The following is a 44,165-nucleotide window of genomic DNA, read 5'->3' as shown; positions in this document are numbered from 1 at the left end:
TGGAAGAGCTGACCAGCGCGATTCTGGAAAAAGGAACCGTAGAAGGCGTGGATGCAGTATCCGGAGCGACCGTTACCTCTGAGGGTGTGTTTGCTGCAGTGAAGGCTGCTGTGGAAGCAGAGGCTGTTGAGGAAGAAACCAAGGCAGTTGCTGTGGAGGGCGCCTTAACAGGAACAGCTAAGGGCTTTGGAGGAGAGATCCAGGCTCAGGTGGTTGTTGATGAAAGTGGAGTGATTACAGATCTGCTTCTGATGGGAGATGGAGAGACTCCGGAAATCGGCGGAACCGCTATGGAAGAGCTGACCAGCGCGATTCTGGAAAAAGGAACCGTAGAAGGCGTGGATGCAGTATCCGGAGCGACCGTTACCTCCGAGGGTGTGTTTGCTGCAGTGAAGGCTGCTTTGGAGCAGAAATGATAAGAATTGCGGGGGAAGTTGTTTTTCAGTAAGAGCAAGACAGGAGTTTCCCGTACCTGCCAGATTTTGGAAAGGACGGGTTTTCCTGTATAGAAGAAGGAGAAGGAAACATTATGAGTTTATATTTGTATTTGATATTTCTTGGGGTAAGCTTTGGAGCATCTGTAGTAGGGGCTATCTGTGGAATCGGCGGCGGCGTACTGATTAAGCCAATTCTCGATGCCTTTGGAGTATTGAGTGTAGCCAGTATCAGCTTTTTATCAGGCTGTACGGTTCTGTCCATGTCCTGCTATTCCGTTTTGAAGGCACGGCTCAGCAAAGAGTCTCTGGTTGATTTAAAGACGGGTACTCCTCTGGCGATAGGTGCAGCTATTGGCGGCGTTACAGGAAAAATGATGTTCCAGTATCTGTCTGATATGTTTACAAATAAGGATCAGGTAGGAGCTATTCAAGCAGTCTGCCTTTTGATGATTACTCTGGGAACTATGATTTATACGCTGAAAAAAGATCAGATTAAGACGCTGCACGTTCAGAATCCGCTGGTGTGCATCGCGATTGGCCTTGTTCTGGGAATCTGTTCCTCCTTCCTGGGAATTGGCGGAGGCCCCATCAATCTGGTGGTATTGTTTTATTTCTTCTCTATGGATACTAAGACAGCAGCACAGAACTCCCTGTATATTATTTTGTTCTCCCAGATTACCAGTCTGGTGAATACGCTGATTACCCATACAGTGCCGGAATTTGAGGTCGGACTTCTGATTCTCATGGTAGGCGGAGGAATTCTTGGAGGAGCAGCAGGAAGAATTGTCAATAAACGAATGGACGTTAATATGGTAAATAAGCTGTTTATCGGTTTGATGGCAGTGATCATGCTGATTTGTGCATACAATATTTATCAGTTTATGTAAGAATTCGTAATAAATTCGTCAGAAAGTTTCAAATGTTTTCAGAAACCCTAAGGGAATGGTAAAGTCTTACCGGAAATTTCATGGTAAAATAGTTTTGTAAAATGAAAACGAAGAAAACCATGAAAGGAGCGGTGGACAATGATAAAGAAAATAATTGGATATGTGGCAGCGATGATGATGACTGCGGCAGCCTGTACCGGGTTCACCGTTGCCGGACAGGGTTATGAGATGTATCAGGCAGCAGTTGCAGAGACAAGTCTGGAGAGTATGGTTGATTCCATTCGCAGCAAAGAAGGCTATACGACTCTGGAGGAGTTGCCGGATACCTATCTGAATGCAGTGGTTTCTGTGGAGGATCACAGATTTTACAGTCATTTCGGTCTGGATCCGATTGCTATCTGCCGTGCTCTGGTCAATGACCTTCGGGCAGGACGGTATGTGGAGGGCGGAAGTACCATTACCCAGCAGTTGGCCAAGAACCTGTATTTCAGCCATGAAAAAAAGATGGAGAGAAAGATTGCTGAGGTTTTTGCGGCACTGGAGCTGGAAAGAAAGTACAGTAAAGACGAGATTCTTGAGCTGTATGTCAACAGTATTTCCTTTGGTGAGGGATACCATACAGCAGGAGATGCCAGCCGCGGATATTTTGGCAAGGAGCCCTGGCAGATGAATGAGTATGAGTGCACACTTCTGGCTGGCGTTCCTAATGCTCCTTCCAGATATGCGCCTACCAGGAATCCAGGTCTGGCAGCTCGCCGTCAGCAGCAGGTATTAAGAAGAATGGAGGCCTGCGGTCATCCAATCTCTTCTTCAACAAAAAGCCGCGCGGCAGCCTATGCGTCTCAGACTGCTCCTGTACAGACAGAGCAGAGGACAGGCGGGGTCAGAACAGTTCCTGTTTTAGGATTTGCAGGCGCAATCTAAAAAATGAGAGTCGGCTCGTTACAGAGCCGGCTCTTTTATCATACAATATTGTTTTAAAGAAAAGTGGGCTTCTACAATGTCATACAGCTGGAAACCGAAATGGTGATAGAATTCCAGATTTTTTTCATTATGGGTCTCCAGTGAAATCATCATCTGATGGCGGTTTGCATAGTTGATGGCATCATCCAGAAGAAGAGCTGCAATTCCATGATGCTGCATCTGGGGATTGACAGCCAGATAAATAATGTGAAGCCGCTGCTTCTGATGAAGACGTTCTGTCCAGCGGGAATTCAGATAATCCTCCCCCTTTAAAAAATTGCCGAAGGTTTTAAGCGTCGGGTCCTCCTTGATCAGATAGGTGTCTGTCTGGAGAAGGGCCTTGGCTTCTGACAGATAAAAATGAATAAAATTGTAGGGCTCTGCTTCGTCAGAAACCACAAGCACTCCGTTTAATTCAGGGCTGTCGGCGAATATTTCACATGTTTCATAAAATTCAGTCATATCGCAGTGGAACAGCTCCGGCATCAGGCGGGTTCTGATATCCGGGTCCGGGATCAGAGTTTCGTAAAGGGGATCGTGGGCGAAACACTGATTCAGCAGCAGTTCCAGCTTTGGTAAATCATCTCGGGTTACGCGGTATAGCGTTGTACTGTCCATAAAAATCCGGCAGAAGATCGGTCTGCCTTTCCTTTCTGAGGTATTTCTGCAATTGCAGTTTCGTTGTTTTCCGTTCCTGTTTTGTTATACAAGAAAGGCTTTCTCTGCCAGGGCTTTTAAGCGCTCCAGAGCCATGGAAAGCTCCTCCAGCTGAGTGGAGCGGATACGGGTGAGAAGGCGGATTTCCTCCTGAAAATCAGAAGACTTTGTTTTTTTCTTTGCCAGAAGAGCCTTTACCAGGTGGTACAGATTCTGGTGGGGAAGCAGCCGTTGATAGCCCCATTTCAGGCGTTCCCGCGGCTGGTGGAAGGCGTACTCGGTAAAGTGATTGTAAACCTGTTCGTCAAACATAAAAGCATAGGCATTGTTGTCTAACTGATACAGGCTTCCCAGAGCAGACTTTAAATCATTCTGCTTCAGGTTTTCAATCGCATTGTCCAGAAGGGACAGTCGTTTTATGAAAATTTCATGAGGATAAAATACATTGCCGTACCAGTCGATCCGGACAAGCTCGTCCTGGGCCAGCAAAAACAGTTCTAAGGCATGGCGTTCGTCTTGCCGGGAATTTTCAAAAAGCTGTTCTGCCTCCGAAAGGTGTCCCTCCTGCAAAAGGGTACGGTACTGGAGATTTGTTTTCTCGACAGTCTTGTAAGCAGCCTCCGCAGACAGCTCTGCCTGAGAAAGAAGCTTCTTCAGTGAGGCAAAGCTGGCGGAAACCTCCTTGGGGCCTTCACATTTGAGAGCCTTTGCGGCCCGATGCATGACAGGGGCAAAATTCAGTGGAACAACGGCAGTCTGATCCAGCTCATGAACAAGGAGAAGAAACAGCTCGTGGTGGAGACGGTACACATCCTCGTCATAATAATCATCGTTGTCAAACTGAGAGTGATAGTGGGTTTCCATAAAGCTGCCGCCTGTAAAATCATTTACCATAGAAGGGATGCCTGCAATGGCAATGGAAAAATCATCAGACCAGGTTTCGATGGGGGCTGTTACACTGGTTTCATCCGGATAAGCCTTTGTAAGGGGCGGAAGCTGCCGGAGGAATTCATTCAGATAGCTGGTGTATTCGTAGCAGCTGCGGATTCTTGCGCGGGTTCCGTGGGCCAGAGCAGGAAGCTCAAAGTTCAAATCAGCAATGACCTTTCCAGCCCATTCAGGATGAGCGGTGAAAACCTGTTCATAGGCGCCGGTGGACCAGTCAAAGCTGGAGTCGGCAACTCCCCATTCCTCTGCGGCCATGGCGCAAAACACAAGAGTGTTCCGGGGCTGATAGCCGCTGCGAATCAAGGCTCTGGCAATTCCAAGCATCATGGAAACGGCAGTATTGTCATCCTGAAATCCGCTGAAATAAGAGTCGTAATGGGCAGACAGAAGAATCATCCGCTCCGGGTGAAGGCCGGGAATGGTACCGGTTATGTTGTAGGTGGTGCAGCCGCGGGTAACTCTTGTATCGGCATCAAGCGTAACAAGAAGTTGTCCGGGACAGTCTGTATTTTCGTTTGCCGTCAGCATGGCCTTTAAGGGGGCGGCGTCTTTTCTGGAAATGGAAAAGGCCGGTGCGTTTTCCGGTCCGGCAATATCCTGGGCATTAAGCGCTTCATCGTCGATCTCGCCGTATCCTCCGCTCTGAACGGCAATCAGAGCCGCAGCTCCCTTTAAATGGGCCTGGTAAACAGGATAATTGATCCACCATTCATCTCTCTGATTGATTTCTACCAGAACCAGTTTTCCCGATACATCTCTGCCTTCGTAATCCGCCTCCGTACCCTTGCCCAGATACAAAAGGGGATATTCCCGGGGGCCGTCTGTGACCATGGTGGTCTGATAAGCACCTAAGAGAACAGAGCGTTTTTCTCCATCCAGCGCGGTGTAGGAGAGAAGAGCCTTTTTAAATTCCCAGCCGTCTGCCGTAACGGGATCTTTGGTAACGGAACAAAGACCGATCCGTTCCATTTCCTCTTTCAGCATTTCTCCTGTCTGGAATTCGGCCCGGGAACCTGAGGTCCGGTATCCCAGTTCTGGATGAGTGCGAAACTGTTCCATTTTTTTGGCCAGACGGTAAGAATAATCTATGTCAAGAGCATTCAGAAGTTCCTGTTGTATCTCCATTTTGATTGCCTCCCTGTCGATTAATCGGCTTTATTATATCACTTGCAGAAAAGAAAGCAAGTAAAAAACGGATCCTCTCGCAGAAGCACTATGCTCTGCGGAAGAATCCGTTTTTATGAATCAGCCGGTACTGACGCGGAGTCATTTTGCACCGTTTTTTAAACTGACGGTAAAAATAGCTGAGATTTTCGTAGCCTACATAAATGGCAATTTCCTCAACCCGGAGATCCGTCTCAAGAAGCAGCTGGACAGCCATCTGGAACCGCTTTTTCATCAAAAGCTCCCGGAATGTATGGCCGGTTTCTTCTTTGATAATTTTGCTCATGGTGGACAGGGGCTGGTGGAAATCATCGGCCAGCTGGCTTAAGGTTACGGTACTGTAATGGGAATCAATACAGCTCAGAGTTTCCCGTATAATGGTGTCTCTGTAACCATGGAAAAAATTGCTGCTGATACAGTGAGAGCTGTCTGTCAGATGGAGAAAAATCAATCCCATGGTATACTGGTATAAAGCAAGCGCGTTGCCGGGTTTTTCACAGGAAATCTGAAGCAGATTGTCCACAAGGTTGTGAATCAGCCGAAGTCCGTTGGTATGCAGCAGAAGATACTGGGAAACAGGATTGTTCTGGCGCAGAGAATTTACAAGGAAAGCTCTGATTTCATTTTCCTCTGAAATCATCTGCAGGGGAATATCGAAAAATTCCGGACGAATAATAAAAACAATTCCGAGATTCCCTTTCTCTCCGGGAGGCCTGCCGTGCTCCACATATTGGTTCATAAACAGGAGATCCCCTTCGTTGAGCGTTATCTCGGTTCCGTTGATCTGATGGGTAATGGAACCGGAATAAGCATAAAACATTTCAATGTATTTGTGTTTGTGCGTGGGAATTCCTGCTTCTGCATCCAGCAGCCGTACAGCAATCATTTGACGGTTATGAAAAAATGGTTCAAATTCAAGCTCTGCTGCAGTATGCTCATCTGCAATCTGGAATTTTTCTGTCAGATACTGTTCTTCTTCTGGAGTCAGGCAAAGAAGTTTTTTCAATTCTTGTTCTTTCATATTCTGTCGTTCACTTCTTTCTTCTGCACCATTCCGATCTGGCTGCAGATATAGGGTACTTTCATAGAAACTTTCACATTGTTTTTTAGTATATCAGAAAAAACAGAAATTGTTTAGATTCTGGATTTACAAAAAACTATCTTGTTTTTCTGTCATAGTATAGTGGTAAAAGCCAGAACATATGCAATATCCACAAATGCATGAAGTGAAAAACAGTCAGTTCAGGTATACGATTTTCTGTTTAAAGTCTCGCAGAGTGGGAGGGATACAAAAGACTTTACAGCTGGATGGGGAATGCTTGCTTTTCAGAAAAAAGTATGTTATGAATGAAGAAAAAGAAAGACTTTGAGGGGGATTTCCGGAAGGAGGAAGGGGTTTGGCAGAGAAAAGAGAATTTCATTTTCTGTCATCAGATAGAAAAACAGTGATTTACGGAACGGAATGGATTCCGGAGGAGGGAAGCTGCAGGGCGGTTGTCCAGATTACTCATGGAATGATAGAATACAGAGAACGATATCAGGAGACGGCCAGTACACTGGCAGACCAAGGCTTTGCAGTGGCAGTCTGTGACCAGCTGGGACATGGAGACTCCGTTATTTCTGAAGATATGCGGGGGTATTTTTCTGACGAGCCGGGATGTAGCTGCCTGATTTGTGATATGCATCAGGTGAGAAAGCAGATGGAAAGCAGGTATCCGGGGCTTCCTTATTTCATGTTGGGACACAGTATGGGGTCGTTTCTGACCAGGTGCTATATAACCAAATACGGCAGAGGGCTTTCTGGCGTGATCCTGGCGGGAACGGGAAGAATTCCCACATGGATTGCAGGGATCGGGTTGATTCTTTTAAGGATTGCAGCGGCAGGACAGGGATGGCATACGTACAGTCCGCTGGCAGAAAAAACTGTGTTTTCCGGGAAATACAGCCGGTATGATCTTTCCGGAAAGAGGCCGGAAGACAGCTGGCTGACCAGAGATACCGAACTGGCAAAGGACTACTATGCAGACCCCCGCAGTCAGTTTTCATTTAGTCTGAACGGGTTTTACGGACTGGTAGATGCCGTTTATTATGCCAATGACAGGCTGCTGATGAAACAGATACCAGAAAAACTCCCGATTCTGCTTTTGTCCGGAGGAGAGGATCCTCTGGGAGATTTTGGCCGGGGAACAAAAAAAGTGGCTGGACTTTACAGGAAGGCAGGAGTAAAAAATACAGCTTGCAGAATTTATCCGGGGGCACGCCATGAGGTTTTAAACGAAATCAACCGAAAACAGGTTTATGATGATATCCTGGGCTGGTGCGAGCAGCAGCTTGGCCCAGGAAGGACAAAAGAAAAATTAGAAGAGGCAGGAGAGTAAAATGGATATCAGGACAGACAGAATCATCCCCATTATGGATTTTATGGCGCCGGAGCTGGATGTGTACGCAAGGCTTTCTGAAAACCAGCTGTACCATCTATATGAACCGGATGCAGGGATTTTTATAGCAGAAAGCCCCAATGTAATCGAACGGGCCCTGAACGCAGGTTATGAGCCTCTTTCTTTTCTGGCAGAAACAAGAGAACTATATGGAGATGCACAAAGGATTCTTATGCGGTGTGAGCATACGCCAGTGTACACAGCTGAATTTGAGATTCTGACTCGTCTGACTGGATTTGCGCTGACCCGCGGGCTGCTCTGTGCTATGAGGAGAAAACCATTGCCGACTTTAGAAGCTGTCTGCGCCGGAGCGCGGAGGATTGCCGTTATGGAGCGGGTGATGAATCCGACTAATGTGGGGGCGATTTTTCGTTCTGCAGCCGCCTTGGGAATGGATGCAGTGCTTTTGACTCCTGGCTGCAGTGATCCGCTGTACCGGAGGGCTGCCCGGGTCAGCATGGGAACCGTATTTCAGATTCCCTGGACCTTTCTGGATGAGAAAATCTGCAGCTGGCCGGAGGAAGGGCAAAAGAACCTCAGGAAGCTGGGATTTCGAACGGCGGCCATGGCGCTGAAGCAGGACTCAGTAAGTGTGGATCACCCGGCTCTGATGGCAGAGGAGCGGCTTGCCATTGTGTTGGGAACTGAGGGTGATGGGCTGTCAGAAAAAACCATTGCCGACTGTGATTACACGGTGATGATTCCCATGGCCCATGGAGTGGATTCTCTGAATGTGGCGGCAGCCAGTGCTGTGGCTTTTTGGGAACTTGGGAAAAGAAAATAAAGTAAAAAATTAAGAAAATAAAGTTTTTTTAATCAGACAAAAAAATAATTGACAAATGAATTTACTGGGTGTATTATCTTCTGCATAAAGGCAAAGGCGTCTGTGAGATACAAATCTCAGAGACGCCTTTTCTTTTATATCATTCAGCAAAGGCAAGGGCGTCTATCATGGAGAACATGACAGGCGCCCTTGCCGCTGTAGGCGGAAGGAGAATAACAATTATGAAAAAGATTCCCGAGTATTTTGGATGTAAGGTATTTGATGACAGAGAAATGAAAGCCAATCTTTCTGCAAAGGTATACCAGTCTTTGCGAAAGACCATTGACGAGGGCGCTAAGCTGGATATTACCGTAGCTAATTCCGTTGCTGCAGCAATGAAGGACTGGGCTGTAGCCCACGGAGCAACCCATTATACCCACTGGTTCCAGCCGCTTACAGGCATTACGGCGGAAAAGCATGACAGCTTTATTTCTCCCTCTCCAGCAGGAGGAGTGATTATGGAGTTTTCCGGGAAAGAGCTGATTAAGGGAGAACCGGATGCCTCATCTTTTCCTTCGGGAGGTTTGAGAGCAACCTTTGAGGCTAGAGGTTATACAGCATGGGATCCAACTTCCTACGCATTCGTGAAAGGAAAGACGCTTTGTATTCCCACTGCCTTTTGCTCCTATGGCGGTGAAGCGCTGGATAAGAAAACACCGCTGCTTCGTTCCATGAAGGCACTGAATAAGCAGGCTCTTCGGATTCTCCGTCTTTTTGGAAATAAGGATGTGAAATATGTGTCCACGTCAGTTGGACCGGAGCAGGAATATTTTTTGATAACAAAAGAAATGTATGATCAGAGAAGAGATCTCCGGTTTACCGGACGTACCCTGTTCGGAGCAAAACCTCCAAAGGGACAGGAAATGGATGATCATTATTTCGGTGTGATTAAGCCGAGAGTAGAGGCTTATATGGAGGATTTGAATAAGGAACTGTGGAAACTGGGAATTCTTGCCAAAACAGAGCATAATGAGGTGGCTCCGGCACAGCATGAGCTGGCTCCTGTGTATACAACAACGAATATAGCAACGGATCATAACCAGCTTACCATGGAGATTATGCAGAAGGTGGCGGCGAAGCATGGTCTGGCCTGTCTGCTTCATGAAAAGCCCTTTGCAGGTGTCAATGGGAGTGGAAAACACAACAACTGGTCTATTTCCACAGATTCTGGAGTCAACCTCCTTTCTCCAGGAGACACCCCTTATGAGAATGCCCAGTTTCTCCTTTTCCTTTGTGCGGTGATCAAGGCGGTAGACGATTATCAGGATCTGCTTCGCCTTTCTGTAGCAACAGCAGGGAATGATCACCGTCTGGGAGCCAACGAAGCGCCGCCGGCAGTCGTATCCATTTTTTTGGGAGATGAATTAAACGCTGTGCTGGAGGCCATAGAAAAGGATATTCCCTATGCAGGAACCCAGAAAACCCAGATGAAGCTGGGGGTAGATGTGCTGCCGAAGTTTAACCGGGACACTACGGATCGGAATAGAACCTCCCCCTTTGCTTTTACGGGAAATAAATTTGAATTCCGTATGCTGGGATCCTCCAACAGTATCGCCTGTGCCAATATTATGTTAAACAGCGCTGTGGCTGAAAGCCTGAGAATTTATGCGGATCGTCTGGAAAAAGCAGAGGATTTTGAGACAGCTCTTCATGCCATGATTCGGAAAACCATTCAGGATCATAAAAATATTATCTTTAATGGAAATGGCTATGACGAGTCCTGGATTCAGGAGGCAACCCAGAAGAGAGGTCTTCTGAATTACCGGACAACGGCAGACTGCATGCCCCATCTTCTGGACAAGAAAAATGTAGAGATGCTGACTTCCCATAAGGTATTTTCTGAAGCTGAGTTAAGATCAAGGTGTGAGATTATGCTGGAAAACTATTGCAAAACAATAATCATCGAAGCAAATACCATGACTGAGATGGTACAGACAGAGATAGCTCCCGCAGTTTCCGCTTATTCCCTGGAACTTTCCAAAACGGCAGCGGCGAAAAAAGCGTTGGATGCTAAAATTGCCTGCAGCTACGAAAAAGACCTGGTAAGCCGTCTGTCTGGTCTGACAGATGAGATGGCGGTTAAAAGGGAGGAGTTGATTCAGGCTTTGTCAGAGGTTCAGCAGGCGGAAAATGTGATTCAGGAGTCAGCTATGATTCGGGATGAAGTGCTTGCAAAGATGGAAGAGCTGCGGGCTGTCTGCGATCAGGCAGAAATCCTGACGGCAAAGGCATACTGGCCATTCCCCACCTATGGAGATATTTTATTCAGCGTCCGCTGAGATTAAAAACAGAATAACAGGATAGAGAAAATACGGCGATAAAAGCCAAATAAGAAAAGAAGCACATACAGGCAACCACTTGCAGAAGCTGCAGGTGATTGCCTGTATGAATTACATTGATTTTGGAGGAAACTATCTATGTGTTCAATTATGGGATACTGCGGCGCCAGCGCAGACTATGAGCGATTTATGGAGGGCTTTGAAAAAACGATATCCAGAGGACCGGATGACAGCCGTGTTGTGGATACGGGAAACGGCTACCTGGGGTTTCACCGTCTGGCGATTATGGGACTTACTCCATCGGGAATGCAGCCTTTTAGCCTGGGCAGTAGCTATGTGGTCTGCAATGGTGAAATCTATGGCTTTGAGAAGCTGAAAAAAGAACTTTCTGATAAATACACCTTTGTGAGTGAGTCTGACTGCGAAGTGCTCCTACCCATGTACCGGGAATACGGAACAGACATGTTTGCCATGCTGGATGCAGAGTTTGCCTGTATCCTCTACGATGGGGAGACAAATACCTATCTGGCGGCCAGAGATCCTATTGGAATCCGTCCTCTGTATTATGGATATGATGAGGATGGAGTGATTGTTTTTGCCAGTGAAGCAAAAAATCTGACATCGCTGGTGGAGCGGATTATGCCGTTTCCTCCAGGATATTATTATAAGGACGGAGAGTTTGTCTGCTACTGCGATATTTCTCATCCGGAGTCTGCATGCCGGGATGATTTGGAAACTGTTTGCCGAAAAATTCATGATAAACTGACTGCAGGTGTGGAAAAGCGTCTGGTAGCGGACGCAAAGGTAGGCTTCCTCCTTTCAGGCGGACTGGATTCCTCCCTGGTCTGCGCCATTGCAGCCAGAAAAAGCAAGGAGCCAATTCGAACCTTTGCGATTGGCATGAGCGAGGACGCCATTGATTTGAAATATGCGCGGCAGGTGGCTGATTATATTGGAAGTGATCACAGAGAGGTATTTATGACTCCGCAGCAGGTGATTTCGGAACTGGAGCATGTGATTTACCTGTTAGGAACCTATGATATTACTACGATCCGGGCATCTATGGGAATGTATCTGGTGTGCAGAGCCATTCATCAGGAAACGGATATCCGCGTCCTTCTCACAGGAGAAATTTCTGATGAGCTGTTTGGATACAAATATACTGATTTTGCGCCGAATGCAGAGGCATTTCAAAGAGAGTCGGAAAAGAGAATTCACGAGCTTCATATGTATGATGTTCTCCGGGCAGATCGGTGCATTTCCGTCAATTCCCTGGAGGCGCGAGTTCCCTTTGGGGATTTGGACTTTGTAAAATATGTGATGTCAGTAGAGCCGGAATTGAAGATGAATCACTACGGAAAGGGAAAATATCTTCTTCGCCGTGCTTTTCAGGAGGATGGATATCTGCCAGAGGAGATTTTATGGAGAGAAAAGGCAGCGTTTTCCGATGCAGTCGGACATTCCATGGTTGATTATCTGAAGGAATATGCAGAGAAGAAATACACGCAGGAGGAGTTTGAGAAGAAAGCGGCAGAGTATTCTTATGCCCGGCCTTTTACCAAGGAGTCACTGCTGTACCGGGAAATTTTCGAATCTTATTATCCTGGTCAGGCGGAAATGATTGCCGGCTTCTGGATGCCAAACAAGGAATGGGAGGGCTGTGATGTCAACGATCCCTCGGCCCGCGTGCTTTCTAACTACGGAGCCAGCGGGAAATAGCAGTGATGCGGGAATGAGAGTAAAAGAAAGGAAACAGCAATGACAAAGTATATTTTTGTAACAGGAGGCGTGGTATCCGGTCTGGGAAAGGGAATTACAGCAGCGTCTCTGGGAAGACTTTTAAAGGCGAGAGGACTGAAGGTGGCGGCACAGAAGCTGGATCCCTATATCAATGTAGATCCGGGAACCATGAGCCCCTATCAGCACGGTGAAGTATTTGTCACAGAGGATGGGGCAGAAACCGATCTGGATCTGGGACATTATGAGCGGTTTATTGATGAGGATCTGAACCGGTATTCTAATCTGACTACAGGAAAGGTCTATTGGAATGTATTGAACAAAGAGCGCCGGGGAGAGTATCTGGGCTCTACGGTGCAGGTGATTCCCCATATTACAGATGAGATTAAGGAGTTTGTATACCGGGTGGGAAAGCAGACAGACGCAGATGTGGTAATTACAGAGATAGGAGGAACCATCGGCGATATAGAGTCCCAGCCGTTTCTGGAAGCAGTGCGCCAGATTTCTCTTGAGGTTGGACGGGAAAACAGCATGTTTATTCATGTGACCCTTGTGCCGTATTTAAAGGGATCCGAGGAACACAAGTCAAAGCCAACCCAGCATTCTGTGAAGGAACTGCAGGGAATGGGGATCAATCCTGACATTATTGTTCTGCGCTGCGATGAACCGCTGGAGGAATCTATTTTTCAGAAAATTTCTCTGTTTTGCAATGTCGGCCAGGACTGCGTTATTGAAAACAGAACACTGCCTAATCTGTATGAAGCTCCTCTGATGCTGGAAAAGCAGAATTTTTCTGATGCAGTGTGCAGAAAACTTCATCTGGATCCGCCAAAAGCGGATCTGCGGGAGTGGGAGCAGCTGGTGGAGAGAATTTGTAATCGGGATCAGGAGGTTTCCATTGGTCTGGTGGGAAAATATGTGAAGCTTCATGATGCTTATCTATCTGTGGCAGAGGCGCTGAACCATGCAGGCTATGCTTATCATTCTCATGTAAGGATCCACTGGATTGATTCTGAATCCATTACCAGGGAAAATGTCGGGGAAATCCTGGCAGGGCTACAGGGAATTCTCATTCCCGGTGGTTTTGGAAGCCGTGGAATTGAAGGCATGATTCTGGCAGCAGAGTATGCCAGAGAGCATAAGATCCCTTATCTTGGTATCTGTCTGGGAATGCAGATTGCTGTAATCGAGTATGCGCGGAATAAAGCAGGACTTCTGGATGCCCACTCTGGAGAGTTTGATGAGCAGTGCGCCAATAAGGTCATTGATTTTATGCCTGGTCAGAGTGAGGATCTGGATAAGGGAGGAACCCTTCGCCTGGGAAGCTATCCCTGTCTGATTCAGGAGAATACAAAAATGGAAGAATGTTATGGCGCCGATCTGATTTATGAACGCCATCGCCACAGGTATGAGTTTAATAATACGTACAGGGAGAAGCTGGAGCAGGCAGGTCTGAGAATCAGCGGAACCTCTCCTGAGGGACGGCTGGTGGAGACAGTGGAACTTTCTGATCATCCGTTTTATGTGGGCGTTCAGTTTCATCCGGAGTTTAAGAGCCGTCCCAATGAACCGCATCCCTTGTTTTGCGGTTTCATAGGTGCTGCCTTAAAACAGGACATTAGGAAATAAGATTCAGGAGGGAATCAGATTATGGCTGTTCATGAGGAATGCGGTGTGTTTGGGATCATAAGTCCGAGGCGGGAAGCGGTGGCGGAAATTGTCTACTATGGTTTGTATGCGCTTCAGCACCGGGGGCAGGAGAGCTGTGGGATTGTAGTCAATGATGACGGCATATTTTCATCTTATAAGGATTTGGGACTTGTTAACGAAGTATTTTCGAAGGATATCCTGTCTCATCTGCCGGAGGGAACCATGGCGGTTGGCCATGTGCGATATGGAACTACAGGAGGAAATACACGAAATAATTGTCAGCCCATTGAAGTAAATCACCAGAAAGGAAAAATGGCGCTGGCACATAACGGAAATTTGAGCAATGCGCTGAAGCTGCGGGATCAGCTGGAACTTTCCGGCGCGATTTTTCATACCACCAGCGATACAGAAACCATTGCCTACATCATTACAAGAGAGAGGCTTCGCACAACCAGTATTGAGGAGGCTGTCAGCAATGCAATGAATGCTTTGGAGGGGGCTTATTCCATAGTTTTAATGTCTTCTGCAAAAATGATTGCAGTGCGGGATCCCTTTGGCTTTCGTCCTCTGTGCTATGGGAAAATGCCGGATGGCTCGTGGGTGGTTGCTTCGGAAAGCTGCGCGCTGTCAGCGATAGGGGCGCAGCTGGTCCGGGATCTGGAGCCGGGAGAAATTCTTGTTTTTCAGGATGGAAAGGTAGTATCCCGCAGAGAACACTGTGGAAAACAGGGGCGAAAAACCTGTATTTTTGAATATATCTATTTTGCAAGGCCGGATTCAGTTATCGATGGAATTTCCGTCCATGAATCAAGAAAAAGAGCGGGAAAACTACTGGCAGAGTCATATCCGGTTGACGCAGATATTGTAATCGGCGTTCCGGACAGCGGACTGGATGCAGCTTTGGGATATGCAGAGGCATCGGGAATTCCTTATGGAATCGGACTGATCAAAAACAAATACATTGGAAGAACTTTTATTTCTCCTGGGCAGAACAACCGTCTGGATCAGGTGCGGATCAAATTAAGTCCGGTGGAAAGTGTAATCCGTGGGCGGAGGGTCATTATTATTGACGATTCCATTGTTCGGGGAACGACAAGCAAAAGGATTGTGAACCTGCTGCGGGATTCGGGTGCCACGGAAATCCACATGAGAATTTCTGCGCCTCCATTTCTTCATCCCTGTTATTATGGAACGGATATTGATTCTGAGGAGAACCTGATTGCCTGCCATCATAGCATGGAGGAGATTGCAGAGATAATCGGAGCGGATTCCCTGGGGTATCTGCCCATGGAATCACTTGATCGTCTGACAGGCGGTGAAAACTACTGTGCAGCCTGCTTTAACGGAGAATATCCTACAGCTGTGCCAGAGGATACCAGAAAAGACCGGTTTGAGCGGAGATTATCCCAGAGGGATTTGTGACAGAAAGAAAAAGAAAGCGAGAGGAAAGCGGAATGATACCCAATACAAATTATAACAATTTAAAAGATTCTTATTTATTTTATCATATCGCCCAGAAAACAGGAGCTTATCTGGAGGAGCATCCGGGTGCGCGCCTGTATCGTATGGGAATCGGCGACGTTTCCCGCCCCCTGTGTGGTGCGGTGATCCGTGCACTTCACGAGGCTGTGGAGGATCAGGCAAAGGCAGCGACTTTTCACGGCTATATGCCAGAGTGCGGAGATCCGGCTCTGCGCCGCAGAATTGCAGAATATTATCGGAACAGGGGCGTCAGCCTTCTGCCGGAGGAGGTTTTTGTATCCAGCGGAGCAAGTGATGAGCTGGGGGATATTTTGGATCTGTTTGGCAGGGACAAGACGGTTTTAATTATGGAGCCGGCCTATCCTGCATATGTGGATGCCAATGTTATGGCAGGAAACAGGATTCTCCATCTTCCGTCGGGAAAGGAAAACGGATTTTTGCCGGTTCCGGATCCTTCGCTTCAGGCTGACATTATTTATCTCTGTTCCCCAAATAATCCCACCGGTGCTGTTTTTGACTGTGAAAAGCTGAAGGTCTGGGTGGACTATGCGCGAAGCACAGATGCAGTGATTCTTTTTGACGGAGCCTATGAAGCCTTTATTGAGGATGATAGCTTGCCTCACAGTATTTTTGAAATTGATGGCGCAAGGGAGTGTGCAATTGAAATCTGTTCTCTTTCCAAAACAGCAGGATTTACAGGAACAAGGTGTGGATATACCGTGATTCCTCAGGAATTGATCCGGGGAGGGATGAATCTGAACCAGATGTGGGTGAGAAACCGTACAACCAAGACCAATGGCGTTTCTTATGTGATTCAAAAGGGGGCAGAGGCAGTGTTTTCGGAAGAAGGACAAAAGCAGATCCGGGAAAATATCAGGATTTACAAGGAAAATGCAGCCTGTCTGATGGATGCCCTGGATCGGCTGGGAATCTGGTACTGCGGTGGAAAAAATGCTCCTTATATCTGGATGAAATGCCCGGATTCTATGGGAAGCTGGGAGTTTTTTGATTATCTTCTTCGGGAACTTCAGATTGTAGGGACTCCGGGAGCGGGATTTGGAGCCTGTGGGGAAGGGTATTTTCGATTTTCCACCTTTGGCTCTCCGGAAGATACCAGGGAGGCGGCAAGGCGGCTTTTAAGTGCGGAAAAACTGAAGAAAAAATGAACCACAGCGGGATGGAAAAGTGCCTTATATTATAGAATGCAGGAGAGGTGCTTAAAATAGGATACTTCGGAAGCTGAGGGAAGGCGGAAAATAGGGTTGTAGAGAACAATAAATCATGGTAAACTGAGAGAAAATTCAATAAAAACATAACATACAGGGGAGAAGAAGCTATGCCAGTATTTGATTTTAACCACATGCCAGATGAAAAAAATGACCAGGCAGTGTGTACCTATACAACCTTTCTGTCCAGTGAATCAGAGGCGTCACCAGAGCAGCCGATTTTGATTCTGGATAACCGGGAGAGAAAGTGGGCGCATCATTCTTGCGGGATCTTTACCAATCCTGTAAAGAGAACTTCGTTTGAATTTAAGGAGGAGGACGGTGTGGCTGCAGCAGATATCCGGAAGCTGGATGCCCGTTTTGTAAGCCTTTTGAAGTGGCTGGGAGAAAACCATATTCCGGTGCGCCTTTCTGGAGAAAACAGGGAGGAAGGATACTGTGTCTACCGGATCCGGGAGATTGCCTTTGGCGGCGGAACCAAGCTGTCTGCAGAGGACGGATTTCTGCAGTTTATGATTGAAAGGCTGTTTGCCAGCCCTGCGCCTGCAGAGGAAGCAGGGGAGGAGGGACAGGAAGAGGATGGCGATGACATGAAGCTGACCAGTCTGCAGAGCATTACAGACTTTATGACCTGCGCTGGAAAGACTCTGCCGGACCATATCCGTCTTTGGGCAAGACGGAATCTTGCGGTTGCCCGTTCCAGCGAGGTTTCTCCAGAAGAGCGGCGCCACGCCCAGAGAGCTCTTTCTATTATGATGAATATTCAGTGGAAGAACCACTATTTTGAGTCTATTGATCCGAAAGAGGCCCGCAGGATTTTAGATGAGGAGCTTTACGGACTGGAGCGGGTGAAGCAGAGGATCATGGAGACGATTATTCAGATCAACAGAACTCATACGCTGCCAGCCTACGGGCTTTTGCTGGTGGGGCCTGCGGGAACAGGAAAATCTCAGATTGCATATGCGGTTGCCAGGATTTTGAAGCTTCCCTGGACTACTCTTGATATGAGCTCTATCAGCGATCCAGAGCAGCTGACTGGAAGCTCCAGAGTTTATGCCAATGCCAAACCGGGCATAATTATGGAGGCATTTTCTATGGCAGGAGAATCCAATCTGGTGTTTATTATTAATGAATTGGATAAGGCTACATCTGCCAGAGGAAGTGGAAACCCGGCGGACGTGCTTCTGACACTTCTGGACAACCTGGGCTTTACTGACAATTATATGGAGTGTATGGTGCCTACCATGGGCGTGTATCCCATAGCAACAGCAAATGATAAATCACGAATCAGCGCGCCTCTCATGTCGCGGTTTGCTGTGATTGATATTCCTGACTATACAGCAGAGGAGAAAAAGATTATTTTTTCTCGATTTGCGCTTCCTAAGGTACTCCGACGCATGAGCTTAAGGCCGGAGGAATGTGTGATGACAGAAAGCGGACTGGATGCAGTCATCCATAGATTTGAAAATACCAGTGGTATCCGGGATTTGGAGCAGGCAGCAGAGCATCTTGCAGCCAATGCCCTGTATCAGATTGAGGTGGACGGTGTGTCCTCAGTGGAATTTGACAGGGAGAAGGTGGAAATTCTGCTGGGAGAAGACTGAGTTTGGAATGGAATAAAAAAGCCTTGAAGCTACGGTTTTAAAGGAAACCGTAGCTTCAAGGCTTTTTAGTGGAGCTGAGGGGAATCGAACCCCTGTCCGAAAACCAATTCCCTGTTCTTCTACTATCATAGTCGGTTATTTGACATTCCCTCTGCCGCACGGGAACAGACACTCTTGCGGTTTCAGTAGCTTCATCATACGCCCATACACGCAAAGCTTAATGTATGTCGTTTCTCACATCGTCGATGCCAGATTCTTAATGTGTGAGTGCACTAAGGCTGACAGCAGCCATTAGGCTGCGTATGCTAAATTATCTTCAGCGTTTAATTTTAATTTTGCCATTTGACGCATTGCATGCGGATAGCTTCACCAGCTGCATGACCCCCGTCGAAACCAGTACAACCCCTTACTGGCTCACCGCGACTCATCGGTGAACTTAAATTATAGCTTATGGAAAACAAACTGTCAATGGGGTTTTGGACTCTTTCCAGAATTTTTCAGAACTTTAAAATAAAAAGGGAGAGGCAAAGCAAACTGGCCTTGTCATAAACTTTGAAAATGGCTATTTTCAATCAATCCACTTTTCTGTATACTTCTGGTATTAAGAGTTTCAGGAGGAGTTTTGATGATGAAAAGAATTGTAACCTTACAGGATATTTCCTGTGTGGGACGCTGCTCCATTACAGTAGCGCTTCCTATTATATCAGCAATGGGAGTAGAATGCGGGATTCTTCCTACAGCAGTACTTTCTACGCACACGATGTTTCAGACCTATACCTGCAAGGATTTGTCAGATCAGATTGAGCCGATTTCGGATGCATGGGAAAAGGAACAGGTAAGCTTTGACGGAATTTATACGGGATATCTGGCATCTGGAGAACAGTGCCATCAGGTATGCGATTTTTTTGATCGGTTTTCCGGCAGGTCATCTGGGAAAAGAAGCATGGTTATTGTAGATCCGGCTATGGCAGATAATGGAAAGCTCTATGCAGCCTTTGATGAAGCTTTTCCAGCTGAAATGGCTGAGGTATGTGCAAAGGCTGATGTGATTCTCCCCAATATGACAGAAGCCAGTCTTTTGACGGGACTTCCTTATAAAACAGAGCAGGATCCGGCCTATATCCGCCAGCTTCTGGAAGCACTTCTGGAGCTTGGCTGCGGCACAGCGGTTCTGACTGGCGTCAGTTATGAGCCGGGAAAACTGGGGGTAGCTGCTTTGGACCGGGACGGGAATGAATTTTCGTATTTCACACGCAGATGTGAACAGAGCTATCATGGAACGGGAGATATTTTTTCCTCTACTGTTGCAGGGGGGATTATGCGGGGAATGAGACTGAAAGATGCTCTGGCCCTGGCTGCAGATTATGTGGTACGCTGCATTGAGGCAACGGCTGCTTCTGACAGTGCCAGATGGTATGGGGCAGAGTTTGAGTCCCAGATTCCCTGGCTGTGCAGGGAGCTGGAGGAACGGCTGAGACGGGGCTGAGCACTGCGGGAAAATTTCATTAAACATTTAAGAAAAACTTTCGGATATGGTTCTTACATTCCAGAAGATGAATGATTAAAATAGGATTATCAGACAGGAAAATTGACAAATAAGGAAAACGAAAATCCGATACAGATTTTTCGGAGAAACAGTTACAGGATAACAGGGGAGAAATAAGGCTATGGACATAATGATCAGAGAATATAGAAGAGCAGATTTACCTTTTATGACAGAAATATGGAACCAGATTGTTGGAGAGGGGAATGCATTCCCCCAGGAGGAGATGCTCAGTGAAGCAGAGGCAGAAGCTTTTTTTGCCGGACAGACCTGCTGTGGAGTGGCTCAGGACACAGAGTCTGAACGGATTCTTGGCCTATATATTCTGCATCCTAATAATGTGGGGCGTTGCGGTCATATCTGCAATGCCAGCTATGGGGTAAGCGCGGACAGCAGAGGGCTTCACATTGGAGAGCGGTTGGTAAAGGACTGCATGAAAAGAGCAAAGGAGCAGGGATTTCGCCTGCTCCAGTTTAATGCAGTAGTGGCGTCCAATATCCATGCCCGCCATTTATATGAGCGTCTGGGCTTTGAACAGCTGGGAATCATTCGGGGCGGATTCCGGATGCCGGACGGCTCTTATGAAGATATCTGTCCCTACTGGCGGGCACTTTGATAGGAAAACCAGAAGATATTCCATCCGTCCTGGCAGTCTACGCCATAGGCCAGGTGATGGGCCTCCAGGATGGTGCTGACAATGGAAAGGCCGATTCCCGTTCCCAGACGCCTGCTGCTTTGATGCTGACTGCGCTGATATCGTTCCCAGATAATTATTCGATCCTCTTCGGAAATGGGCGGTCCGGGATTGGCTATGGAAATTCGGCAGCCGTCAGCTGTGATTCGGATGCATTCGCCATCTGCGGTGTGATTAATGGCATTATTTAAAAGATTTCGGATTACCTGATTCATCTTGGAGGCATCCGCCTCTGTCAGGAGCTCTTCCTGCATGCATTCCAATTCCAAAGTAATATGATGCTCCTGAGCCAGAGGCTGGTACCAGGCAATTGCTGATTCCAGAAGCTCGCAAAGGTTCAGTCTTTCTTTTTTCAGCTGACAGTATCCTGCCTGAAGCTGGGAATAGTCCAGAATATCGCTGACCATACGGCTCATTCGGTTGGCTTCCCGGATGATCAGGTTGAGATCCTCTGTTCGCTGTTCCTCCTGCTTCCAGGTAATATCACGGACCATTTCTGCATAGCCGCCAATCAGAGCCAGTGGCGAGCGCAGCTCGTGAGAAACATTGGCAATGACCTCCTTACGAAGCACATCTAGCCGTTGAAGAGCATATCGAAGCTGGACAACAGACTGAGAGAGCTGTCCCAGTTCATCTTCGCGATGAAACGGGGGAACTTCCGTAAAGTCGTTTTTGGTAAGCCGTTCCACAGAATCGCGAATTTGGCCAATAGGGCGGGTAAAATGCCTGGAAAAAACAGCAGCCAGAAGTGAGGCTGTTAAGGTTAGGAGAACGGTCAGGACGATCAGCTGCTGTCTGTTAAAATCCATTACGGTTTTTGTCATCAGCATAGTTCGAATTAAAAGAAAGCATTCGCTGTCATTCCAGGTTACAGGAAAGCCCGTTTCGTAGCCGATTACATGGCGGCCCTTACGCAGAACCTGCTGGTAAGGCTGGTCTATTGCGGGAAATGGCTGCTCCTTCTTTTCAGTAGGAAAACGGTTCCTGAAAAACTCCTCACGGCGATCAGTGCTGCTGACTGGATGACCAGCGGAATACATTTCTAAAAGTCGTCCCTCTTGGCTGATTAAAAACAGTTCACTATTTCCATGACTTAAAAAAGAAAGCAGGTGTGGATTCTTTCCGATATCTTCTTCAGCAAGACTTTCTAGGATGCTTGCAGTTCGTTCTCGGGTGTCCTTTAGAGATGATATGGCATAATTTTGTTCAAACAGGCCGATTTGCGCCACCCACATAAAACCGATGGCAAGGAAAACGAGAACCATCATCATGGCCCACAGGCGGAAGACAAGATGGCTTCGAAGTGCTTGTATTTTAGTTTTCATCCATGTATTCAAATCGATACCCCACTCCCCACACAGTTTGAATAAGTTTCCGGTACGGGCCAAGGTGCTCTCGCAGTGATTTAATATGGGTATCAACGGTACGGTTGTCTCCGTAGTAGCTGTAGCCCCATACTGTTTCTAAAAGCTTTTCCCGGCTCAGTACAATTCGCTGGTTCTGAGCCAGCTTTAAGAGGAGATCAAATTCCTTAGGCGGCAGGCGCAACGGAAGGGAATCCAGAGTAATCGTTCGTGATTTTGGTTCAATGCAGAGCTTGCCAAACTGAAGAACGTCATTGTGCTCCAGGGAACCCTTCGTGCGGCGCAGGACAGCGGCAATCCGCGCCATCAGCTCTTTGGAGCTGAAGGGCTTGGAAACATAATCATCGACTCCAAGCTGAAAGCCAAGAAGCCTGTCATATTCCTCATCTCGGGCAGTCAGCATAATAACGGGAATCTGACTGAATTTACGGATGCCGGCCAGGGTTTCAAAGCCGTCCGGTCCCGGCATCATTACATCAAGAAGGACCAAGTCAAAATTCTGTTGCCGCAGAGCCTCAATAGCGGCTGCTCCACAGTCGGCTTCCTCACACTGGTAGCCTTCCATATCTGCGTAGGTGCGAACCAGTCTCCGCAGATGGAGATCGTCATCAGTTATCAATAAACGTGGCATAACTGTCTCCTTTTTTCTTTTAGTGTACCACAGAAGAAGTGCTTATGTAACGTGTTTCACAGAAATCTTATTTTTTAGTCACAAAAAATTCATATCTCGACGCGAAGGGACTTTTTTATCGTCAAACACTCAAAGTTGTGTTATAATAAAGGGGTTTATATACGGAAGCGGAAAGCTTCTGGTTCAGAAACAGGAAGGAATCGCCATGTATCAAAAACTTCGAGAGCTTTGGCTGTCTACAACCTTGAAGCATAAATTGAGCCTGTATACAGCTATGGTTATCTTAATCATGGCTTCCTCCGCTGTATTTAATGTATGGGTTATGGATTTTACCCTGGATGGATTTGATAAAATTCTCAGCGATAATTCCCGATGCAATGATTTTCAGCAGGCGATGGAACTGGAAATCGATGCGTTTGAGTCTTATGTAAGAGAACGAACTGAGGAACACTGGGAAGAGTATATTCTTTCCTGTGTCAGAACGGAACGGTGCATCCGTGCTCTTCCATTTCAGTACAGCAGCATCGGAGAAGAGCGGTATGCAAGAACGTGGAATATAAAAAACAGCTATGAGGCCTACAGCGTCTTTCGGGAACAGATTCTGAAGATGAATGAGGAGGAGAGCGGATATATTACCAGCCTGTATCGGGTGTATGATATGCAGGATTATTTGAAGGATTATGCGCGGAGACTGGTGCAGGTGACCTTGAGCAAGGGAAATGAAACTTATCAGAGACAGGTTCCGGTTTTCTACAATATTCCTTATCTGATTCTTGCCGTTTCTCTGTGTCTTACGGTTATGGCCATTGTGCTGACCCGGCTGCTTTCCAATACCCTGATTCAGCCAGTGGTAAAGCTGGCTCACAATTCCAGAAAAATAGCAAGAAATGATTTTTCCGGTGAGGATTTGGCTGTACCCAATCGAGATGAAATGGGAGAACTGGTAGCGGCTTTCAATAAGATGAAGCATGCTACAGAGGGATATATTAATACACTGAAAAAGAATAATGAGATGGCAGGGCTTCTTCACGGGGAGGAGCTGGAACGTATGGAGATGGAAAAGCAGCTGGAATCAGCAAAGCTGGAGCTGCTGAAAAGCCAGATCAATCCGCATTTCCTGTTTAATACATTAAATATGATTGGATGTATGGCGAAGCTGGAGGATGCAGCTACAACAGAAAAGATGATTTACAGCATGAGTAACCTCTTTCGCTACAATCTGAAAACCTCAGAGCAGTTCGTTGCCCTGAATCAGGAGCTGAAGGTGGTGCAGGATTATGTGTATATTCAACAGATGCGGTTTGGCAGCAGAATCCGCTATGACAGCGATATTCAGGTAAATGGAGGTCAGGTGATCATTCCGGCTTTTACTCTGCAGCCGATTGTGGAAAATGCGGTAATTCACGGGCTTTCCAAAAAGGAACAGGGTGGACGGCTGTATCTTCGAATCTGGCAGAAGGAAAACTGTGTGATAATATCGGTAGCAGATACAGGAGTCGGTATGACTCAGGAACAGCTGGAATCTCTGAAGGAAGGGCTGAAGGAGAGACGCTCTGCCAAAGTAGGAATCGGGCTGGGAAATATTTATAAGCGGATCCACATTTTATACGAAAAGGGTGAAATGAACATCTGGAGCAGACGTGGCTGCGGAACAGTTGTACAGATGGTCATTCCTCTTGAGCGGGTGGATGAGACGGAAACGGTAACAAAAAAAGCAGACGAAGAAAAAACAGGAAGAAAAGAAATCAGAAAAAAAGAACCAGACAGCGAGAATACAGACACAGGGGAAGCGGACGAAAAGACTGCCGGACAAATTGGCAGGAAAACGGAAGCTGAGAGCAGAAAGGAAACGTCATGAATCAGAACAAGATTTACAGACTGCTGATTGCAGATGATGAGATGATAGAAAGAGCGGTTCTGTACAAAACATTAAAATCGCGTTTTGGAGAGAATTGTGAGATCTATCAGGCAGAAAACGGGCGGGAGGCAGTCCGTATCCATGAAGAGCATCAAATTCAGATAGCCATTCTTGATATTGAAATGCCTGGAATTAACGGAATTCGTGCGGCAGAGAAAATCCGGGAAACAGACAGAGACTGCTGTATTGTTTTTCTGACGGCTTTTGATGAGTTTTCCTATGCAAAAAAAGCGATAACAGTTCGTGCGCTGGATTATCTTTTGAAGCCTTATGAGGAAAGTGAGCTCCTTCTGGTGGTAGAGGAGGCGATGCGGATTGTCTGTGAGCGGGAAGCAGCCGCAGAATCCAAAACAGCAGTTCAAAACGGAGAAGGGGAGCTTTTGGAAAATCTGGAGGAAGGAATTGGAGAATCCGAATATGAAAAAATTTCGGAAACTGCAGGAGGGCAGGACAATGAGGCGGAAGGGGTGAGGCTTTCTGCGGTGATGGATATGATAACAGATTATATACAGGCTCATTATATGGAAGATCTGTCCATGCAGGAGCTGGCCCGCCAGATGAATTATTCGGAGGCATATTTCTGCAAGCTGTTTAAACAGTGTTTTGGGCAGAATTTTACTTCTTATCTGACAGAATACCGGGTGGAGACGGCAAAGAAAATGCTGGGGCAGCCAACGGTGAATGTAAAGGAGATCGGAAAGGCGGTAGGATATTGTGATGCTAATTATTTTGCCAAGGTGTTTAAGCGGATTACCGGGCAGAGTCCTACAGATTATCGGACAGAGCTGCTTTTGAAAAAAACAGGTCCTTGATAGTTTTGTGTGACATGCATAAATTAAAAAAACATATGAGGTAAAAATATACTATGATTCACAAAAAATTACCCTTTCTATTTCTGGGATATTAATTTATTATAAAGATAACGTGTTTGAACGTTAAAAACATCAAGAGGAGGAAACAAAAATGAAAAAAAGAATTGTAAGCGCAGTACTTTGCACAGCAATGGTAGCAGGTTCTCTGGCTGGTTGCGGTTCTAAGAAGGCTGAGGAGACCACAGCAGCAGCAACCGAGGCAGCGACTGAGGCAACCGAAGCAGCAGAGGAAAAGACTGAGGCAGCTGAGGGCGAGACCGAAGCAGCAGCTGAGGCTGGCTCCTATGATACTGCCAATATGCCGGAAGTAACTCTGGTATATGCAGAGGTTAACCCGCTTGATACTATCGTTGGCCAGATGGCTACCGATTTCAAGAACAAAGTAGAAGAGCTGTCTGACGGCAAGATCACCATCGACGTTCAGGCCAGCGGTGTTCTTGGCTCTGAGAACGACGTTCTGGATACTATGCTGGGCGGCGGCGGCACCATCGATATGTCCCGTATCTCTGCTTTCGCACTGAACAGCTACGGCGCTAAGAAGTCCATGCTTCTGTCCATTCCGTATACCTTCCAGGATCGTGCTCATTTCTGGAACTTTGCAACCAGCGATCTGGCACAGGAATTCCTGACCGAGCCGGTTGATCTGGGCCTGGGTGTAAGAGGTCTGTACTACGGTGAAGAAGGCTTCCGTCATTTCTTCTTTGTAAATCCGGCAACTAAGCTGGAGGATTTAAGCGGCTTAAAGATCCGTGTATCTAACGACCCGGTTATGACCGGTATGGTTTCCGGACTGGGCGCTAACGCAACTGTTGTTTCTATGAACGAGCTGTATTCTGCACTGCAGACCGGCGTAGTAGATGCTGCTGAGCAGCCGATCGCAAACTACTACTCCAACGCTTTCCCGGAGGTAGCTCCGCACCTGTTACTGGATGGTCATACTCTGGGCGCTGTTCAGGTTATCATTACCGACGAGGCATGGGACAAGCTGACCGAGGATCAGCAGGCTATCCTGATGGAGGCTGGAAAATATGCTTCTGAGAACAACCGTGCAAATTCCGAGAACAAAGAGAACGAAGTTCTGGAACAGCTGAAGGCTGATGGCGTAACTGTTACTGAAGTAGAGGATAAGGCTCCGTGGAAAGAGGCTTGTAAGGCAGTTATCGATGAGAATACTGCAGATCAGGCAGAACTGTATCAGCAGATTCTGGATATGGCAGACTAATTCCAGCCAGTATTACGCAGTATCAGGAATAATTAGATATTAAATTGAAGCGTATGTGTTAGGGAATGAAGCTGACGGGCACAGAGCGGTTTAGGTACTGTCTCTGTGCCCTGAGTTTTGAAAGGGGACAAAAATTATGCCAGCAATTTTTGAAAAGATCGATAAGATCAAACCGGCCTATGACATTACTTACAAGGTAGTTATGTTTATCTGTAAAATCCTTCTGATTGCAGATATCGCGATTACCAGTATGTCCGTAGCAGGCCGTTATATTCCGTTTATCCCGGATCCGGCATGGAGTGAAGAAGTGGTTCTGACCTGCATGTCCTATATGGCAGTGCTTTCAGCAGCACTTGCAATCCGTAGAGGCGCTCATATCCGTATGACTGCTCTGGATCCGTATTTACCGAAAACTCTTGTGAAAATTCTGGACATCATTGCCGATCTGGCAGTGCTGATCCTGGCTGTTATTATGATTACCGTAGGCTGGAAATATGCGTCCGGCATCGGTTCAAAAGGTACCTATGTAAGTATGCCGAAGGTATCCAGATTCTGGATGTACTTCCCGGTTCCGCTGGCAGGCGTTGCTATGCTGATTTTTGAACTGGAGGCTCTTTACAATCACATTAAAGGTTTCTTTGTAAAGGAGGAGGCATAAACTATGAGTACTGAAACGATGGCAATTGTTGTTTTGCTTGCAAGCTTCTTTATTATGGTCATGCTGCGGTTTCCCATTGCCTATGCAGTTGCACTTTCTTCTGTTTTGTGCCTGTTAAGCCAGGGACTGCCTCTGACAACCATCTGTCAGCAGATGGTAAAAGGTATCAGTTCCTTCAGCCTGATGGCAGTACCGTTCTTCATTACCATGGGCTGTCTGATGGGTTCTGGTGGTATTTCTGAAAAACTGATCGCTCTGGCAAATGCCTGTGTAGGCTGGATGCGGGGCGGTATGGCTATGGTTAATATCGTAGCTTCTTATTTCTTCGGCGGTATTTCTGGTTCTGCATCTGCAGATACAGCTTCTCTTGGCTCTATCCTGATTCCTATGATGGTTGACCAGGGATATGACGCTGATTTCTCAACGGCTGTTACCATTACCTCCTCCTGTGAGGGACTTCTGGTTCCGCCGAGCCATAACATGGTTATTTATGCAACTACTGCAGGCGGTATTTCTGTAGGAAGCCTTTTCCTGGCCGGATATTTGCCTGGCGCACTGCTGGCTGCTTCCCTGATGATTGGTTCTTATATTATTTCTGTAAAGAGAAACTATCCGAAGGGTGAAAAATTCAGCATTTCTAACCTTTTGAAGCAGTTAAGCGTATCCTTCTGGGCTCTGGCAGCAGTTCTGATTGTAGTATTCGGTGTAGTAGGCGGTGTGTTTACAGCAACCGAGTCTGCGGCAGTTGCAGTTGTTTACAGCCTGCTTGTCAGTGTATTTATTTACAAGGGACTTGACTGGAAGGGCGTATGGAGAGTTTTAGGGGATTGTGTAGACACCCTGTCTATCGTATTGATCCTGATTGCAACCTCCAGTATCTTTGGATACTGCCTGACAAGACTTCATGTACCGGATCTTGCTGCAAATGCCATTACCGGACTGACCAGCAATCCAATTATTCTGGCTCTGCTGCTGAACCTGATTCTTCTGGTTTTGGGATGTATCATGGATATGGCTCCGATTATCCTGATTGCAACTCCGATCCTGCTTCCGATTGCAACCTCAATCGGCATCGATCCAGTTCAGTTTGGTATCATGGTTGTATTAAACTGTGGTATTGGTCTTCTGACTCCGCCGGTAGGTGCAGTTTTGTTCATTGGTTCTGCAGTTGCAAAGGTACCTATGGAGAAAGTAGTAAAGGCAACTCTGCCATTCTATCTGTGCATGATTATTACTCTGCTGCTGATTACCTTTATTCCGGCTATCAGCCTTGGACTGCCGGCTCTGCTCAGCTAAGTAAGGCATAAAATCTGCATATAAAAGAATACAATCAGGCATTAACGAAAGAGTTAATGCCTGTTTTGTCATTCTGTCAGACAGCCAAATCAAAGGTGTTTGACTGCCTGACAGAGCGACAAAGGAAGCTTGGGAAAGGAGAATTTCAGTGAAAAAAACAATTGCACTGCTGACAGCAGGAGCAGCATGCCTGCTGTTTGCCTGCGGAGGGAAACAGAAGCGGGCGGAGAGTGAAAGAATTCCGGAATATGTGCTGACTTATGCAGAAAATCAGCCAGAGGATTATCCTACAACTCAGGGGGCTTTTTACTTTGCAAGACTGGTGGAGGATCGTTCCGATGGACGTATCCGGATTCAGGTAAAAGCCGAAGGAGAGATGGGAGCGGAACGGAATGTGGTAGAGCAGCTGCAGTTTGGAGGTCTTGATTTTGCAAGAGTTTCCCTTTCCTCCCTGGGAGATCGGATCCCTAAGCTGAATGTGCTTCAGATGCCGTATCTGTATACCAGCTCCGAGCACATGTGGAGAGTTCTGGAGGGCGAAATAGGGGCTGATTTTCTGGATTCCTTTCAGGATTTTAATCTGGTAGCTCTGTCCTGGTATGATGCAGGTGCCAGAAACTTTTACAGCTCCAGACAGCCCATTGAAAAGGTGGAGGATATGAAGGGGATGAAGGTTCGTGTTCAGGATTCTGCTTTAATGGAACGAATGATACAGCTTCTGGGTGCGATTCCAGTTCCCCTGGATTATGATCAGGTGTATTCTGCTTTTCAAACGGATGAAATTGATGCAGCGGAGAATAACTGGCCTTCTTATGAGTCGATGAATCATGAGGAGGTAGCAGGATATTATACCAAGGATGAGCATTCCCGGGTTCCGGAGGTTCAGCTTGCATCCCGTGTGACCTGGGAGCGTCTGACCAAAGAGGATCAGGAGATGATCCGTCAGTGTGCAGAGGAATCTGCCCGGTATGAACGGACCTTATGGGAGGATCGCTCCCGCAATTCCGAAGAGATTGTCCGCAGGAACGGCTGTGTGGTCATTGAACTGAGTCCAGCGGAAAAAGCGCGGTTCCAGGCGGCGGTTACCCCGATTTATCATGAATTCTGCAAAAATTATATGGATATCATTGAACGGATTAAGGAAGAAGGACGGCTGTTGGAGCAGGAAGAAGCAGAACCATAAGAAAAGGGCTTGACTTTTTGGGGTTTGATAGCTAAAATATTACATAGATTTTCCAAGAGAAATGACAAAGGCAATGAATGTGTTAAGTAGGGTACTGTTTCCTGCCAGAGAGAAGAGGTCACCGGCTGAAAGCCTCTTTCCGTTCAGACAGAACCACGAAATTCCCACAGGAGCTGCACAGCTGAATTCCGGATGTCTGCCCATTTTGGTGAGAATCGTATCAGGAGAGTAAGCTGTGACGGAGAGTGCACGTTACGTACAATAGAGAGTCTGCTGCAGGGCTGTGTAGGGTTAATGCGGCAGGAAGATGGGTGGTACCGCGGTTAAAAGAATCGTCCCTTTGCAATGTCGCCATTGCAGAGGGATTTTTTATATCCTATGACATAAAACGCTCCGCGGGGATTGCCATGCGGTGGCCGGCATTGCATTCAGTATAACAGAAAGGAAGGAAACCATGAAAGAGCAGTTAGAGAAAATCAAATCGGAGGCTTTGGCTAGGATTGAGGCTTCTGATGCGCTGGAAACCTTAAATGACATTCGGGTAGCATATTTGGGAAAAAAGGGTGAGCTGACCAGCGTTTTGAAGAGCATGAAAAATGTAGCGCCGGAGGAGCGTCCCAAGGTAGGACAGATGGTTAACGAGGTTCGCGCACTTCTGGAAGAGAAATTAGAAGAAACCCGTCTGGCCCTTGCGGCAAAAGCTCGTGAGGAGCAGCTGAAGAAAGAGGTTATTGACGTTACGCTTCCTGCAAAGAAGGCGAATATCGGTCACAGCCATCCTAACATGGTGGCACTGAAAGAGGTAGAACGTATTTTTATTGGTATGGGCTATGAGGTTGTGGAAGGACCAGAGATTGAGTATGATGAGTACAATTTCACCAAACTGAATATTCCTGCCAACCATCCGGCTAAGGATGAGCAGGATACCTTCTATATTAACAAGGACATTGTGCTGCGTACTCAGACCTCTCCGGTACAGGCTCGTGTTATGGAAAAGGGCAAGCTGCCTATCCGCATGATTGCTCCTGGCCGTGTATTCCGTTCTGATGAGGTAGATGCAACTCATTCTCCTTCCTTCCATCAGGTAGAGGGACTGGTTATTGACAAGCACATTACCTTTGCAGATTTAAAGGGAACCCTGGCTGAATTTGCAAAAGAAATGTTTGGTGAGGAGACAAAGGTAAAATTCCGCCCCCATCATTTCCCGTTTACTGAGCCCAGTGCAGAGATGGACGTCAGCTGCTTTAAGTGCGGCGGCAAGGGCTGCCGGTTCTGTAAGGGTTCCGGCTGGATTGAGATTCTGGGCTGCGGAATGGTTCATCCCCATGTGCTTGAAATGTGCGGCATTGATCCGGAAGAGTATGTAGGCTTTGCTTTTGGCGTAGGCCTGGAGAGAATTGCCCTCCTGAAATATGAGATTGACGATATGCGTCTCCTCTATGAAAACGATATTCGTTTCTTAAAGCAGTTTTAATGAGTGAGTCGGTGAAATAAGAGAGATAATCAAAAGGAGATAGAGACATGAACACAGCATTGTCATGGATAAAGGCATATGTTCCTGATTTGGATGTAACTCCCCAGGAGTATACAGATGCAATGACCCTGATCGGAACAAAGGTAGAAGGATATACCTGTCTTGATAAAAATCTGGAGAAGATTGTAGTAGGACAGATTCTGAAAATTGAAAGACATCCGGATGCAGATAAGCTGATTATCTGCCAGGTAGATGTGGGAAATGAAACCATACAGATCGTAACCGGCGCCCCAAATGTAAAGGAAGGGGATAAGGTTCCCGTTGTTCTGGATGGAGGCAAGGTGGCAGGCGGTCATGACGGCGGCCCGCTTCCTGAGGACGGTATTAAAATCAAAAAGGGAAAACTCAGAGGAATCGATTCCTATGGAATGATGTGCTCGATTGAGGAGTTAGGATCCTCACGGGATATGTATCCTCTGGCTCCGGAAAGCGGAATTTATATTCTTCCGGAGGATGCTCCAGTGGGTGCAGATGCCATTGAGATTCTGGGACTTCATGATACGGTATTTGAGTATGAGATTACCTCCAACCGTGTAGACTGCTACGGTGTAATCGGAATTGCAAGAGAGGCAGCAGCAGCCTTCCGCAAGGAATTTCATCCTCCGGTAGTGAAAGAAACAGGAAACAGCGAGGATATTCATGATTACCTTCAGGTAGAGGTGAAAAATCCGGAGCTGTGCAGCCGTTACTGCGCAAGAATGGTAAAAAATATTAAGCTGGCTCCGTCACCAGAATGGATGCAGAGAAGACTGGCTGCAAGCGGAATCCGCCCCATCAACAATATTGTAGATATTACCAACTACATTATGGAAGAGTACGGACAGCCCATGCATGCCTTTGATTATGATCAGCTTGCAGGACATAAAATTGTGGTGAAATGCGCTCAGGATGGGGAGACCTTCCAGACCCTGGACGGACAGGAGAGAAACCTGGACAGCAATATTTTAATGATTAATGACGGCGAAAAAGAAGTGGGCATTGCAGGTATTATGGGTGGTGAAAACTCCAAAATTACAGACAATGTACAGACCATGGTATTTGAGTGCGCCTGCTTTGACGGAACGAATATCCGTCTGTCTGCAAAGCGTCTGGGACTGCGAACCGATGCTTCTGGAAAATACGAAAAAGGGCTGGATCCCAATACTGCCTATGAGGCAGTAAACCGTGCATGTCAGCTGGTAGAGGAGCTGGGCGCCGGTGAGGTAGTAGGAGGCCTGATTGATGTTTATTCTGAGAAGCGGGAGGAATCCAGAGTGGCTTTCAGCCCGGAGAAAATCAACAATCTGCTGGGTACGGAGATTGCGCCGGAGACAATGAAGGACTATTTCCGGATGCTGGGGCTTGGATTTGATGAGGAGACTCAGGAGGTCGTTGCTCCTACTTTCCGTCAGGATATTCACTGCATGGCAGATCTGGCAGAGGAAGTAGCCAGAATGTACGGCTATGATAAGATTCCGACAACACTTCCCTCCGGTGAGTCCACAACAGGACGGATTTCCTTTGAGGGTCGGATTGAAGACATTGCAGAAGAGGTTGCCATGTTCTCCGGCTTCAGCGAGAGCATGACATACTCTTTTGAGAGTCCCAAGGTTTTTGACAAGCTTCTGATTCCTGTGGACTCCAGCCTGCGCAGCACAATTGAGATTTCCAATCCTCTGGGAGAGGATTTCAGTGTGATGAGAACTCTGCCCTTAAATGGTATGCTGACTTCTCTGTCCACGAACTATAATCGCCGAAACAAAGATGTGAAGCTGTTCGAGATGGCCAAGGTATATCTGCCTAAGTCTCTTCCTCTGACAGAGCTGCCGGACGAGCGGGTTCAGTTTACCTTGGGTATGTACGGTGAGGGAGATTTCTTTACTATGAAAGGTGTGGTAGAGGAGCTGTTTGACAAGCTGGGCATGACAAAGAAGGTACACTATGATCCTTCCTGCGAACGCCCCTATCTGCATCCCGGACGGAAGGCGGATATTGTTTATGAGGGTGTAAAACTGGGCTATCTTGGCGAGGTTCATCCGGAGGTGGCTGACAATTACAAGATTGGCGAGCGTGTTTATGTGGCTGTTCTGGATATGCCGGCTGTTGTTCCTTTCGTAAGCTTTGACTGGAAATATGAGGGACTGGCAAAATATCCGGCAACCACCCGTGATATCAGCATGGTAGTTCCCAAGGAAATTCTGGTGGGACAGATTGAAGATATTATTGCGCAGCGGGGCGGAAAGATTCTGGAAAGCTACAAGCTGTTTGATATTTATGAGGGAGCTCAGATTCTGGCCGGACATAAATCCGTTGCATACTCCATTACCTTCCGGGCAAAGGATCATACCCTGACCGATGATGAGGTAAATGCAGTAATGAAAAAGATTTTAAATGGCTTAGAAGGCATGGGAATCCAGCTGAGAGCATAATTGCAGCATAAAATGGCTATCCTTACGTTAGAAGAGATTCTAAGGTAAGGAGGCCATTTTTTATGAGGCATGATTTTGAAATAGCAGGTGTGTACGGCCGGGAGATTCTGGATTCCAGAGGGAATCCTACGCTGGAGGCAGAGGTGTATTTAAAGGGAGGAGCTGTGGGACGGGCATCGGTTCCTTCTGGAGCCTCTACGGGTAAGTTTGAAGCAGCAGAGCTGCGGGACGGGGGTCCTCGTTATCATGGAAAAGGAGTAAAAAAAGCAGCAGCATATGTCAATTCGGTTCTGGCAGATACAGTCTGTGGTCAGGATGTCTTTTATCAGTGGGAGATTGACCGGCGTCTGAGGGAGGCTGACGGAACTGCAAATAAAGAAAGACTGGGAGCTAACGCTGTTTTGAGCGTATCGCTGGCAGCAGCCAGGGCCTGTGCGGCACAGCAGAGAATTCCTCTTTACCGTTATCTGGGGGGATTAAATGGAAGAAAAATGCCGGTCCCAATGATGAATGTGCTGAATGGGGGCGCTCATGCAGACAATACGGTGGATCTTCAGGAATTTATGATTATGCCAGTGGGAATGGAAAGCTTTGCAGAAGGACTGCGGATGTGCTCGGAGGTGTATCATACCCTGAAAACACTTCTGAAAACAAGAGGATACAGTACAGCTGTGGGTGATGAGGGTGGCTTTGCTCCGGATTTTAAGAACGCAGAAGAGGCTTTGACCTGTCTGATGGATGCAGTTTCTGTAAGTGGGTATGAACCAGGAAAGGACTTCTGTTTTGCCATAGACGCAGCGGCAAGTGAGCTGTACGACAGCAGAACCGGCAGATATGTTTTCCCGGGAGAGAGCCGGATGAGCCAGAGAAACGTAAGCCGCTCATCAGAAGAAATGGTAGAGTACTTGCGAAGACTGACAGAGGCCTTTCCCATATGTTCCATTGAGGACGGCCTTGGAGAGGAGGACTGGGAAGGGTGGAAGCTGTTAACCGGGGTTCTGGGAAAACAGATTCAGCTGGTAGGAGACGACCTTTTTGTTACAAATACAGCTCGCCTGGAAAAAGGAATCCGGGAAGGGGCGGCCAATGCCATTCTGATCAAAATGAACCAGATAGGAACCCTGACGGAAACACTGGAGTCCATGGAAATGGCAAGGCTTGCCGGATACCGGACGATTGTTTCTCATCGTTCCGGGGAGACAGAGGATACGTTTTTAGCAGATCTGGCAGTGGCAGCAGGAAGCGGTCAGATCAAAACAGGAGCTCCCTGCCGGTCAGAACGAGTTGCAAAATATAACAGGCTGCTCAGGATTGAGGAGGAAGCGAAAGGAAAAAGGCTTGTTTTTTCAAAAGAAGTATGCTAAACTAATGGTGTTTGACTATTAGGAGGTATCGTTCTTATGTTAAAGATTATCTTATCCGTGATTTTTATTCTGATATGTGTGGCTTTGACCGTGGTTGTATTACTTCAGGAAGGAAAATCAGCAGGCCTTGGCGCAATCAGCGGAATGGCTGATACTTACTGGGGAAAAAACAAGGGACGTTCCATGGAAGGCAATCTGCAGAAGTTTACTACCTTTGCAGCAGTTGCATTTATGGTACTGGCAATTGTTTTGAATTTACTGTAAGAATGGAAGAAGCACTCTTGGATACAGCAAGGGTGCTTTTATCTTTTTATAGAAAAGTCCACCCTGAGCAGTAATATTTTATGCATCAAAGAGATCGTGACAAAAGGAGATTTTATGACAGAAGAAGCGTTAAAAGAAAGGAAAGAGGGCCTGTTGGCGCTGATGGAAGATCCTTCCTATGTGCCTATGAAGCTGAAGGAGCTTTCCATGCTGCTGAACGTGCCGAGAGAGCGGCGTGAGGAGCTCAAAGAGGTTTTGGATGCTCTGATTGCAGATGGAAAGATTGTTCTTTCTAAACGGGGTAAATATGGCCGTCCAGAAAAGAAGATTCTTACTGGAACCTTTTCCGGCAGTTCCAGAGGCTTTGGCTTTGTTGTTCTGGAGGGCGGCCAGCAGGATATTTATATTCCGGCGGATCAGACGGGGGATGCCATGCACGGTGACAAGGTGCAGATTACGGCAGAACCGGCCAGAGCCGGACGCAGACCGGAGGGAACGGTGATTCGGGTTCTGGAGAGGGCTAATGAAACTCTGGTGGGATATTACCAGAAAAACAGGCATTTCGGGTTTGTGATCCCGGATAACCAGAAAATTGCTACGGATATCTTTATACCGGAAGGAGAAGATATGGGAGCCGTTACAGGCCATAAGGTAGTGGTAAGGCTGACCAGCTTTGGCGGAACCCGGAAAAAGCCGGAGGGAAGGGTGACGGAAATTATTGGTCACGTCAACGATCCGGGAACAGATATCCTTTCGATTGTAAAGGCTTATGGGCTTCCGGAAGAATATCCGCCGGAGGTGATGGAGCAGGTAAGCCGGATTCCGGATGAGGTGACGGCAGAAGAAATGCAGGGAAGAAAGGATATCCGCAGCTGGCAGACAGTAACCATAGACGGTGAGGATGCAAAGGATCTGGATGATGCCATTACCATCAGCCGGGAAGCCTACGGCTATCGGCTGGGTGTCCACATTGCGGATGTGAGTCATTATGTGACAGAGAACAGTCCCTTGGATCAGGAGGCGCTTCGCCGTGGAACCAGTGTTTATCTGGTGGATCGAGTGATTCCCATGCTGCCCCATAAGCTGTCGAATGGGATCTGCTCTCTGAATGAGGGAACGGATCGTCTGGCTTTAAGCTGCATTATGGATCTGGATTTCCAGGGCCGGGTTCTGGGACATGAGGTGGCAGAAACCGTAATTCAGGTCGATCGCCGTATGACCTATACAGCAGTCAACGCCATTGTTACAGATCAGGATCCAAATACAATGGAAGAGTACCGGGACTTTACAGAGATGTTTGCTCTGATGAAGGAGCTGGCAGATATTCTCCGGGAGCGGCGGTATCAGCGAGGATCCATTGATTTTGATTTTCCGGAGACAAAAATGATTCTGGATGAAAAAGGCCGGCCAGTGGAGATTCGTCCTTATGAACGCAATGCGGCCACGCGGATTATTGAGGATTTCATGCTGATGGCCAATGAGACCATTGCAGAGGACTATTTCTGGCAGGAGGTTCCGTTTTTATACCGAACCCATGACACTCCGGATCCGGAAAAGATGAAACGTCTGGGATTATTTATTAATAACTTTGGTTATACCATCCGTACCCAGCAGGGGGAGGTTCATCCCAAGGAGATTCAGAAGCTTCTGAAAAAAATAGAAGGAAGCGAAGAGGAGGCGCTGATTAGCCGTCTGACTCTTCGCTCTATGCGGCAGGCCAAGTATATGCCTGTGTGCAGCGGTCATTTCGGTCTGGCGGCTAAGTATTATACCCATTTTACATCACCGATCCGCCGGTATCCGGATTTGCAGATTCACCGGATTATTAAGGAGAACCTTCACGGAAATCTGACAGAAAAGAGGCTTTCCCATTATGATAAGCTTCTGACCGGCGTGTCCATCCAGTGTTCAGCCACAGAACGGCGGGCAGAGGAAGCGGAGCGGGAAACCATCAAGATGAAAAAATGTGAATATATGGCGAAACGGATTGGCAGAGAGTATGAGGGTGTGATTTCCGGTGTAACAAACTGGGGATTTTATGTGGAGCTGCCCAATACCGTAGAGGGACTGGTTCATGTAAGCAGCCTGCAGGGAGATTACTATCTGTTTGACGAAAGCAGAATGGAACTGAGAGGTGAAATGAGCGGACGGACGTTCCGGCTGGGGCAGAAGCTCCGGGTTGTGGTTATGGGAACGGACAAGCTGACCAGGACTGTCGATTTTCTTCCGGCAGAGGAGGAAAACAGGGAGGATTAAGATGAAAGATTCAGTAAAGCTGGTGGCCAACAATAAAAAGGCCTGGCATGATTATTTTATTGATGACAAAATTGAGTGCGGAATTGAATTGTTTGGAACAGAGGTGAAGTCCATCCGCATGGGGCACTGCAGCATCAAGGAGGCCTTTGTCCGTATTGATAAGGGTGAGGTTTACGTTTACGGAATGCATATCAATCCGTATGAGAAGGGAAATATTTTCAATAAGGATCCCCTTCGCTCCAGAAAGCTTCTGCTCCATCGGAGCGAGATTGACAAGCTGGAGGGGAAAATTCGGGAAAAAGGTATCACCCTGGTTCCTCTTCAGGTTTATTTTAAGGGAAGTCTGGTAAAGGTGGAGATTGGACTGGCTCGAGGAAAGAAGCTTTATGACAAGCGGGCTGATATTGCGAAAAAGGACCAGCGCCGGGAAGTGGAGCGGGAATATAAGGAGCGTCTGAGATAGGACTTCCAGGATGGACTGCCGCCTTTGGCATAGAAAAAACGTTGATTTTTTCTGATTCGAGTTATAACAGCTATGACAGAATGGCATACAGAAAATAAAAAACAGTCATTGATTTTACGGCATATAGGGGATATAATGTTGTTTAATACGAATTTGGAGACAGGAAGGTCATAAGGTATCAAAGAAAAAGGCGTGCCTGTGGAATGGAGGAACAGTGATGGAGAAAAAAAATCTGGATTGGAGCAATATCGGATTCAGCTATATGCCTACAGATATGCGATATGTAGCTAATTATAAAGACGGACGCTGGGATGAGGGAGGTTTGACGGCAGACTCTAACGTGGTGATTAATGAATGTGCCGGGATTCTGCAGTACTGCCAGGAGTGTTTTGAAGGCTTGAAGGCTTATACCACAGAGGATGGAAGTATTGTTACGTTCCGTCCGGATCTGAATGCAGAGCGTATGATGGATTCCTGCGCCCGTTTGGAAATGCCTCAGTTTCCCAAGGAGCGTTTCCTGGAGGCAGTGGATCAGGTAGTGAGAGCCAATGCGGCATGGGTTCCGCCTTTTGGAAGCGGAGCAACCTTTTATCTGAGACCCTATATGTTTGCATCCGGGCCGGTAATTGGCGTAAAGCCGTCAACCGAATATCAGTTCCGTTTGTTTGGAACCCCGGTAGGTCCGTATTTTAAAGGCGGAGTAAGGCCGTTGACCATTTGTGTCAGTGATTTTGACCGGGCGGCTCCTCATGGAACCGGCCACGTAAAGGCAGGACTGAACTACGCCATGAGCCTTCACGCCAATGTGACTGCTCATGCGGCAGGATATGATGAGAATATGTTCCTGGATCCGGCTACCAGAACTTACGTAGAGGAGACAGGAGGAGCAAATTTTCTGTTTATAACCAAGGACAATGAGGTGGTAACCCCTAAGTCTGACTCTATTTTGCCGTCTATTACCAGACGTTCTCTTGTTTATGTGGCAGAGCATTATCTTGGTTTGAAGGTTACTCAGCGGCCGGTGAAGCTTTCCGAGCTGTCAGATTTTGCCGAGTGCGGCCTGTGCGGAACGGCAGCTGTGATTTCCCCAGTAGGAAAAGTGGTGGATCACGGAAAAGAAATCTGCTTCCCCAGCGGCATGACAGAGATGGGCCCTATTACGAAGAAGCTGTATGAAACTCTGACTGGAATTCAGATGGGAACGGTGGAAGCGCCGGAAGGCTGGATTCGCAAGATTGTATAATAGTCAGTCTTGCTTGGACAGAACAGACAAATATGAAACAAAAAAAGTCCTCCGGGAATGTAAGGTTTCCGGAGGGCTTTTTGAGCGTACAGGAGAGTAGATATGGACAAAATTGCTGTACTGATACCCTGCTACAATGAAAGCTGTACCATTGCAAAGGTAGTGGCAGATTGGAAGCGCGTTCTTCCGGAAGCAGTGGTTTATGTATATGACAACAATTCCAAAGACAACACAGACCAGATTGCCAGACAGGCGGGGGCTGTGGTGCGTTATGAGCATCAGCAGGGAAAGGGCAATGTGATCCGGAGAATGTTCCGGGAAATTGACGCCAGATGTTATATTATGGTAGACGGAGATGATACTTATCCGGCAGAATGCGGGCCGATTATGGCAAAGGCTGTTTTAGAGGAGCAGGCAGATATGGTTATTGGAGATCGTTTGTCCTCGACCTATTTTGCAGAAAACAAAAGGCCCTTTCACAATGTGGGAAATTCCATGGTGAGAGCAGCCATTAACAGTCTTTTCCGGACCGATATCAAAGATGTGATGACTGGATGCAGGGCATTCAGTTATGCCTTTGTCAAAACATTTCCGGTGCTTTCTAAGGGATTTGAGATTGAAACAGAAATGACAATTCATGCAGTGGACAAAAACATGGCTCTGAAAAATATCCCCATTGATTATCGCGATCGGCCGGAGGGAAGTGTGTCCAAATTAAATACTGTTTCTGACGGAATCCGGGTAATAAAAACCATAGGAAAGCTCTACAGGGACTATAAGCCCCTGGGTTTTTTCGGCAGGATTGCTCTGATTCTGCTGGTTCTTTCTTTCTGGTTCTTTGTACCGATTATGAAGGAGTATCTGAAAACAGGGCTTGTTCCGCAATTTCCTACACTGATGGTATGCGGTTTTTGTGCAATTACGGCAGTATTAGCCCTGTTTGCCGGAATGATTCTGCAGACCATTATTCAGAAGCATAAGCAGGAATTTGAATTCCGGCTTCAAATCGCATGTGAAATGTACAGGAAAAAAATAAAAGATGATGGAAACTATGATATTGCGAAATCAAAATAAAAAGAGATGTGAGGGAGACGGGAAAAGAATCAGAGGAGGTTTTTGGATCCTGCAGCTTCTCTGGGCCTGGGGAGCTGTCTATGGGGTCAGCCGCATGAAAAAGCAGCTGGGACTGACAGAGATGCTTTTGCTCCACAAAAGCCTGCTGTCTCTTTTTCTGTTTGCGTCAGGTTTCTTTCTTGTCGGACGTATGGCGGAGGACTGGAAAGAAAACTGCTGTCTGGCGTTTTCGGCGCAGCTTCTCTCAGTAATGCTTTGTTTTACAGAGCTTTTGGGAATGGGACTGCGTTTCATGGAAACAGGTGATTTAGGGAACGTATCTGAGGGGACACAGTTTTTGGCTGCAGCCGGAGAGCTTGCGGCAGGCCGGCAGGTATATCTGGACAGCTGGCAAAGCTGGGCCTGGACGTTTTTTACAGCAGTGGCGCTTTCTGCCTATCTGGAACCGTTTCTTTACAGGCTTGGGGGGCTTCTTCCAGAGCAAGAAGCCTGCTGTAAAAGAGGGAAAAAAAGAGCCTCATCGGTATTTTTTAAAAGTTGGCTTCTTTTGTTTCTGGGATACCTTCCCTGTTTTCTGGCGTTTTATCCAGGACTTTACTGTTATGACATGACCTGGCAGTGGGATATGTACTGGACAGGAAATTACAGCACTCACCATCCGCTTCTTCACACCTATTTGTGCGGCTGGCTGTTTGAGGCAGGGAATACTCTGTTTGGCAGCTACAACGCAGGGCTGGCGCTCCAGTCCCTGCTGCAGATTGGAATTTTGACCGGCTGTATGGCATTTGCAGCATCATTTCTTGCAAAATGGGGACTTCCATGGAAGATTCGCGGGGCGGTGACGGCATTTTACCTGCTTTTCCCCTTTTTTCAGGTGCTCGGAATCAGTACGACCAAGGATACCATATTTGGAGGCCTGTTTCTGGTGGTGTTTGTCTGTATCTGTGATATGACCAGGGCTCAGAAAGTATATCGGGGAAAAGCGCTGGCTGGATTTCTGATGGCGGCAGTCCTTATGGGAACCTTTCGAAACAATGCGTCCTATGGGTTTTTGCTGACAGTTTTGTGTATGATGACGGTGTGGATGATTATGAGATTCAGGGGAAGGCGCGGAGGGTTTCTTCCGGAATTGAGCCTGATTCTTTGCCTTTCTGTAGCAGGCAGCACAGGGGTGAACTATGGGCTGGAACAGGCGCTTCATGCCTCTAAGGGAAGCGTGGCGGAGATGCTGAGTGTTCCCATGCAGCAGATGGCGAGAACCTATGTGTATCACAGAGAGGAGCTGGCAGAAGAAGAAAAGGAGGAGCTTACAGCCTACCTTCCCAGAGAAAATCTGGAGGCCTACAAATACTATGTGTCCGATCCAGTGAAAGCCGGTTTCCAGGCAGAGGCGTTTGAGTCTGGAAAAGAGGAATTTATCAGACTCTGGCTGAGCATAGGGCGGCAGTTCCCGGCTGAATATGTAAGGGCAACGCTTTTAAATACCATGGGACTGTGGTATCTGGGCGGAGACTCCAGCTGCTATATGGCTTATGAAATGAAACCGTCCTCCTATGTGTGGCAGGAGAGTCGTCTTCCGATGTTAAAGCCCTGGTATCTGTGGTTTCAGAATGATAATTTGAAGGAGAAGCTGCCAGTGCTGTCCATTCCTTTTTACACCTCCTTTTATTCCTGGGCAGTGGTACTCTGCGGCGGGCTTTTGATTGGAAGAAGAAGGTACAGATGGCTGACACCTGTGGGAATTTTGCTTGGATATCTGATATCCCTTGCTCCGGGTCCCTGTATTCTGGTACGGTATATGGCGGGAATCATGCTCTGTGTACCTGTGCTGTGGAGTGCTGTGTTTTACGGAAAAAGGGAGGAATGATTTCAAGATGGTGAAAACGCATTTGACAGAAAAATCTCAAACGGGTATAATGTAAGCTAGATGAACAGGGTGCTCAGCATCCGAATATGTGACAGACAGGAGAGTAGGCAAGCATGGAGGGAAGAGAAATATCAAAGGCTGTGATTACGCGGCTTCCCCGGTATTATCGATACCTTGGAGAATTATTGGAATCTGGAGTGGAACGAATTTCATCCAATGAGCTGAGTGTTCGAATGAAAGTAACTGCATCTCAGATTCGCCAGGATTTGAATAATTTTGGAGGATTTGGTCAGCAGGGCTACGGCTATAATGTTAAATATCTTTATACGGAAATTGGAAAAATTTTGGGAATTGACCGACAGCATCATATGATTATTATTGGTGCAGGAAATCTTGGGCAGGCGATTGCCAATTATGCTAATTTTGAAAAGCGCGGATTTATCATTAAAGGTATGTTTGATATCAATCCCAGACTGATCGGTCTTGTTGTCAGGGGAATCGAGATTCGCGGGGTAGATGATCTGGAGCAGTTTATCAAGGATAACGATGTTCAGATGGCTGCGCTGACGATCCCTAAGACAAAGGCGCCTGAGATTGCAGAGCGGCTGGTAAAGGCGGGGATTAAGGCTATCTGGAATTTTGCACATGTGGATTTGAATGTGCCGGAGGATGTAGTTGTTGAGAACGTACATCTTTCAGAGAGCCTTATGCGTCTGTCCTACCGGGTGTGCAGCCTGGAGGATCGGAAGGAAAAGCAGAGAGAGAAGGAACGGGAAAGGGCGGCCTTGAAAGCAGGTAAATCACTGAAGGATGAAGCAAATCAGTGATTTAAGGAGGAAACAAGGGCATCTGCCGGCGGACAGGAAGGAAGCTTCCTGGGCTGCCGGCAGTTTGTGTATGATCGGAGATGGAGTCTTTAGGAGGAGAGGATATGAGGTATGTGGTGACAGGAGCACAGATGAAGCAGATCGACCAGGATACGATTCAGAGAATAGGAATTCCCTCTGTGGTGCTGATGGAACGGGCAGCTCTGGCAGTGGCAGAAGAAGCAAAGAACCTTTTATCCAACCGGAGAGACCTGGCGATTTCCGGACAGATTTCCTGGAGCGCTGCAGAGAATTCTGGAATTCTGGCAGTTTGCGGTATGGGGAATAACGGCGCAGACGGAATCGCAGCAGCCCGCATTTTAAAGGGGTGGGGATATCGGGTAAAGATTCTTCTATGGGGAAATCCGGAACAGGCTACCCAGGAAAACCGGCTTCAGCAGAAAATTGCAGAGAAGCTTCAGATTCCTATGGTCTGGGAAGGCCAAAAGGGGGAAGTTCTCTGGAAGCAGGAGATGGAGGAAGGCAGATGGCCGGTGGTCATTGACGGTATTTTCGGAATAGGGCTTTCCCGTCCGGTGGAGGGCTCCGGTTTTCGGCTTCTGGAGTACCTCCAGGAGAAAAAGCAGGCAGGAAAAATACAGGTGACTGCTGTGGATATTCCTTCCGGCATTCATTCTGCTACAGGAGCAGTGATGGGAACTGCCCTGGCTGCAGACATAACGGTGACCTTTGGATTTGAAAAAACAGGCCTGCTTTTGTATCCGGGCAAAGGCTTTGCCGGACAGGTCAGGACGGCAGATATTGGTTTTACAGAAGACAGCCTGGAGTATTCTGGATGGGATGGACTGGTGCCGGAGCCGTCTGAACTGGAACGGCTGAGAAATAGGCAGGCAGATGGAAATAAGGGAACATTCGGAAGGGTACTGATTGTTGCAGGAAGCCGGGGAATGTGCGGAGCTGCCTATTTAAGCGGACTGGCTGCCTACCGAACAGGTGCTGGACTGGTAAAGCTTCTTACCGTTCCGGAAAACCGGGAAATTCTTCAAAATCAGCTTCCCGAAGCCATTGTGGAAACCTACGATCCGGAGGAGCTTTCTCTGGAGGAAGGAAAACTTTTTCTGGAAAAACAGTGCCGCTGGGCCGATGTCATTGTGCTGGGGCCGGGGTTGGGAAGGGAGCCTTATGTCTG

Annotated in this window: 35 protein-coding genes, 1 other RNA gene and 1 other annotated feature (1 of these 37 cut by a window edge); of the genes, 30 read left to right on the top strand and 6 right to left on the bottom strand. The window is 47.3% G+C overall.

Going from position 1 to position 44,165, the window contains the following annotated elements; translation table 11 throughout:
* The 3 genes from ACESON_RS03570 to ACESON_RS03560 all read left to right on the top strand — a co-directional run.
* On the top strand, positions 1-416 hold a 416-nt coding region (locus ACESON_RS03570; protein ID WP_373108552.1), incomplete at its 5' end, for an FMN-binding protein.
* Positions 417-529: 113 nt separating this feature from the next.
* Positions 530-1,324, top strand: a complete 795-nt coding sequence (locus ACESON_RS03565; RefSeq protein WP_373108550.1) for a sulfite exporter TauE/SafE family protein — start codon at positions 530-532, stop codon at positions 1,322-1,324.
* 138 nt (positions 1,325-1,462) lie between these two features.
* Positions 1,463-2,248, top strand: coding sequence for a biosynthetic peptidoglycan transglycosylase (locus ACESON_RS03560; protein ID WP_373108548.1), 786 nt, complete (start codon positions 1,463-1,465; stop codon positions 2,246-2,248).
* 18 nt (positions 2,249-2,266) lie between these two features.
* Here ACESON_RS03560 and ACESON_RS03555 read toward each other — a convergent pair whose 3' ends face one another.
* The 3 genes from ACESON_RS03555 to ACESON_RS03545 all read right to left on the bottom strand — a co-directional run bounded on the left by ACESON_RS03555 (position 2,267) and on the right by ACESON_RS03545 (position 6,077).
* The gene (locus ACESON_RS03555) at positions 2,267-2,905 is read right to left on the bottom strand and encodes a GNAT family N-acetyltransferase (RefSeq protein ID WP_373108546.1); all 639 of its coding nucleotides are present in this window, start codon (positions 2,903-2,905) and stop codon (positions 2,267-2,269) included.
* Positions 2,906-2,989: 84 nt separating this feature from the next.
* Positions 2,990-5,017, bottom strand: a complete 2,028-nt coding sequence (locus tag ACESON_RS03550) for a M28 family peptidase (protein ID WP_373108544.1) — start codon at positions 5,015-5,017, stop codon at positions 2,990-2,992.
* An 88-nt stretch (positions 5,018-5,105) separates the two neighbouring features.
* Positions 5,106-6,077, bottom strand: coding sequence for an AraC family transcriptional regulator (locus tag ACESON_RS03545; RefSeq protein WP_373108543.1), 972 nt, complete (start codon positions 6,075-6,077; stop codon positions 5,106-5,108).
* A gap of 376 nt (positions 6,078-6,453) precedes the next feature.
* Here ACESON_RS03545 and ACESON_RS03540 point away from each other — a divergent pair, with 376 nt between their 5' ends.
* From ACESON_RS03540 to ACESON_RS03505, 8 genes are all read left to right on the top strand, one after another.
* Positions 6,454-7,434 (top strand): alpha/beta fold hydrolase, encoded by a 981-nt coding sequence (locus ACESON_RS03540; protein WP_373108541.1) that lies wholly within the window; start codon positions 6,454-6,456, stop codon positions 7,432-7,434.
* 1 nt (position 7,435) lies between these two features.
* Complete coding sequence (locus ACESON_RS03535) at positions 7,436-8,278, top strand: TrmH family RNA methyltransferase (RefSeq protein ID WP_373108539.1); 843 nt, start codon at positions 7,436-7,438, stop codon at positions 8,276-8,278.
* A 221-nt stretch (positions 8,279-8,499) separates the two neighbouring features.
* On the top strand, positions 8,500-10,596 hold the full coding sequence (locus ACESON_RS03530) for a glutamine synthetase III (RefSeq protein ID WP_373108538.1): 2,097 nt from the start codon (positions 8,500-8,502) through the stop codon (positions 10,594-10,596).
* Positions 10,597-10,734: 138 nt separating this feature from the next.
* A complete protein-coding gene (gene asnB, locus ACESON_RS03525) occupies positions 10,735-12,315 on the top strand; it encodes an asparagine synthase B (protein WP_373108537.1) in 1,581 nt (526 codons plus the stop codon).
* A 39-nt stretch (positions 12,316-12,354) separates the two neighbouring features.
* Positions 12,355-13,962: a CTP synthase gene (locus tag ACESON_RS03520; protein WP_373108536.1), complete on the top strand. Its 1,608-nt coding sequence runs from the start codon at positions 12,355-12,357 to the stop codon at positions 13,960-13,962.
* Between the two features lie 21 nt (positions 13,963-13,983).
* Positions 13,984-15,405, top strand: coding sequence for an amidophosphoribosyltransferase (gene purF, locus ACESON_RS03515; RefSeq protein ID WP_373108535.1), 1,422 nt, complete (start codon positions 13,984-13,986; stop codon positions 15,403-15,405).
* 32 nt (positions 15,406-15,437) lie between these two features.
* A complete protein-coding gene (locus ACESON_RS03510; RefSeq protein ID WP_373108533.1) occupies positions 15,438-16,631 on the top strand; it encodes an LL-diaminopimelate aminotransferase in 1,194 nt (397 codons plus the stop codon).
* A gap of 170 nt (positions 16,632-16,801) precedes the next feature.
* On the top strand, positions 16,802-18,295 hold the full coding sequence (locus tag ACESON_RS03505) for an AAA family ATPase (RefSeq protein ID WP_373108530.1): 1,494 nt from the start codon (positions 16,802-16,804) through the stop codon (positions 18,293-18,295).
* A gap of 66 nt (positions 18,296-18,361) precedes the next feature.
* Here the strand turns inward: ACESON_RS03505 and ssrA are convergent.
* Positions 18,362-18,701: a transfer-messenger RNA gene (gene ssrA, locus ACESON_RS03500) on the bottom strand.
* A gap of 219 nt (positions 18,702-18,920) precedes the next feature.
* On the opposite strand from ssrA, the gene ACESON_RS03495 reads away from it, so the two are divergent.
* Together ACESON_RS03495 and ACESON_RS03490 are read left to right on the top strand one after the other, a co-directional pair.
* On the top strand, positions 18,921-19,781 hold the full coding sequence (locus ACESON_RS03495; protein ID WP_373108528.1) for a pyridoxamine kinase: 861 nt from the start codon (positions 18,921-18,923) through the stop codon (positions 19,779-19,781).
* A 181-nt stretch (positions 19,782-19,962) separates the two neighbouring features.
* The gene (locus ACESON_RS03490) at positions 19,963-20,454 is read left to right on the top strand and encodes a GNAT family N-acetyltransferase (RefSeq protein WP_177959381.1); all 492 of its coding nucleotides are present in this window, start codon (positions 19,963-19,965) and stop codon (positions 20,452-20,454) included.
* Here the strand turns inward: ACESON_RS03490 and ACESON_RS03485 are convergent.
* Together ACESON_RS03485 and ACESON_RS03480 are read right to left on the bottom strand one after the other, a co-directional pair.
* The gene (locus ACESON_RS03485) at positions 20,436-21,869 is read right to left on the bottom strand and encodes a histidine kinase dimerization/phospho-acceptor domain-containing protein (protein ID WP_373108526.1); all 1,434 of its coding nucleotides are present in this window, start codon (positions 21,867-21,869) and stop codon (positions 20,436-20,438) included. The two genes, ACESON_RS03490 and ACESON_RS03485, sit on opposite strands and share 19 nt — an antisense overlap.
* Complete coding sequence (locus ACESON_RS03480; RefSeq protein WP_373108524.1) at positions 21,847-22,527, bottom strand: response regulator transcription factor; 681 nt, start codon at positions 22,525-22,527, stop codon at positions 21,847-21,849. The genes ACESON_RS03485 and ACESON_RS03480 overlap by 23 nt, the downstream gene beginning before the upstream one ends.
* Before the next feature lie 205 nt (positions 22,528-22,732).
* Between ACESON_RS03480 and ACESON_RS03475 the strand changes: the two genes are divergently transcribed.
* The 17 genes from ACESON_RS03475 to ACESON_RS03395 form a co-directional block, all read left to right on the top strand.
* A complete protein-coding gene (locus tag ACESON_RS03475) occupies positions 22,733-24,385 on the top strand; it encodes a sensor histidine kinase (RefSeq protein ID WP_373108523.1) in 1,653 nt (550 codons plus the stop codon).
* Positions 24,386-24,396: 11 nt separating this feature from the next.
* Positions 24,397-25,257 (top strand): response regulator, encoded by an 861-nt coding sequence (locus ACESON_RS03470; RefSeq protein WP_177959401.1) that lies wholly within the window; start codon positions 24,397-24,399, stop codon positions 25,255-25,257.
* A 151-nt stretch (positions 25,258-25,408) separates the two neighbouring features.
* On the top strand, positions 25,409-26,539 hold the full coding sequence (locus ACESON_RS03465; protein ID WP_177959385.1) for a TRAP transporter substrate-binding protein DctP: 1,131 nt from the start codon (positions 25,409-25,411) through the stop codon (positions 26,537-26,539).
* Positions 26,540-26,675: 136 nt separating this feature from the next.
* The gene (locus ACESON_RS03460) at positions 26,676-27,197 is read left to right on the top strand and encodes a TRAP transporter small permease subunit (protein WP_177959386.1); all 522 of its coding nucleotides are present in this window, start codon (positions 26,676-26,678) and stop codon (positions 27,195-27,197) included.
* 3 nt (positions 27,198-27,200) lie between these two features.
* Complete coding sequence (locus ACESON_RS03455; protein WP_373108520.1) at positions 27,201-28,493, top strand: TRAP transporter large permease; 1,293 nt, start codon at positions 27,201-27,203, stop codon at positions 28,491-28,493.
* Positions 28,494-28,641: 148 nt separating this feature from the next.
* The gene (locus tag ACESON_RS03450) at positions 28,642-29,676 is read left to right on the top strand and encodes a TRAP transporter substrate-binding protein DctP (protein WP_177959388.1); all 1,035 of its coding nucleotides are present in this window, start codon (positions 28,642-28,644) and stop codon (positions 29,674-29,676) included.
* A 64-nt stretch (positions 29,677-29,740) separates the two neighbouring features.
* Positions 29,741-30,019: a binding site (T-box leader), on the top strand.
* A gap of 111 nt (positions 30,020-30,130) precedes the next feature.
* Positions 30,131-31,150, top strand: coding sequence for a phenylalanine--tRNA ligase subunit alpha (gene pheS, locus ACESON_RS03445; RefSeq protein ID WP_177959389.1), 1,020 nt, complete (start codon positions 30,131-30,133; stop codon positions 31,148-31,150).
* A gap of 47 nt (positions 31,151-31,197) precedes the next feature.
* Entirely contained in the window at positions 31,198-33,618 is a 2,421-nt protein-coding gene (gene pheT / locus ACESON_RS03440) for a phenylalanine--tRNA ligase subunit beta (protein ID WP_373108519.1), read from the top strand.
* A gap of 62 nt (positions 33,619-33,680) precedes the next feature.
* Positions 33,681-34,982: a phosphopyruvate hydratase gene (gene eno / locus ACESON_RS03435; protein WP_373108517.1), complete on the top strand. Its 1,302-nt coding sequence runs from the start codon at positions 33,681-33,683 to the stop codon at positions 34,980-34,982.
* 36 nt (positions 34,983-35,018) lie between these two features.
* Positions 35,019-35,246 (top strand): preprotein translocase subunit SecG, encoded by a 228-nt coding sequence (secG, locus tag ACESON_RS03430; protein WP_177959392.1) that lies wholly within the window; start codon positions 35,019-35,021, stop codon positions 35,244-35,246.
* A 114-nt stretch (positions 35,247-35,360) separates the two neighbouring features.
* Entirely contained in the window at positions 35,361-37,502 is a 2,142-nt protein-coding gene (gene rnr, locus ACESON_RS03425; protein WP_373108516.1) for a ribonuclease R, read from the top strand.
* Between the two features lies 1 nt (position 37,503).
* Positions 37,504-37,965, top strand: a complete 462-nt coding sequence (gene smpB, locus ACESON_RS03420; protein WP_177959394.1) for an SsrA-binding protein SmpB — start codon at positions 37,504-37,506, stop codon at positions 37,963-37,965.
* 217 nt (positions 37,966-38,182) lie between these two features.
* Positions 38,183-39,208 (top strand): branched-chain amino acid aminotransferase, encoded by a 1,026-nt coding sequence (locus ACESON_RS03415; RefSeq protein ID WP_373108514.1) that lies wholly within the window; start codon positions 38,183-38,185, stop codon positions 39,206-39,208.
* 102 nt (positions 39,209-39,310) lie between these two features.
* Positions 39,311-40,282, top strand: coding sequence for a glycosyltransferase family 2 protein (locus ACESON_RS03410; RefSeq protein ID WP_373108512.1), 972 nt, complete (start codon positions 39,311-39,313; stop codon positions 40,280-40,282).
* Positions 40,248-42,149: a DUF6020 family protein gene (locus tag ACESON_RS03405; protein WP_373108511.1), complete on the top strand. Its 1,902-nt coding sequence runs from the start codon at positions 40,248-40,250 to the stop codon at positions 42,147-42,149. Before ACESON_RS03410 ends, ACESON_RS03405 begins: the two co-directional genes overlap by 35 nt.
* 113 nt (positions 42,150-42,262) lie before the next feature.
* Positions 42,263-42,976 carry a redox-sensing transcriptional repressor Rex gene (locus ACESON_RS03400; RefSeq protein ID WP_177959398.1) on the top strand — a complete coding sequence of 238 codons (714 nt, stop codon included), beginning with the start codon at positions 42,263-42,265 and terminating at the stop codon, positions 42,974-42,976.
* Positions 42,977-43,080: 104 nt separating this feature from the next.
* Positions 43,081-44,165: the 5' portion of an NAD(P)H-hydrate dehydratase gene (locus ACESON_RS03395; protein ID WP_373108510.1), read on the top strand. Its footprint extends 520 nt past the window's final position; the window shows 1,085 of its 1,605 coding nt (coding positions 1-1,085); the start codon lies at positions 43,081-43,083; its stop codon lies off the right edge, out of view.

Source organism: Lachnoclostridium sp. Marseille-P6806, assembly GCF_964238185.1.
GTDB lineage: Bacteria > Bacillota > Clostridia > Lachnospirales > Lachnospiraceae > Brotaphodocola.
This window is presented reverse-complemented; position numbering and strand designations above follow the sequence as displayed.

Bases quoted from the DNA above. Each gene is read 5' to 3' on its own strand.
- ACESON_RS03565 (WP_373108550.1), top strand. From the start codon at position 530: ATGAGTTTATATTTGTATTTGATATTTCTTGGGGTAAGCTTTGGAGCA.
- pheT (WP_373108519.1), top strand. From the start codon at position 31,198: ATGAACACAGCATTGTCATGGATAAAGGCATATGTTCCTGATTTGGAT.
- ACESON_RS03455 (WP_373108520.1), top strand. From the start codon at position 27,201: ATGAGTACTGAAACGATGGCAATTGTTGTTTTGCTTGCAAGCTTCTTT.
- ACESON_RS03505 (WP_373108530.1), top strand. From the start codon at position 16,802: ATGCCAGTATTTGATTTTAACCACATGCCAGATGAAAAAAATGACCAG.
- ACESON_RS03545 (WP_373108543.1), bottom strand. From the start codon at position 6,077: ATGAAAGAACAAGAATTGAAAAAACTTCTTTGCCTGACTCCAGAAGAA.
- ACESON_RS03560 (WP_373108548.1), top strand. From the start codon at position 1,463: ATGATAAAGAAAATAATTGGATATGTGGCAGCGATGATGATGACTGCG.
- ACESON_RS03520 (WP_373108536.1), top strand. From the start codon at position 12,355: ATGACAAAGTATATTTTTGTAACAGGAGGCGTGGTATCCGGTCTGGGA.
- ACESON_RS03555 (WP_373108546.1), bottom strand. From the start codon at position 2,905: ATGGACAGTACAACGCTATACCGCGTAACCCGAGATGATTTACCAAAG.
- purF (WP_373108535.1), top strand. From the start codon at position 13,984: ATGGCTGTTCATGAGGAATGCGGTGTGTTTGGGATCATAAGTCCGAGG.
- ACESON_RS03475 (WP_373108523.1), top strand. From the start codon at position 22,733: ATGTATCAAAAACTTCGAGAGCTTTGGCTGTCTACAACCTTGAAGCAT.
- smpB (WP_177959394.1), top strand. From the start codon at position 37,504: ATGAAAGATTCAGTAAAGCTGGTGGCCAACAATAAAAAGGCCTGGCAT.
- ACESON_RS03410 (WP_373108512.1), top strand. From the start codon at position 39,311: ATGGACAAAATTGCTGTACTGATACCCTGCTACAATGAAAGCTGTACC.
- ACESON_RS03490 (WP_177959381.1), top strand. From the start codon at position 19,963: ATGGACATAATGATCAGAGAATATAGAAGAGCAGATTTACCTTTTATG.
- ACESON_RS03510 (WP_373108533.1), top strand. From the start codon at position 15,438: ATGATACCCAATACAAATTATAACAATTTAAAAGATTCTTATTTATTT.
- eno (WP_373108517.1), top strand. From the start codon at position 33,681: ATGAGGCATGATTTTGAAATAGCAGGTGTGTACGGCCGGGAGATTCTG.
- pheS (WP_177959389.1), top strand. From the start codon at position 30,131: ATGAAAGAGCAGTTAGAGAAAATCAAATCGGAGGCTTTGGCTAGGATT.
- ACESON_RS03400 (WP_177959398.1), top strand. From the start codon at position 42,263: ATGGAGGGAAGAGAAATATCAAAGGCTGTGATTACGCGGCTTCCCCGG.
- ACESON_RS03530 (WP_373108538.1), top strand. From the start codon at position 8,500: ATGAAAAAGATTCCCGAGTATTTTGGATGTAAGGTATTTGATGACAGA.
- ACESON_RS03495 (WP_373108528.1), top strand. From the start codon at position 18,921: ATGATGAAAAGAATTGTAACCTTACAGGATATTTCCTGTGTGGGACGC.
- secG (WP_177959392.1), top strand. From the start codon at position 35,019: ATGTTAAAGATTATCTTATCCGTGATTTTTATTCTGATATGTGTGGCT.
- ACESON_RS03535 (WP_373108539.1), top strand. From the start codon at position 7,436: ATGGATATCAGGACAGACAGAATCATCCCCATTATGGATTTTATGGCG.
- ACESON_RS03460 (WP_177959386.1), top strand. From the start codon at position 26,676: ATGCCAGCAATTTTTGAAAAGATCGATAAGATCAAACCGGCCTATGAC.
- ACESON_RS03405 (WP_373108511.1), top strand. From the start codon at position 40,248: ATGATGGAAACTATGATATTGCGAAATCAAAATAAAAAGAGATGTGAG.
- ACESON_RS03480 (WP_373108524.1), bottom strand. From the start codon at position 22,527: ATGCCACGTTTATTGATAACTGATGACGATCTCCATCTGCGGAGACTG.
- ACESON_RS03465 (WP_177959385.1), top strand. From the start codon at position 25,409: ATGAAAAAAAGAATTGTAAGCGCAGTACTTTGCACAGCAATGGTAGCA.
- asnB (WP_373108537.1), top strand. From the start codon at position 10,735: ATGTGTTCAATTATGGGATACTGCGGCGCCAGCGCAGACTATGAGCGA.
- ACESON_RS03550 (WP_373108544.1), bottom strand. From the start codon at position 5,017: ATGGAGATACAACAGGAACTTCTGAATGCTCTTGACATAGATTATTCT.
- rnr (WP_373108516.1), top strand. From the start codon at position 35,361: ATGACAGAAGAAGCGTTAAAAGAAAGGAAAGAGGGCCTGTTGGCGCTG.
- ACESON_RS03415 (WP_373108514.1), top strand. From the start codon at position 38,183: ATGGAGAAAAAAAATCTGGATTGGAGCAATATCGGATTCAGCTATATG.